This is a genomic window from Actinomycetota bacterium, from assembly GCA_014360645.1.
GTDB lineage: Bacteria > Actinomycetota > Geothermincolia > Geothermincolales > RBG-13-55-18 > Solincola_B.
Map to the genome: position 1 here is coordinate 57672 of JACIXD010000011.1, position 56722 is coordinate 114393.

Here is a 56722-nt window from a genome sequence, read left to right on the forward strand (position 1 = left end):
CCTGCGGGTGGTAAGCCTCTGCAGCCACATCCCCGGGAGCACCAGGGACCTCATCCATGGAGAGGGGCTGCCGTCCGCATACCTGATTATCTCATACGAGACCCCGGCCACCACCGGGATCAGGGCCATCCTCTCCAGCACCCGCAGCCACAGCGCCGGCCTCCCCAGGAAGGAATAGATGACCACCGTGAGCACCAGCACCAGCAGGACGAAGGCGGTCCCGCACCGCGCGTGGTCCGTGCCCTCCCTGAGCGCCCGCTCCGGCTCCAGGGGGTAGCCGTGTTCCCAGAGGTGGATGGACTGGTGCTCCGCGCCGTGGTACTGGAAGACACGCCGCATCTCCCCGGAGAGAGAGACCAGGGCGAGGTAAGCCACGAAGGCGGCCAAGCGCAGGCCTCCCTCGACGAGGTTCCACAGCCACACCGGGCTGTCTTTTCCCAGCAAAAGGGGGGCCAGCCAGGTGGGAAGGGCGATGAACAGTCCCACCATCAAGGCCAGGGCCAGGAAGAGGGCGAGGGACTGCTGGAACCAGCCCATCCCCCTGCCGTCGCCTTCCTCCTCCAGGGCGATGTCGGCCGAGAGGGACAGCGCTTTCCAGCCCAGCACCAGGCTCTCCCCCAACACGAAGAGGCCGCGCAGCAGAGGCCTGTCCCACGCCGGGTGGCGCACCAGGAAGGAGTTGAGCGGCTCGCATACCACGTGGATGTCCCCGTCCGGCTTGCGCACCGCCAGCGCCCAGTTGGCGCAGCCGCGCATCATCACGCCCTCGATGACCGCCTGCCCGCCCAGGCGGAAGTCCCGCCCCCGCCGCGGGCCGGCGTCGGTGCCCGGCACCCGCGCCGGGGAGGGCGAACAGGGTAGGGAGGTCGTGGAGATCCCGTAGAAGGCCATCATCCCGAAGTATCTATCGTGACCGGCGCGGCCGGCATCCCTCCACCTGCGTGTCCGTGATGACCGCGGCGGGAGGGGCCGGCGGGGCGTCGCCCGCGCACGCGCCCTCCCGTTCCCGGGTCGAGGTCCATCGTGCGCGGGGACCTTGCGGGGAGCATACCGCCGCCCCGTGAACGGGTCATGCGGAAACGTGCCCGGCTCGATCCTCCTGCCGGGCCCCTCGGACCGCGTGGTCGCCTAATCCTGCCCCTCCGTCTTGCGGACCTTCCGCTCCGACCTGGTCTTGCGCTGAGGCCTCGCCTTGCCGTAGCGGCGCTCGAAACGCTCCACGCGACCCCCGGTGTCCACCAGCTTCTGCTTCCCGGAGTAGAAGGGATGGCATTCCGAGCAGATCTCCACCCGCAATTCAGGCTTGGTGGAGCGCGTCTTGAAGGTGTTCCCGCAGGAACAGGTCACCGTAGCCTCCACGTAATCGGGATGTATTCCCTTTTTCATCCTTTCCCACCTCCGCTATCCTCCGCGCAACCCTGAAAGTATAGCAGCGCGAAAAGCGCCTGAACAGGGCGGCGCGCGGGTACCGGTGAAATCCTTGCGGTGAAGGAAGGGTTTCCCGCCCTTCCTCTTCGCCCCACCTCAGGAAATCGGTGACCTGGCGATCTCGCTCAGGAACTCGGCGTTGTTCCTGGTGTTGCGTATCTTGTCTATGAGCAGCTCGATGGCCGCGCTGGGGTCCAGGGCGTGCAGCACGCGGCGCAGCTTCCACACCACCTGCGCCTCCTCGGGAGCCATGATCAGCTCCTCCTTGCGCGTCCCCGACTTGTCGATCTCTATGGCCGGGAAGATGCGCTTGTCCGCCAGCTTGCGGTCCAGGTGCAGCTCCATGTTGCCGGTGCCCTTGAACTCCTCGAAGATGACCTCGTCCATGCGGGACCCCGTCTCCACCAGGGCAGTGGCGATGATGGTCAGGCTCCCACCGTCCTCGATGTTGCGCGCCGCTCCGAAGAAGCGCTTGGGCGGATAGAGGGCGGTGGAATCCACCCCTCCGGAGAGGATGCGCCCGCTGGTGGGGGTGGCGAGGTTGTAGGCTCGCGCCAGCCTGGTGATGCTGTCGAGGAGTATCACCACGTCGTGGTTGTGCTCCACCAGGCGCTTCGCCCTTTCCAGCACCAGCTCCGCCACCTGGATATGGTTGTCCGAAGGCTGGTCGAAGGTGGAGCTTATCACCTCGCCGTTCACGGAGCGCTCCATGTCCGTGACCTCCTCCGGGCGTTCGTCCACCAGCAGCACGATGAGCTTCACCTCGGGGTTGTTGAAGGTGATGCTGTTGGCGATCTGCTTGAGGATGGTGGTCTTTCCCGCCTTGGGAGGGGACACGATGAGCCCGCGCTGCCCCTTGCCGATGGGGGCGATGAGGTCGATGATGCGCGGCGCCGTCACCTCGTCGGGAGTCTCCAGACGCAGGCGCTCCAGGGGGAAGAGGGGCGTCAGCTGCTCGAACTGCCTACGCTCCCTGCACACCTCCGGGTTGTCGCCGTTGACCTTCTCGATGCGCAGCAGGGCGTTGTACTTCTCGCTGTCCTTGGGAGGGCGTACCTGCCCGGTGATCTCGTCGCCGCGCTTGAGGTGGAAGCGCCGGATCTGGGAGAGGGAGACGTAGATGTCCTCCTCGCTCGGCAGGTAGCCCCGCGTGCGCAGGAAGCCGTATCCCTCCGGGAGGATATCCAGGATCCCGGTGCGGATGAACAGGCCCTCGTCCTCCGCCTTACGGGCGAGGATGCTCTCGATGAGTTCCTGCTTGCGCATGCCGGTGATCCCGGTCAGCCCGATCTCGCGGGCGAGGCCCTGCAGGTCCACCAGGAGCATGGATTCCAGGTTCTCCCTTTCCAGTGTCTTCTCCACTCTGTCACCTCCTTCCCTGTTGTCCGCTTTCTGGTTGTCGGTGTTCTTAAAGGTTCTTGATCTTCTCATAATCCTCCAGGAATCTCTCGATCCCTATCTCGGTCAGGGGATGGTGGACCATCTTCACCATGACCTCGTAGGGGATGGTGGCGATGTGCGCGCCCGCCAGCGCCGCCTCCGTGACGTGCATGGGGTGGCGCAGGCTGGCGGCGATCACCTGGGTGGGTATGGAATAGGTGTCGAAGATGTCCACGATCTCCTCCACCACCTTCATCCCCCGGTTGCCGATATCGTCCATCCTGCCCACGAAGGGGCTGACGAAGGTGGCTCCCGCCGCCGCGGCCAGCAGGGCCTGGTTGGCAGAAAACACCAGGGTGACGTTGGTCTTGATCCCCTCCCGCGAGAGCGCGCTCACCGCCGCCAGGCCTTCGGGGGTCATGGGGATCTTGACGTTTATGTTATCGGCGATGGCGGCCAGCTCCCGCGCCTCGCGCAGCATGCCCTGGGTGTCCATGCTCACCGCCTCGGCGCTGACGGGTCCGGAGACGATGGCCGCGATCTCCTCCAGGCACTCCCGCATGCTCCGCCCTTCTTTGGAGACCAGAGAGGGATTGGTGGTGACGCCCGCCAGGATACCCCAGCCGTTGATCTCCCTGATATGCTCCACGTTGGCCGTGTCCAGGAAAAGCTTCATCTCCCTCCTCCGTGTCAAGCCGTCAGACCAGGTGCTCTACCTTCGCCGTCGCTATATCCTTCTTGGCCATCTCGTAAGCGGTATTGATCACGTAATCCACGACCTCCGAGACCGCGCTGTCCAGGTTCACGCTCTCCACCGCCTTTACCCCGTTCACCTTACCCAGGTGCACGATGTAGTCCTGGATCTTGCGGATATTCTCAAAATATTCCAGGTAGCGCTGGAAGGGACGCGTGCCCTGGGTCTCCACCTCGCGGATGAAGAAGTGGCTGCGGTGCATCCTCTCGTCGCTCACCGTGACCACCAGAGGGACGATGAAGGCGTCGGGAAACTGCTGCGGCGCTATGAAACCCGGCACGATGTGCGCCCCCTCGATGATGATGTGCGTCCCCTCCTTCAAGGCGCGGTTGATGATCGCCCTCACCCCCACCAGCACCGAGAGGCTCTGCTCCCGGAATCCCGCCACCACGGGGTCGATATGCGGCGGCAGGGGATGAATGAGCGCGGTGTCCGCATCGAAGGAGGAGGTATGGATGGTGGGCATGAGCTCGCGGGAGAAGAAGGCGCGCATGACCTCCCGAATGGCGTCGGTGGAGACGATGCGCACGATGCTGAGCCTGGTAGCGAGCATGGTCGCTATGGTGGATTTTCCCACGCCGGTGGAGCCGCCGATGAGGATTACCAGGGGCTTGTTCAGGCTGCTGAAGGAGATGTACCGCCAGTAGTTGACGGCGTAGTGCTCCCCCACGCGTTCGTTGAGGAAATTGTAGATGAGCTTGCGCAGCTCCTTGGCCTGGATCTCCAGCCTGCCTTCGCGGAAGAGATGCTCCTCTATGTCCGAGGCTACCGTGTAGGCCCTGCCCGGCGACAGGCCCGAGGCCATGATGGCGTTGGCCGTCAGCCCTTTCGAGAAGGGGACCCGATGGCGCTCCTCATCGAGGATGGTTATGCGGCCCTTTCTTTTCCTCTCTTCCTCTCGTTCCCGCGTCATGATCTGTCCACCGCTTTCGCCCACATGGCCTCGAAAAACCCCTCCAGGTCTCCATCCGGGCGGGCGGGAAACGGCACGTTATGGAAGAAGACCAGCTCCTTGCCGTAACGCCGCGCGTATTCCGCCACCACCTCCACCGCGGCCGCCTTGAGCTCGGTGAGCACCACCTCCGCCTCCCCGGCGCCCTCGAGGTCTCTCTCCAGGCGGTCCCGCCGGGAGAGGCTGAAACTGCTCCCCACCACCTCGCAGCCTTCCTGGTCCCGCAGGTGTTCCTCCAGCAGTCCCTCAGCCTCGTGGGGCGCGGTCGCAACCAGAAAGACCTTCCTGCCGCGGATGGGTTTCAAGGGATGAGGCCTGAAAATCGTGTTTAAGACAACGACATCGCCACTTATCCACTCTATCCTCTCGCGGAGTTCCTGGATTTTTCGGGAAGTCGCGAAAGGCTCTTCGGCCATTGTAATGATAACCCCGTCGGAAATCAAGAGCCGGTATGCACCCAGGTATCCCAGCGCCTCCTCCACATCCTGCGCGGCGCTGATGACCAACACCGTGGCGTGGGTATGCACCGGCGGGACGCTGGACCCGCTTCCCTCCACGATGACCACCTGCCCCGGCAGGCCGTCCGCCACCGCGGCCGCCTCCGAGACGTTGGTCACGAAGGGCTCTCCCGCCATGCCTCCCCCACAGCGCCGCGAGCCTACGGTGATCACCCCCGACACCAGCGCGTCCTCGTAGTGGTCGGAGGCGGCGTGCAGTCCCTTCCGCAGCTCCCCCCGGAGGTACTCCTCGTCCACCGCCCCCTGCTCCACCACGTAGGGACGGGGAGGCCCTCCCCTGCCCATGGCCACCACCACCGGTTCCCTCCCCGTGCGCGCCAGGTATCGCGCCATCTCCGCCGACACCGCCGTCTTCCCGCAGCGTTTTCCGGTGCCGATCACCGCGCAGGAAGGCCGGGCCAGGATGCGCTCGCGGCGCGGGGGCCTGAACTCGAAGTCCGCCCCCCGGTAGGCGGCGCCGTGGGCGAGCGCCGTGGCGGCCATGCGCATGCGCAGCGCCGGACCGATGACGGGGAGGTCGCTGAGGTCCAGGACGACGTCGGGAGAGAGCTCCTCGAGCGTTCTGCCAAATTCACCCAGAGGGTCCTCGGGCACCACCAGGGCGCATCCCTCCAGGGCCATCTCCGAGACCTCCCTCAGCTTCTCGGCGCCACCCAGGAAATAAAGGGCCAGGGGTTCCAGGCTCTCCCTCTCCGCCAATACGCGCACCGCGTCGCGCACGGTGTCGGGATGGTGCTCGCCGTCCACCAGGAACAAGGCACGTTTTCTCGCACTCCGTCCGATCTCCATCTCGCCTCCCGGCTTTCCATCCGCGCGCGGCGCGTGCGGCCGCCCCCGACCACGGAAGCATCGCGCGCCCTGTGATCCGCCTTTTGTTCGCGCCGCCGGCCGTATCCATCACCGGAGATGCGGCCCGCCCCTCGGGTAGGGATTGACGCCGCCCGCCGGAGACCCGCCTTTCCCTGGGGGCGGGCCCTATAGATCGGAGCCGATTATCTCCCGCACCACCCCGGAGAGCCCTTTCTGGGTGTCGTTCACTCCCACGCCGAACTGGGCGATCACGTCGCGCCCCCCGAAGGGGTACTTGCGGAAGATCTTCACCAGGTCTTCCCTTATCTCGATCACGTTGTAGCAGGGCTTGGTGTTCCCGCGCAGGCGCAGCGAGGAGATGGTGCCCGCGTTCACCACGTAGAGGTCCTCGAGCCTCCAGACGTAGGGCACGTGCTTGTGACCGGTGAGGACCAGGTCCACGCCGGCGTACACCAGCAGCTCCAGCACGTCGCCAGCGTCGAAGACGATGTTCCTCTCCCTTCCCGTCCCGGGCACCGGCAGGAGGTGGTGGTGGAGGGCGAAGACCTTGAAGCCGTCCACGGCCTGGAAATAATCGACGATCCTGGCGTATTTTTCTCTCCCGATCTGTCCCGAGTCCAGGTCCGGCTCGCTGGAATCCATCCCCATGACGTATACCCCGCACCATTCCAGGCTCTGGAACAGGGGGCCAAAGAGCTCCTGGAAGTGCAGGTAACCCACGTTGCGGGAATCGTGGTTGCCGGGGATGACCAGCACCCGCTCGCATTCCAGGCCGTCCAGGTAGGACTTGGCGGTGAGGTATTCCTGCCGGAACCCCTCGTTGGTCAGGTCTCCCGTCACCACCACTATGTCCGGCTGGAGCTCGTTGAGCTCTAGTATGCAGCGGTTCATGAGGTTGGCCACGAAATGGTAGGAACCGATGTGGAAATCGGAGACGTGTGCCAACACCACGGGCGACTTGGTGACGGGAAATATCCTCGCAGGCATCGCTATCTACACTCCGCTCGCATCCTCCCGGCGCCGCGCGTAGCGGGCTTCCGGGCGCGGGAAGGATCTCGTGATCCGCTCTCCGATCCTGATCCGTTCTATGATCTCAATATATCACACGGGGGCGGAGGCCCGTATCCCGCCCGCCTTCTCCAGGAACAGCTCCATTAATTTCCATCCCTCGTAACCGCTGTAGGTCCCCTGCGTCACCGCCCTCTCGCTGAAGGCCCGGCAGCGGTCCGGAGCCGCCGTGGAGCAGTAGATGGCGAAGGGGACGGGGTCCGGCACATGGGTCCTCACCTCCAGGGGGGTGGGATGGTCGGGCGCCAGCAGGAAGGCGAAGTCCTCCCCTGAGCGCACCGTCTCGTCGAGTAGCGGCCCCAGGATGAGCTCGTCTATGCGCTCGAGGGCGTTTACCTTTTCCTGCCAGTTGCCCTCGTGGCCCGCCTCATCCGGCGCCTCCACATGTATGTACACCAGATCCAAGCGCCGCAGGCACTCCTTGGCATATGCCGCCTTGGCGGAGTAATCGGTATCGTAGTATCCGGTGGCGCCGGGCACCTCCACCACCTCCAACCCCGCCAGCTTCCCCAGGCCTTTCAACAGGTCGACGGCGGTGATGATGGCCCCCCGCAGCCCGAACCTCCCGGTGAAGGAGGGGAGCTCCGGGGTGCGTCCCTGCCCCCAGGGCCAGATGAGGTTGGCGGGCGGGAGGCCATCGGCGACCCGGCGCCTGTTCACGGGGTGCTCTGAGAGCAGGCGCCGCGAGAGGCGCATGAGGCCGTTGAGGCGGGCTGCCCCCGGCCCCACGGGCAGGATATCCTCCGTCTCCCTCCCCACCACGTCGTGGGGCGGGAAACAGCGGTCTTCGAGATGCCTGAGGCCCTTGAGCACCAGCAGGTGGCGGTAACCGACGCCGGGGTGAAAGGAGGTGAACTCGTCGTCCAGACGATCGCGCAGGGCGAGGATGAGCTCTGCGGCCTCCCGGGTGGTGATATGGCCGGCGCTGTAGTCCACCAGCCTGCCTCCCTTCTCGGTGACCAGGTTGCAGCGGAAAGCCACCTGCTCGGGTCCCAGCTCGATCCCCATGCTGGCGGCTTCCAGGGGTCCCCGGCCGCTGTAGTAACGGCGCGGGTCATATCCCAGGAGGGAATAGTTGGCCACGTCGCTTCCCGCCGTCATGCCCTCGGGCACGGTGACCGCCGTGCCGCATATCCCCTCCCTGGCCAGGAAATCCATGTTGGGGGTGCGCGCCGCCTCCAGCGGGGTCATCCCCCCGTGTTCATCCCGCGGCCTGTCCGCCGCTCCGTCAGGCACCAGGACCACGTACTTCAATTCCGACGCCCCCTTTTCGCCATCCCCTTACAGCCCCAGTATCTCCAGTATCTCCTCTTTGCGCGGCGGAACCGCCCGCGGCTCCTGGACGCATTCCACCGCCAGCCCGGGGTCCTTGAGCCCGTGCCCGGTGAGCACGCACACCACCGTGGACCCCTGCGGGACCTCTCCCCGCGCGCACGCCTTGTAGAGCCCGGCCACCGCCGCCGCCGAGGCCGGCTCCACGAAGACCCCCTCGCGGTCCGCCAGCAGGCGGTAGGCATCCAGGATCTCCTCGTCGGAGACCATGTCGATGCGCCCTCCCGAATCCCGGGCCGCCGCCACCGCCTTCTCCCAGCTCGCCGGGTTGCCTATCCTGATCGCCGTGGCGATGGTGCTCGGTTCCTCCACCACCTCTCCCCGTACGATGGGAGCGGCGCCCTCCGCCTGCCACCCCATCATGCGCGGGAGGGCGGAGATGCGTCCCGCCTCGAGATAATCCCGGTACCCCTTCCAGTAGGCGGTGATGTTTCCCGCGTTGCCTACTGGTATAAAATGGTAATCGGGCGGGCGTCCCAGCGCGTCGCATATCTCGAAGGCCCCCGTCTTCTGCCCCTCGATACGGTGGGGGTTGAGGGAGTTCACCAGGACCACCGGGTATTCTTCGCTTATCTCCCGCACCAGCTTGAGGGCCTGGTCGAAGTTGCCCTCCACCGCGATCACCACCGCGCCGTGTATGAGGGCCTGGGCGAGCTTCCCCAGGGCGATGGCGCCCCCGGGGATGAGCACCGCGCATCCCAGCCCCGCGCGCGCGGCGTAGGCCGCCGCCGAGGCGCTGGTGTTCCCGGTGGAGGCGCAGATGACCGTCCTGGCCCCCTCCTCCAGGGCCTTGCTCACCGCCACGGTCATGCCGCGGTCCTTGAAGGAGCCCGTGGGGTTGAGGCCCTCGCACTTGAGGAACACCTCCAGCCCCAGCTGCCTGCTTATGTACCCCGCCTCCACCAGGGGGGTGTTGCCCTCGCGCAGGGTCACCACCGGCGTTCCCTCGGTCACCGGGAGGAATTCCCGGTAGGCGTCGATTATGCCTTTCCACTCGGAAGCCAAGTCTTTCCTCCTCCTCGCCGGCCGCGCCGCGTGCTCGCACGGCCCCCCGAACATCTGGCGGGTCGCGGGATGCCCGCGGGTCCGCCCGTACGTCGGGCCCACGCCCGGGCATCTAGCGGGCAGGCTCCGCCGCCCGCCATCCCGACGCGGGCCCTCAGCCCCCTTCGCCCTCCTCCGGCTCGCGGTCCTCCACCCGGATGACGCTGGCGATGCGGTTGACCGCCCTCAGCTCCTCCAGACCCTTCAGGGTGGCTCGGATGCTCCTCTCCTTCACCGCATGGGTCACGAGCACGATGCGCGCCTCCCTCCCCATGCCGTGCTGGATCACCGACTTTATGCTCACCCCGTTGTCGCCGAACACCCCCGCGATCCTCGCCAGCACGCCCGGCCGGTCAGGGGCGTCGAAGATCATGAAATAGCGGCAGACCACCTCGGCCATGTCCTTGAGGGGTTTGCGGTAGAAGCAGGTGCATCCCACCATGCGCCCCCCCGTGAGCATGTTGCGGGAGATGGTGATGATGTCTCCCACCACCGCGCTCGCCGCCGGCAGAGATCCCGCTCCCTTACCGTAGAACATCAGCTCGCCCGATGCGTTCCCGGACACGAAGATGGCGTTGTTCTCGTCCCTCACCGCCGCCAGGGGATGGTCTTTGGGGATCATGGTGGGATGGACGCGCACGCTGATGCCGTCGGGCTCGTCCTTGGCCACCGCCAGGAGCTTGATGACGTATCCCAGATCGCGCCCGAACCTCATGTCGTCGGGTGTGATGGCCGAGATGCCCTCGGTATAGACATCGCCGAGGGTCACGCGGGAGTTGAAGGCCATGGAGGCGAGTATGGCCAGTTTGGCCGCCGCGTCCCTGCCCTCCACGTCGGCGCTCGGGTCGGCCTCCGCGTATCCCCGTTCCTGGGCCTTGCGCAATGCCTCCGAGAAGGACAGCCCCTCCTCGCTCATGCGCGTGAGCACGTAGTTGGTGGTGCCGTTGACGATCCCCAGGATGCTGTCCACGTTGTTTCCCGCCAGGCTGTACTTGAGGGGCAGGAGGATGGGGATGGCCCCTCCCACGCTCGCCTCGTAGGCCACGTCCACCCCCGCCTCCTCGGCGGCGGAGAGGATCTCCTCCCCGTGCGTGCTCATGAGCTCCTTGTTGGCGGAGACCACGTGCTTGCCGCATGCGATGGCCTCCAGGATGAAGGTGCGCGCGGGCTCCACCCCTCCAATGACCTCCGCCACTATATCGACCTCGGGATCGCGTATGACCTCAAGGGCGTCCGTGGTCAACTCGCCCTCGGGGACCTCCACGTAACGGGGATCCGAGAGGTCCCTCACCGCCACGCGCTTCACCGCGATCTCGCAACCGGTACGCCGGGATATCACTTCCCCGTTTTCCATGAGGATACGGTAGACCCCTGAACCCACGGTGCCGCACCCGATCTGGCCAACCCTGATGATCTTCTTGCCGTTCTTCATCTCTTCCTCCGCCTCCGGGCGGCCCGCCTCGGCGCCGCCCGCTCCCCTTGAGAACGCGCCCCGGGGTGGATGCATAACCGATCCCCCTACGGCGCTCCCGCCGCGAAACCGGTCACGACTATTCTAACAGCAGGGAAATGACGTGTCCCGCTCTCCCTTGCCCAGATCGAAGATCTGGGAGATCATCTTTCTTTTTTTTCGGTTCTACTCCCAGAAGTGTGGGCAGCGATAAAGCAACGACATAAGCCCTTTACCCATAACAGCATCTAAAAGGGAGGTGTACGTTACGGGTTCATTTGTGGCCTGCCGGTTACCCGCATTTGTTGGAGATGAGCGTTATTTTCGAACCTGGCTGTGTTGTCAGGATGACAGGGTGGTCTCTCGATCTTTTTCTACCCGGAAAGCGTCGCCGAGACGATACGGCATCCGCGCCGAACACCCCTGCCGGCGTCATCGTCGCCCGCGGGCGGCCCGAGGCATGAACGCCCCTTTTTCCGGGGCCGACGCCGCACGTGCGCCGGCATCTTCTGTCTTGCGGCGCGAGGGACGGAGAGAAATGGACGAAGGAAAGTAGCGTGAGACGCCGCATGTGCGCCTGCGTCTTCTGTCTTGCGGCGTCCCGGTTATGCCAGCGATAAATGTCCCATGTCCGGGGCTGACCCCATACATGATATAATCGAGGGCGCCATGAAACTTAAGCATCCCGTGTTGCAGGTAGCCCTGGACTTCGTGGACCTCGAGCGCGCCCTCAAGGTGGCCGAGGAGGCTGTGGAGGGGGGCGCGGACTGGATCGAGGCCGGCACCCCGCTCATCAAGAGCGAGGGGCTGAACGCAGTGCGCGAGCTGCGCCGCCGCTTTCCCAACCGCGTGATCGTCGCGGACATGAAGACCATGGACGCGGGGAGAGCGGAGGTGGAGGCCGCGGCCAAGGCCGGGGCCAACATCATCGACGTCCTGGGAGCGGCCTCCGACGCCACGGTCAAGGAGTGCGTGGAGGCGGCCAACAATTACGGCGCCGAGATCATCGTGGACCTCATCGAGGTGGGCGACCCGGTGGAGAGGGCACGCGCCGCCGAGGCCTCCGGGGCCCATTACATCGCCGTACACACCGCCATAGATGTGCAGATGAGGGGCGGCGACCCCTTCGAGAGGCTCAAGGTGGTGGCGAACTCCGTGGGTATTCCCGTGGCCGTGGCCGGGGGGGTAAACTCGGAGACCGCGGCCACCGCGGTGCGTTGCGGCGCGGACATCGTCATCGTGGGCGGGGCCATCATCAAGAGCAAGGACGCCCGACGCGCCGCGGAGGAGATCAAGCAGGCCATGCTGAGCGGTGAGGCGGTGCGTACCGACCTCTACAAGCGCGTGGACCTGGCCAACGTGCGGGAGATCCTGCAGCGCGTCTCCACTCCCAACATCTCCGACGCCATGCACCGTTCCGGGGAACTGGAGGGCATCATGCCCATAAGCCCCGGTCTCAAGATGGTGGGGCCCGCCCTCACCGTACGTTCCTATCCCGGGGACTGGGCGAAGCCGGTGGAGGCCATAGACCTGGCGGAAGAGGGGGACGTCATCGTCATCGACGCCGGCGGCCTCGGCCCCGCCCTGTGGGGTGAACTGGCCACCCATAGCTGCCTGCAGAAAAAGGTTGCCGGGGTGGTCGTCGACGGCGCCATCCGGGATACGGTGGAGATCCGAGCCCTGGGGTTTCCGGCTTTCTCCCGCCTCATCACTCCCACCGCTGGCGAGCCCAAGGGTTTCGGGGAGATCAACGTGCCGGTGAAGGTGGGAGGAAGGCGTGTTTTCCCCGGCGACTGGTTAGTGGGAGACGACGACGGGGTCATCGTGATCCCTCGCGACAAGGTGGTGGAGATAACCAACCGCGCCATGGACGTGCTGGAGAAGGAGAACCGCCTCCGGGCGGAGATCGAGGCGGGGTCCACCCTCTCCCAGGTGGCCTACCTCGAGAAGTGGGAGAAGAAGTAGCTCACTCCCTGCGTCTTCTCCACTTGCTCAGCCACTGCCTCTTGGCCTGATCCGCATGCGAGACCTCGCCTTCCGCCTCCGGCGCTCTCTCGCCTTCCCCGTGCGGAGACGTCTCCCGCCCGCCTTTATCCTCCTGGGGCTCCTCCGCGGTGAGCATGGCGGCGCCCCGGTAATTGGGCACCTCCCAGACCAGGGCGGTGAAGGGGCTTTCCGCCCCCTTGCGCTCAGCGATGGCGGAGAGGAACAGCGCGGCCCTGTCGGGGTCGGCCGCGCGCCGCAGGATGAGGGTGATGTCCCGCTCTCCCATCACCGCCGCCGCCGAGGGGCCGCATAACACCACCATGTCACCGGGCTCGAGGGGCGCCTCCTGCACCTCGACCCGCTCGCCTCCCGGCGTGCCCAGCAGCGCCCCACCCGCCCCCGGAGCCAGAACCGCCCGTCCCTGCTCCGCGTGGAAGAGGAAGAGGGCTCCTCCGCCACTGCGGGCGGCATAGAGCCGGGAGGGGTCGGCTGCCACCAGCAGGAGATCGAGTCCCGCTCCCCCCGGTTCCCCCATGAGGTGGCGGTGGATATGGCGGCAGATGCTCTGGAGAACCAGGCGTTGATCCGAGACCCTGAGCTCCCCGCCCTTGAGGCGGAAGAAATCTGAAGCCAGGGAAAGGGCGTAGCTCCGCGCCTCCCTCCCGGCGTCGTCCCTCCCCTCGGAGCAGACCCCCGCCGCGAAGACCAGGGCCTCGGGCGGCTCTCCGGAGTCGATGTCCAGGAAGAAGAACGGCGCGCGGGGCGGGTCTCTATGCTCTCCGCTGTGCGCGACGCCAATGCTGGAAGCCCGATTCGCGATGGCAGCTCACCTCCATATGCCCCGTGTCACGCCTCCCCTCCCGGCGCGCGGCTCCCGAAGCGGGAGCCCGCGGCCTTCAGCCCATGACGCGCTCGCCGCGCACCAGGTCCTCGTAGCTCTCTCTCTCCCTCACCACCGCGTAGCGCTCGCCGTCCACCATCACCTCCGCGGCGCGCCGGCGCGAGTTGTAGTTGGAGGACATGGCGAAGGAGTAGGCGCCCGCGCTCATCACCGCCAGGAGCTCGCCCGGCTCGAGGGCGGGGACCTCCCTGTCTCGGGCCAGGAAATCCCCCGACTCGCAGACCGGCCCCACCACGTCCACCTTCTCCAGAGGCCGCTCGCGTTCCTCCACGGGCACTATCTCGTGAAAAGCGCCGTAGAGGCTGGGTCGGATGAGGTCGTTCATGGCCGCGTCGACCACCAGGAAGCGTTTTTCTCCCGTGCGCTTGCGGTAGAGGACCCGCGACAGCAGCACCCCGGCATTGCCCACGATCATGCGTCCGATCTCCATGATCACCGTGCATCCCGAGCGGCGCAGCACGGGCTCGAGGGCGAGGGCGTAGTCGCGCGGGTAGGGCACCTCCTCGCCGCGGTAGGGGATGCCGAACCCCCCGCCGATGTTTATGTACCGGATATCGAGGCCCGTTGACTGTAGGCGCTCCACCAGCTCTTCCACCCGCGTGAGGCTCTCCCTGAAGGGCTCTACCTGCGTGATCTGCGAGCCTATGTGCTGGTGCACGCCCACCACCTCCAGGTTGGCGAGGGACGCCGCCCTGCCGTAGGCCTCCACGGCATCCTCTATGCCGATGCCGAATTTGGCCTCCCTGAGCCCGGTGGCGATGTAGGGATGGGTCTCGGGATCCACGTCGGGGTTGACGCGCAGGGCCACCGAGGCCTTCCTGCCCAGTTCCCCCGCCACCCTGTTCAGGGCCTCCAGCTCCAGTTCCGATTCCACGTTGAACATCAGTATCCCGGAGCGCAGGGCGTACTCCATCTCCTCGCGCGTCTTGCCGATCCCCGCGTACACCACCCGTTCCGGCCTCATGCCCGCCTTGAGGGCGCGATAGAGCTCTCCTCCGGATACGATGTCCGCCCCCGCGCCTTCCTCCGCCAGGGTGGCCAGCACCGCCAGGTTGGAGTTGGCCTTCACGGAATAACAGATGAGGTGGGGAAGGGAGGAGAAGGCCTCGTCGAGGCGTCGGTAATGGTCCCTTAGGGTATTGCGGCTGTATACATACAACGGCGTGCCGACCTCCTCGGCGATGCGCCGCAGCGGCACCCCCTCGCAGTAGAGCTCCCCGTCCCTAAACCTGAAATCGTGCATTTCCTTCCCCCGAAGTGGGACCTCATTCCCCCACGAAGGTTATCACCAGGGAGCGCTCCCTGGGGACCTCGTCGAAATCTATGAACACCACCTGCTGCCAGGTGCCCAGCACGGGCACCCCCTCCTCGAAGGGCACGGTGAGGGAGGGCCCGAGCAGCCCCGCCCTCACGTGGGAATGGCCGTTGGAATCCACCCCCCTGCGGTTGTGATGGTAATCGCGGTCCGGGGGAGCGAGGAAATCGAACAGCTCCTGAAAATCCCGGCATACGCCGGGTTCATGTTCGAGGGTGGTGACCGCCCCCGTCGCTCCCGGCACGAAGATGTTCATGATGCCGCTGCGCAGACCGGTGGCGCGGAGCATCTTCCCGATCTCCTCCGTGATCTCGACGATATGAGCGTTGCCCTCCGTCTCGAACTCCAGCCTTCTGTGGACTACCGCCATGTTCCCTTCCTTTCCGCGTCCTCGCAGATACTATAGTAGCAGCAGCGGCGGCACCGCTCATATATCCATCTTACTCCAGCCCAGGCCCCATGCCCATGCCGTCGCCGCCGTGCCCCGCGCCCCGTCTCCGCGCCGGCTCTCGGGAGGGATGCCGCCCGTTGGCGCATGAGGGGCATCCGGCGCCCTTCGCATACCGGAGACGTCGCGGGCGGGGTCGCCCTTTTTCCGACTCGACCCGCCGCCGCGCGCCGTCATGTCCCCCGCTCCGGCCGTGAGCTATAATCTTGGCTGGAGGTCTGGGCGGTCTTCACGAGAGGTGATGGGTATGGAGCCTTTCAAGATATGCGAGGGTGTCTACCAGGTGGGGGGGCCGGAGCTCACCTCCCCCGATGACTGCTGCATCTATTTAGTGGACCTGGGATACCCCGTGCTCATCGACTCGGGGGCGGGCCGGTCCGTGCGCCGTTTGGCCGCCAACCTCGAGGCGCTGGGGTATGGCCCGGGAGACCTGAAACTGGTCGTCCTCACCCACTGCCATATCGACCACGTGGGGGGAGCCTCTTTTTTCTCCCAACGTCACGGCGTGCCCCTGGCCATCCACGAGCTGGACGCGCCGGCGGTGGAGGAGGGCGATGACCGCCGCACCGCCGCCAGTTGGTACGGGATCGACCTCGCGCCCCTCGCGGTGAAGCACAAGCTCTCGGGGGATGAAGGCGTCATCGCGGGAGGAGCCTCCGACCTGCGCTGGATCCACACCCCCGGACATACTCCGGGCTCCATCTCCCTCCTGGTGAACAACGGCCTCTACCGGGTGCTCTTCGGGCAGGACATCCACGGGCCCTTTTATGCTTCCTTCGGCTCCGACCTGGATGCCTGGGAGAGGTCCATGCGCAAGCTCCTGGCCCTGGAGGCGGACATCCTCTGCGAGGGACACTTCGGGATCTACCGCTCCGCCTCCGAGGTGCGTGACTATATCGAGGGGTATCTGCGCGATCACGGACGGCTCTGAGCGGCGGGAGCCGTGCCCCGGAGCCTTTCCCGCGCCCTCGAACATGTCCGCCTCCCTCTCGCCGCCTCGAGCCCAGGTCTGCATGGTCAGGCGGCAGAAAGAGACGTTTTGCGGATCATGCGGGTCCCGATACCCTACATGTTGGGGCTTGTGGCGGGAGGGACCATCCCTTAATATATCGAATAGATATATCGTAAAGATATATCGGATTGATATTTGTTTTCCGCCCCGCGCACGATTTTAGGGGCGGAAGAGGAGGTTGTAAAGTGCTGGAGCTGGCCATACTCGGAGCGCTGAAAGAAAAGCCCATGCACGGCTACGAGCTCAAGAAGAGGCTCTCCTATCTCCTCGGACACCTCTGGAAGATAAGCTACGGCTCGCTATACCCCGCCCTGAAGAGGCTGGAGGCCAAAAACGCGGTGGAGAAGGCGTACACGGTGAAGGAGAAGACCCGCAACCGCTACGTCTACCGCATCACGCCCGAGGGCGAGGAGACCTTCCAGAGGCTTCTCGTGGACACCCGCAAGAAGTCCGAGATAACCGACGGCGACAAGTTCAGCCTCCGCCTCGCCTTTTTCCAGTACATGGAACCCGAGCTGAGGCTGTGGCTGCTGGAGAGGCGGAGGAACTATCTGGAGGAGAGGCTGAAGGAGATGAGCGGCGCCGGCAAGGCGCGCGAGAGGGAGCCCGACAGCTACCGGCAGGGGCTTTACCGCCACCGCCAGGAGCAGCTGGAGAGCGATATCGTCTGGCTGGAGGAGCTCATCGCGCAGGAGAGGCTGCACATCCAGGAGATGAAGAAGGAGCGCGAGGCGACCCTGAAGGAAGAGAAGGGGGGTGGGAAGATCGTCATCGAGGAGGGCCCGCTGGAGAAAGCTACGCCTATACAGGCTTGATATTCACGACAGTACCGGCGATCACCGCTTTTGCGGGATGGATATAGGGGTTTTACGGGAGGTCCGCAGATGAAGAAGATACGGGTGGCCATAGTGGGCGTGGGCAACTGCGCCTCATCTCTGGTACAGGGTATCGAATATTACCGGGAGGCGCGGGAAGGCGACCTGATACCCGGCCTCATGCACGTCAAGGTGGGCGACTACCATATCCGCGACATCGAGGTGGTGTGCGGCTTCGACGTGGACGCGGACAAAGTCGGCAAGGATGTCTCAGAGGCCATCGTCAGCGGCAGGAACAACACCATAAAGATATGCGACGTGCCCCGTCTCGGCGCTCCCGTCTACCGGGGGCACACCCTGGACGGATTCGGCAGGTATTACCGCATGGTGGTGGAGGAGGATCCGAGCGAGCCGGTGAACGTGGCCGAGACTCTGGCCAGGCACGAAGTGGACGTGCTGGTGAACTACCTCCCGGTGGGAAGCGAGAAGGCCACCCACTTCTACGTGGAGGAAGCCCTCAAGGCGGGATGCGGGATCGTCAACTGCATCCCCGTATTCGTGGCCCGGGAGGAGATCTGGCAGGGCAAGTTCCGCAGGTACGGCCTGCCCATCGTGGGCGACGACATCAAGTCCCAGGTGGGGGCGACCATCGTGCACCGCGTGCTGGCGAAGCTCTTCAACGACCGCGGGGTCATCCTGGACCGCACCGCGCAGCTGAACATCGGCGGCAACATGGATTTCATGAACATGCTGGAGAGGGAGCGGCTGGAATCGAAGAAGATCTCCAAGACCGACGCCGTGGTCTCCCAGCTCAACCACAACATCGACAGGGAGAACGTGCATATCGGCCCCAGCGATTACGTGGCCTGGCTGGACGACCGCAAGTGGGCCTATATCCGCCTCGAGGGAAGGGAATTCGGGGACGTGCCCATGTCCCTCGAGTTCAAACTGGAGGTCTGGGACTCCCCCAACTCCGCCGGTATCGTCATCGACGCCATCCGTTGCTGCCGCCTGGCCATGGACCGCGGCATGAGCGGTGCCCTCATCGGCCCATCCGCCTACTTCATGAAATCCCCTCCCGTGCAGTACTCGGACGAGGAGGCGCGGCGCATGGTGGAGGACTTCATCGCCGGGAACCCCGCCGGGATGCTCACCACCGCGGATTTCGGGAACGGCAAGGATCTGGAGGTATCCGAGGAGCTTGCCCAGTCCCCTCCCGGCTCGCAGCGCGACTGACCGTCCGCGGCCGCGCCATCTCCGGGGGCTTGATTCGGGACGCGGTTGTGATATATTAATCTGCCGTACGGTATGCTTCGATCTGTTCAGGAGAACGGGAATTGCCGGAATCGACGCACATCCCCTCAGTGGTGAGCGAGCTGACGGAGATGCCCCTCACGGTCAAGTGCTACTCGGGCTTCAAGCTCAACGAGAGGCCCCTCAGCTTCTTCCTCCACGACCGTGAGTTCATGGTCATGGACATCGAGGGGAGCTGGTTCGAGGAGGAAGAGGCGGGCCGAGCGAGGTATGCCTGCTTCCGCGTAAGGGCCGACGACGGGGACCTCTACCTCCTCAGCTACGACGAGGGAGCCGATACCTGGTCGCTCCGTCGGGTCTGGAGGCTCGGCGCCGGGGTTTGAGGGTCTCAGTCCCTCAACCCGCGCCGGAGCGCGCGCGGATGAGGAAGGTGGCCATGGCCCTGGCCAGCATACGCCCCTCGCCATCGCTGACCGTGCACTCACCCACCGCCACCGACCTGCCCCGCTGGATGATCCTGCCCTCCGCCGCCAGTTCCCCGCCGCGCGAGGGGGCAAGATAGTTTATCTTCATCTCCACCGTGGCGATGTTTTCCCTGTCGTGGTCCACCAGGGTGGCCAGGGCGGCGGCGACGGCCGCGTCGGCGATGGAGGCGAACACCCCGCCGTGGACCACCCCGCCCGCGTTGAAGAACCTCTCGTCCACCCGCAGCGTGAACAGCGCCCTGCCCTCCTCCAACTCCCGCAGTTCCATGCCCAGAAGGCCGTAGAAGGTGCCGGGATCGGAGCGCGAGCGCCGGATCTCGCGGTACCTGGCTGCGATGTCCTCCATGATCAGGCCCCCTCAGGCGGGATGCTCCCTGAACCACTCCACCACCCTGCGCAGGCCCTCCTCCAGGGACACCCGCGGCTCCCAGCCCAGGATCTCGCGTGCCCTGTCGAGCCGCGGCCTGCGCCTCTGGGGGTCGTCCTCGGGGAGGGGATTGAAGGTGATCTCCGAGGAGGAGCCGGTGAGTCGTCTTACGCGTTCCGCCAACTCGAGGATGGTCATCTCTCTGTCGTTGCCCAGGTTGATCACCTCTCCCACCGCGGCGTCGGTGAAGAGGGCCCGGAGTATGCCCTCGACCAGGTCGTCAACATAGCAGAAGCTGCGCGTCTGGGTCCCGTCGCCGTACACGGTGAGGGGCTCTCCGGCCACCGCCTGGAGGATGAAGTTGGGGACCACCCTGCCGTCCTCCCGTCGCATGCGCGGCCCGAAGGTGTTGAAGATGCGGAGGATCACCGTCTCCAGGCCGTACAGCCTGCGGTAGGTGGCGGTGATGGCCTCGGCGAAGCGCTTGGACTCGTCGTAGCACGCGCGCGGTCCCACCGGGTTCACGTTGCCCAGGTATTCCTCGCCCTGCGGCGTCTCCAGGGGGTCTCCGTAGACCTCGGAGGTGGAGGCGAGGAGGAAGCGCGCGCCGTTCTTGCGCGCCAGCTCCAAGGCCTGATAGGTGCCGAGGGAGTTCACCAGCATGGTCTCCACCGAGAGGCGCCCGTAATCCACCGGGCTCGCCGGGCTGGCGAGGTGCGCCACGCGCTCAACGGCGAGGTTGATGGGGGAGGTGGCATCGGCGAGGATAAAGCGGAAACGCGGGTGTCCCTGCAGGGTTTCAAGGTTGCGCGGGTCACCCGTGCTCAGGTTGTCCAGGCACATCACCTCGTGCCCCTCATCCACCAGCCGCTCGCAGAGATGGGACCCTATGAAGCCCGCGCCTCCCGTCACCAGTATCCTCAAGACCCTTCGACCTCCTTCCCGCCTTCGCGTATGACCGGTTGAGAAAGCCGCGGCAGGAGCGCGGCACGGCCCGCAGGCGTACTCTCTCCTCTCCGTCTTTTCGTCTCCGAAGTCCCGCTCCTGAACCCCCGGACCGTGTCCCTCGGGTCACGGCCATGCCCCGGCAGGCGCATCCGCCTTACCCCGCATCCCCCACCGGCATCGTACGCCGGTCCGTGCGCCGGCATATTACCTGTTTCTTCCATAGCATCCATCTTTCTCGGGTTCCTTCAGGCCGAGAGGGGGGCGATGGTCCCCTTTTCCCGGCCTCCTCCACCCGCTTCTCCCAGGAGGATGCGCACTCCCCCCGCCGCCAGACGGGAGAAAAACGCGGGGTGGTCCAGCGCCTGCTCGGGGAAGAGCGTGCCCGCCCAGTCCGGGCCCGCGATCCACTCCTCGAGGGCGGCGGCCGCCATGGCGGCGGTGAGGCCGTAATAGTCCCCCGCCACCGCCAGCACCCTGGTCCGGGGCGCCCCCTCGGACATCCCCTCCGCCCTGGCGATAACCGCGGACAGGGGCCCGCCCCTGCGCCGCCCGGCGAGGGCCGAGGCCGCGTTGCGGAGGATCTCCCGCTTCAGCCACGCCTCTTCCGCTCCGTCGCACAGCCAGGCCAGGGCATGCATGAAGAGGTCCGTGCCCGCCTCTCCGAACCCGGCCCGGAAATCGACCTCCCTGACGCCGGGAAGGGCCGCGGGCAGCGAAAAGGGTTCGGGGTGCGCGAGGTGGGAGACCTGCCGCCATCCCAGGGGAGGAGGGAAATGCTCCGCCCTGGGCCATCCCCCGCAGCGCTCCCCGCTACCACGCCCCGCCCTCCACACAGGAGCCTTTCCCCCGCACGCGTGCAGGAGATGCGCCATGGTGGCGGCGCCGAGGTCGGGTGAGAGCAGCAGGCACCAGGCGATGGACACGGCACGGACCTCATCCATGAAGGCCGCCGCGCGGCATGCGAGCAGGTTCGATATCCCCGGCGTCAATCCCGCCCCGCACAGTATCCTCACGCCCTTCTTCCCGGCCTCCGGGCCGAGCCGCCGCAGCGCGAGCGTCGCCTCCGGCTCGTCGCACAGGGTGATATAGTCGCGCCCCGCCATGAGCGCGGTCCTGGCTATGCGCTCTTCGTGGAGATGGGAGGGGCCGGTACAGCCCATGACCACGTCTGCCTCGCGGACCCTCTCCATCAGGCAATCCTCGTCCCCTACATCCAGGAAGCGTGGGCTGGAGGGAGATCCGGAGAGGTCGGAGGCCACCCTGCAGAGCGCCTCCGCGTCCCGGTCCGCGAGATAGAGGCGCGACACTCCGCGCAGCCTCGCTACGCGCGCGGCGACCTCGCGCCCCGCCCTGCCCGCCGCCCCCAGGATGAGGACCTTCATCCCGTCCCCCGGAAAAGGTCCTCGGGTCCGGCGGGCCGCCAGGATAGACCGCGGGCGGGATCTCCCGCACGTGCGGCAGCCCCCACCTCCCTCATGGCCAGGTAGAAGGCCAGGAGAGCTAGGGCGGCTAGGGCGGCCGCCGCGGCCAGGCGCAATCGCGACAGAGACATGCCCCGATTATATATCACGCCTTATGCGTCCCGGGCGGGAGCGCGTCCGGTTTCCCTGCGGCGGCTCACCGCGAGAGCAGGTCTTCCTCGACCTCCAGGCCGAGCTGCTTCACCGCCAGGCTGAAGTCGTGGGGGCTGGTGGACGCCGATACCGCCACCTTGTACTCGACGAGCCCGTACCGGTAGAGGTCCACCAGCGACTGGTCGAAGGTCTGCATGCCGTAGAACTCACCCTCGGCGATGATCTCGCGCATCACCGTGGTGGGTTCCTCGTTGATGAGCGCCTCCGCCATGCGGCCCGTCATCACCAGCACCTCCACGGCCGGAACCCTTCCGCTGTGGTCCTTGAGGGGCAGGAGGCGCTGGGAGACGACCCCTCTGAGCACGCTGGCGAGGGTGAGCCTGATCTGCTTCTGCTGCTGGGGCGGGAAGAAGTCGATGATGCGGTTGACGGTCTCGGTGGTGTCGATGGTGTGGAAGGTGGAGAGCACCAGATGGCCGGTCATGGCCACGCTCATGGCCGCCGTCACCGTCTCCGGGTCCCTCATCTCCCCGATGAGGATGACGTCGGGGTCCTGGCGGGTGATGTACTTCAGGGCATCGGCGTAGCTCTCGGTATCGGTGCCGATCTCCCTTTGGTGGATGATGCTCTTCTTGTCCACGTGCAGGACCTCGATGGGGTCCTCGATGGTGATGATGTTCACCTGGTCGTTGGTGTTGATGTAATCGATTATCGCCGCCAAGGTGGTGGTCTTGCCCGCTCCCGCCGGTCCCGTGACCAGGATCAGGCCGCGCCGCTCCATGGCCAGGCGCCGCAGCACCGGCGGCAGGCCGAGCTCCTCGAAGGAGGGCACGGAGGTGGTGAGCACCCTGCGGATGGCGATGCCCACCGTTCCCCTCTGCTTGAAGATGTTGGCGCGGAACCTGCCCAGGCCGGCGATGCTGTAAGCGAAATCGACCTCGTTGCGCTCCGCGAACTTCTTGGCCTGCTTCTCGTTCATGAGGGCGTAGGCCGCCTCCACGGTGTCGGTGGGGGAAAGGCGCGGGAAGTCCGGTTTCACCAGGCGCCCGTCGATGCGGAAATACGGCGGCCCTCCGGCCTTGATGTGCAGGTCGGAAGCCTGCTTCTCGACCATGTATTGTAGAAGACTCTGGATGTCCATCCTTCCCCCTAACGCCGGGCCGTCAAGCGTCGTCCTTCAGGATAAATATAACACAGAGCGGGGAAGGGGATGCCTCCATCGCGCCTCTCCCCCGGGACCGGCGGCCGGGCGGTAAAGCGGTCGGGCCCGCCGCCCCTTCACAGCTTCCAGAAGGGGGAGAGCTCCCGGCGCGTGGCCTCTATGACCTCCATGCCCCTGGTGGAGGGCTCGGGAAGGGTCCTGCCCCCGAGGTCCTCCTCCACCCTGATATCCTCTCCCGCCATCACCGCTATGGTGTCGGCGATGGAGACCGCTATCCCGTCCAGGTTGTATCCCCCCTCCAGGGCCGCGAGCATCCTGCCCCCGCAGTGCCTCTCGGCCAGGTCCTTGAGGCGCCCGGTCATCTCGGCGTAGGAGCTGCCGCGCAGGAGCATGGAGCAAAGGAGGTCGCTGAAGTGCCCGTCATACCCGGCGGAGACGAGCACCAGCTCCGGCCGGAACTGCTCGGCGATAGGGAGTATCACCCGGTCGAAGGCCGCGAGATAGACCTCCTCCCCGCTGCGCGCCGGGAGGGGGAAATTGACGGTATATCCCTTGCCCTTGCCCGCCCCCGTCTCCCCCGACGAGCCGCTCCCAGGGTAATGGGGATACTGGTGCAGGGAGACATAGAGGACCTGGTCGTCCTGGTAGAAGATGTCCTGGATGCCGTTGCCGTGATGGGCGTCCCAGTCCAGGATGAACACGCGCGAGACGCCGAGCCTCTGCAGGGCGAACCTCGCCGCCACCGCGTTGTTGTTGAAGAGACAGAAGCCCATGGCGCGCCCCGCCGTGGCGTGGTGGCCGGGGGGGCGCACGAGGCAGAAGGCGTTGGCGATCTCCCCCGAGAAGATCCTCTCCAGGCCGTCCAGCAGGGCTCCGGCGGAGCGCAGCGCCGCCGCGTAGGAGCGCGGGCTCACGTGGGTATCCGCGTCCAGCCATCCACCTCCCGACTCCGCCGTCTTCCTCACCATCTCGATGTAGCCCACGGGATGGACGAGGTTTATCTCCTCCACCGTGGCGTCGCGGGGAGACAGCATGCGCACCCTGTCCGCGAGACCGCTCTCGCGCAGCATGTCCATGGCGGCCTCGAGGCGCTCCGCGCGCTCGGGATGGCCGAAGCCCGTGTCGTGCTCGAGGTAGATGGGATCGTAGAAGACGGCGGTGGAACCCATTGCTCAAACCCCCTGGAAAGATCCGCGCCGGACGGGCCTACGGCGCCATCCGCGAGGCGCCGCGCGCTTCCGGCAACAGCCTAGATTATCCGTACCGCGCCGCAGAAATCGCTGCGCCTGCCCAGGTCCGCTATGCGTACCACGTCCCCGGTACGGGGGGCGTGGATGTACTGGCCGTTCCCGATATACATGCCCACGTGCCCGTAGCCGTGGAAGAACACCAGGTCGCCGGGCTGGAGGTCGGAATAGGAGACCGGGACACCGCACCGCGCCTGCATATACGAGCTGTGGGGCAGGCTGATGCCCACTTGGGCGTAGCAGTACATCACCAGCCCGGAGCAGTCGAACACATCGGGACCCGATCCCGCGTACCGGTAGGGCTTTCCCAGCTGCTGGTAGGCTACCTGCACCACCCGCGGAGCATAGGGAGGAGGGGGCGGTGGAGGGGGGATGGGTCGGGAGACCGTCTGGCGGGGTGTGCTGACCGCGGCGCGGTTGGCCTCCTCCTGGGCGATGAGCCGGTTTACCTCCGCCTCCACCCCGGACATCAGCTCTCTCCTGCGCTGCAGCTCGGATTCGATCCTGCTCTTCTGCGCCTGCAGCTGCGCCACCGCCGCGTCCAGCTCCGCCCGCTGCGCCTCCAGCTCGGCGCGCGCCGCCTCCACCTGCCCGCGGGCGCTGAGCACGGAGGCGATGATCTCCACGTCCCCTCCGCCGATGCGCCGCGCGCGGTCGAGGTTGGTGTAGAGGTCGTCCATCGTCCTGCACTCGGTGATCACCTCGAGGATGTCGGCATTCCCCGATTTATAGATCTCGCGCATGCGCTGGCCGAGGATGTCCTTGCGGTTCTCGAGCTCGGCGGTGAGGGCGGCTATCTCCCTCTCCTTCTGGGCGATCCTTGCCTGCGTCTGCCCCACACGCAGGTTTGTGAGGTTATACTGCTCGGTGACCGACTCGAGCTGGGCATCGATGCTCTGCACCTCGTTCTTGATCCGCTCCAGCTCGCTCTTCTTGTCCTGTACCGGATCGGCGGTGGATGCCCCTCCGCCCACCGCCAGCAGCATCGCCGCCGCCAGCAGGAGGCTGAGCATTATCGCCGTCGCCTGCCTGCGCATCGCGCTCCTCCCGTTCTCTACCGCCCGCCGCGGAGCGGCGAGGGGCTTTTTCCTCCTCGCACGGGGATGCTCTCTCATCCCCTAAAGGATAATTCAGGGTAAATGATAGCATACCCTCCCTCACCGGCCCAAAAGGCACGGGCTCCCGGAGAGGCCGGAAGCGCGTATGACGCAGGCCGTACGGGCCGGTCAGGGCCCGAACGCATGCCTCCCGCGAGGCGGATGCCTCGAGCGGGCCGGCCTTGAGCGGTCCTTCCGCGAAGCCCGCAAAGCCCTCCCTTCGGGCGGCCGCGACGGGGGCTGAGACTGGGGCGCTCCATATGCGCCGGGGCCCGCCGCAGCGGGCCCCTTGACCGCCTTACGTCTCCAGGAAGACTCCCGTCAGCCCACGGTGGAGGCGACCTGTCCCATGGCGCCGGAGAGCCTGATCTCCTCCGCTTCCTCCTCGCTCTTTCCGAGCACTTCCCTCAACAGCCAGTCGTTGTGCTCGCCCAGGGCAGGCGCGTGGGGGTACGACTTGACCGGGTGGTTGCGGGTCTTGATGGGGATGGGATAGATCTTCAACTTCTCCATCTGACCCGTCTCGGGGCTCAGCTGCTCCAGCTCCACGATCATGCCCCGGGCCGCGGTATGGGGATGTGAGATGGCCTCGGAAACCTCCTTGGCGGGCGCCACCGGGGTGCCGTGGGACTGCAGGATCTCCACCACCTCATCGCGGGTGTGTTGCGTAGTCCACGACTCGATGATGCGCTTCAGCTCCTCGTGGTTTGCCAGGCGTGCCAGGGGATTGTTGAACCTCTCGTCCTCCGCCAGCTCCGGCCTTCCCATGGCCCTGCAGAGGGCCCCGAAGGTGCTCTCGTTGGCCGCGCAGATGACCACGTCCTTGTCCCTGGTGGCGAAGGAGTCGAAGGGCGCGAGGTGCGGATAGCGGTTGCCGGTGCGCACGGTGTCCTTGCCCAGGATGGAATATTCCAGGAACTTAGCCTCCAGGAAGGTGAGGAGGGTATCGTACATGGCCAGGTCTATGTACTCTCCCATGCCCGTCTTCTCCCTCGCGTACAGGGAGCCGAGGATGGCGATGGTGCCGGCCATGGCGGTGCCGATATCGCCCACCAGGACCCCAACCCGCGTGGGGTGCTCCTCGCCGGTGGTGGCCATGATCCCCGTCATGGCCTGGATGATGCCGTCGTAGGCGGGATAGTGGGCAAGCGGCCCCGTCTGCCCGTATCCCGACATCTCGCACATCACCAGGCGCGGGTTGATCTTCGAGAGCACGTCGTAGCCCACGCCCATCCTGTCCATGGTGCCCCCGGAGAAGTTGGAGACCAAGACGTCCGATACCGCGACCAGCTCCTTGAACAGCTCCAGGCCCCGCGGGTTCTTGAGGTCCATGGTCACGCTCTTCTTGCCGTGGTTCATCTGCACGAAGGTGCCGGAGATGCCCTTGAAATATGGCGGATAGAGCCGGGCCATATCTCCCAGACCGGGCCTTTCCAGGTGAATGACCTCCGCCCCCATCTCGCAAAGATAGAAGCCGCAGAAGGGACCGGCCACGGTGGTGGTGAAGTCGATCACTCTGATTCCGTCCAGCATTCCCTGCATCGATGGTACCTCCCGTGATCTCCCAACCCCTCCCGTGCCTATGATATTGTTTTCCGACTTTATGTCAATATTGATACGCCTTGGCCCGCAGCCATGGATGACCTAGGGCATATGTGTCTTGAGTAAAAGGTTTTCGGCACGGATAGCCGCTGCGGTATATCGACATCCCGTCAGGTCAAAGCATGGCGGGGCCTGCGGCAAGCCGCGACGGCCGGGACAGCGGCACGGGCTTTCCTCCGGAAAGGACGACCGGGGAACCCGCCTTTCCGTATCCGTCGGAGCACCGATGCCGTTCGGGTGCCGCCAGGCGGCGGAGTGGGACGGGGAAGGTAGGGGGCCGGGCTTCGGCTGCCTCACCGGGCGGTGAAGACCAGCGTGGCCTCGTTGCCCTCGCGGTTGAAGCGCAGCTCGTCGGCGTAATGGCGCACGATGAGCAGGCCGCGGCCGCGCTCCGAGAGCAGGTCTTCCTTCTCCGCCGCCGCCTGCAGTCGGCGCTGGAAGTCGAACCCCTCTCCCTCGTCGCGCACGCGGATGGTGGCGCGCCGCGGCTCCGCCTTCACGGTGATATAGACCTTCTTCGAGACATCGCAGCGGTTGCCATGCTCCATGGCGTTGTGCAGCAGCTCCTCCAGGCAGAGGCGGAGGGTGACGGGGTCCTTCAGGCCCTCGAATCCCTGCAGGGTCTCCAGGACGCTGTTGATCACGTAGCGTATCTGGCGCACGTCCGTGCTCACGGTCATGGTGAGGTCGTAGAGGTCCTCCAGCTCCATGACCATCACCGCGATGTCGTCGGGCTGGGAGGCGTCGCCGGTGAAGAGCATGATCTCGTCGGCCAAAGTATCCAGAAAGCCCTCTATGTCCTCGCCGGTGTGGGCCTCCACCAGCTCCACCAGGCGCTTCTTTCCCAGCACCTCGCCCCTGGAGTTGAGGGCCCCGGTGAGGCCGTCGGTGTAGAGGAGGACGCGGTCGCCCTTCTCCAGCTTCACCCTCTTCTCCTGGTACTCGCCGTCGGCCATGAGCCCCACGGGGAACCCCTCTCCCTCGAGGTACTCCATCCCCCTCCCCCCCGCTCGCAGGAGCAGGGGCGGCTCATGTCCGGCCCGGCAGTAGGTGAGGGTGCCGTCGGTGTTGTCGTAGAAGGCATAGAAGAGGGTGGCGAAACCGTACTGCGATTCGTTGAAGAAGCGGCGGAAGGCCGCGTTGGCCTCGTCGAGGATGGCGCGCGGCGAGGCCTGCCTGCGCCCGATCTCGTAGAGGGTGGTGGTGAGCACGGACATGATCAGGGCCGCGGGCATGCCCTTGTTGGCGACGTCCCCGATCATGAGCCCGAACTTCTGGGGGCAGAACTCCGTGCGCAGGTTCTGACACCGTTCCTGTACCTCGCTGGAGCAATAGAAACAGAACCGGGAATCGCGGTCCAGGGGGATGACGCTGTAGAAGTCGCCGCCCACGGCCGAGGCGGGCATGAGTCTGGATACCATGCGTACGGATGCGCAAGGGACGTGGGTGGAGAGGATGGAGCGCTGGATGCGGCTGGCCATGCGCAGCTCCCTGCCGATGCGTTCGTGGTCCCTGCGCAGCGCCTCGTAGAGGCGGGCGTTGTCGATGGCTACCGCCGCCATGTCCGCGAAGGAGGCGAGGTGCTCGAGGTCCCGGCGGTCGAAACGGCGTTGCCGTCCGGCGGTGGCCACGTTGAGCACGCCGATTATCCTTCCCTCCACCGTCAGAGGAACGGCGAGGGCGCTCTTGATGCTGGGGTCGGTGCCTCTGAACCGGCGGTCGGCGACCACGTCCTGCAGGACCAGAGGTTCTCCGTGTTCGGCGACCCATCCGGCTATGCCCTCCCCCACCCGCACCCTGAAGGAACGCGAGGAGTCCAGGCCCCGCGAGGCCCTCACCACCAGCTCCCCCTTTTCCTCGTCCACGAGCATGATGCTGCCGCGCTCGGCGCCCAGCAGCTCCATGGCCTGCTCCACCACGCGCTCCAGGCGGGTGGAGAGTTCCATGGAGGAGCTGATCAGCCTGCCGACGCGGTAAAACCCTCCGTCCGCATCCGGGAAAGCGATCCCGCCGCTCCCCTCCTTACCGGCGTTGTATTCCAACATCTGCCATATCACCTGAAGCTGCCCACGGCCTCCTCTTCGTTCTCGTACATCTCGATGATCTTGGTGAAGCGCACCACGTCCAGGAGCTCCCGGATGGGCTCCGCCGCCCTGAGTATCTTCAACGCCCCCTTGTTCTGGCTGCATCTCTTGTAGGCGTCGGCGATGATGCTCAGGCCGGCGGTGTTGATGTAGGAGAGCCCTTCGATGTCCAGGATGAGGTTGTAGCAGCCGTCCAGGAACACCTCCTCCAGTACCTCGCCGAACCGCTCCACCGTTTCGGAATCGATCACTCCCGAGACCCGCACCACCGCGATCTCTCCCAGATCGCCGGCCTTGGAAACCGCTATCTCCATAAGCACGCCTCCTCTCCGCTGCCTTACCGGGACGACAATGAAGATATCGGCATGTCACCCTTGCGGTTTGAATGGGGCCGCGACCCGCCCGGGCGGGGAAGGGCACCGGCCATCCCAACCCCGTCTCCCCGCCCCGCGAAAAAACCCCCTTCAACTATATATCGTGTTGATGTTAAAGAATTTTTACTATATATTGTACTAAACGGCGAGAGGAAGGTGAGATGAAACAGGGCTCCGTCCTTTATCCCTTTTCCGCCATCGTGGGGCAGGAGAAGATGAAACGCGCCCTGCTCATCAACGCCATAGAGCCCCGCGTCGGCGGCCTGCTGATAAAGGGGGAGCGGGGCACGGGCAAATCCACCGCCGCACGCGCCCTGGCGGAGCTCCTGCCCGATATCGAGGTGGTGGCCGACTGCCCCTTCTCCTGCGACCCCCACGACGAGGACGGGATGTGCTCGGAGTGTCAAGAGCGCTGGCGACGGGGCGAACCCCTGGCGGTGGCCACCCGGCCCACGCGCTTCGTCACCCTCCCCCTCAACGCCAGCGAGGACCGCGTGGTGGGCACCCTGGACCTGGAGCGCGCCGTGCGCGAAGGGGTGAAGGATTTCGAGCCCGGCGTGCTGGCGGATGCCAACCGCTCCATCCTCTACGTGGACGAGGTGAACCTCCTGGACGACCACATCGTGGACGTGCTGCTGGACGCCGCGGCCATGGGGGTGAACGTCGTGGAACGGGAAGGGGTGTCCTTCTCGCACCCCTCGCGATTCATCATCATCGGGACCATGAACCCCGAGGAAGGAGAACTGCGTCCGCAGCTCGAGGACCGTTTCGGGCTGTGCGTGGAGGTGAGCGGAGAGAGCGACCCGCGGGACCGCGTCGAGGTCATGCGGCGGCGGCGGCTCTTCCTGGAAGACCCCCGCCTCCTGCGCGCCGCCTTCCAGGCTGACCAGGAGGAGCTGCGCCGCCGCGTGGCCGGGGCCCGCGAGACCCTGCGCCACGTGGAGATGCCGGAGGAGATGATGGAGCTGGTGGCGCGCATAGCGGTGGAGATGGGGGTCTGCGGTCACCGCGCCGACATCGCCATATGCCAGGCGGCGAGGGCCCTGGCGGCCCTGGAGGGATGCGTGGAGGTGGGTTCCGGCCACGTACGGGAGGCCGCGGAGATGGCGCTGCTGCACCGCCTGAGGAAGACTCCTTTCGACGAGGCCATCAAGGACATGGAGCGCTTGGACCGCATCATCGCGCGCAAGGGCAGGCCCGCGGCCCTCTCCCTGCAGGACAACCTCCCCTCCCCGACGGCGCCGGAGATCCCAGAGGGCACGAGGGGCGGGGACGGGGAGTGCGCGCCCCCGTCCGCCGGCGCGGATAGGTGCGCGGAAGCCTCTGTCGCCGCGGTGGAGGTGCCCGCCCTGCAGGGGATATCGGCCCGGGCCGCGCGTCCCGCGACCGGAAAGCGCTCAAGCGCGGTCACCGACTCCGGCAACGGAAGGCGCATCGGACACCGCATGCCCCGAGCGGACGAGGACGGGAGCGCCTCCGGCCTGGCCCTGGACGCCACCCTGCGGGCCGCGGCGGGAAGGTCGGCGGCCAACGAGCAGCCCTTCGCCGTGCGCCGCGAGGACTTCCGCTATGCGGTGAGGAAGCGCAAGGTCGGCAACCTGGTGCTCTTCGTGGTGGACGCCAGCGCCAGCATGGGCTGCAACGAGCGCATCGAGGCCACCAAAGAGGCGGTGAGCCTGATGCTCACCGACGCCTACCGCAACCGGGATCGCGTGGGGCTCATCTCCTTCCGGGACCAGGGAGCGCAGCTCGTGCTCAGTCCCACCTCCAGCGTGCAGCTCGCCAACCTGCGGGTGAGGGAGCTCGCCACCGGCGGCGCGACCCCCCTCAACCACGGCCTGGCCATGGCGCTGCAGGTGGCCAAAAGGGAGTCGAGGCGCGAGCCGGACATCATGCCCCTGCTGGTGTTCATCACCGACGGCCAGGGCAACGTGGGATACCTATCCGACAACCCGGTCCGTGAGAGCCTCGAGCTCGCCGCGAGGATCCGCGAGGAGGGCTTTCCGTGCGTGGTGTTCGACACCTCCGTCCTGCCCTCCCAGTCGCGTGACGGCAGACCCTTGATGTCTCACGCCCGCCGCATCGCCGAGGCCATGGGGGCCGAATATCACCGCCTCGCACACCCCCAACCCCGGGAGATGGTGGACCGCCTGAAGAGATTCCTCTGAACCCGCGCCCGTGCCGCGCCGCGGAGATCCGGCGCTCCTTCTGCCCGGAACGCTGTTCGCGGTCGGTGGCGTCCGCGTGCCCGGCCTGCGTATCGCGGCGGCAACTCCTCTGTGCCGCGCCGCGGAGATCCGGCGCTCCTTCTGCCCGGAACGCTGTTCGCGGTCGGTGGCGTCCGCGTGCCCGGCCTGCGTATCGCGGCGGCAACTCCTCTTTATATCCGCGATTTCCTGCCGATAAAGATGGAGTGAGGACCTGAGGAAGAGCATGGGAGTCGAGAAAGGGCAGATGAGCGGATCCGGGGCGAGTCCGGGACGAAAGCCGTCGGGTTATCTCCTGCCCGCCTTGGTGGCCATCAACGCCATCCTGGCGGGTGGGCTGGTGGCGGTCTGCTCCACCGCTTCCCCTCCCCTGCGTTACATAGCCGCGGGCGTGCTCTGCGCCTGCATCGTAGCCCTGTCCTCCTACCTGAGTTACGAGTGGCACCATTACCGCGAGCAGAACAAGGGATATATAGACGAGATCACCGACCTCAACCTGCGCTTCGGAATCCTGGCGGACGCGGTGAGCGCGGTCAGCTCCACCCTTGACCTGGAGGAGCTGGTCGCCAACATCCTGGGGGTCATGCTCACCCTCACCGGCTCCTCCATCGGGGTGGTACTGGTCCCCGACGAGAGCGGCGCTTACCTGCAGGTGCTCTCCCACCGCGGCTTCCAGGAAAAAGCGGTACGCGGCCTCAAGATACCGGTAGGTAAGGGAGCGGTTGGCAAGGCCTTCCAGGACGGGCAGACGCTCGTCCGCAAGAACCTGCCCGAGGACCCCAGAGCTTCCGATACCTACCTGGACGGACGCAGCCCCAGGTCCCAGATGATCATGCCCCTCAAGGCCAAGGGCCAGACGGTGGGCATCGCGGTCACCGCCTCCTGCGAGGAGCACGACTACACCCCGGACGAGGTGTCGCTGCTCTCCAGCCTCTGTCACGAGCTGGCGGTGGCCATGATCAACGTCGACCTCTACCAGCAGAGCCAGAAGACGCTGCAGTGGCTGAATGACACCCAGGAGTACACGGAGCATTTCATCCAGGAGATGCTGGCGGCGGTGGTGGTTGTCAACGACGACGGGGACGTCATCTATTTCAACCGCGAGGCGGCCGGCCTCCTGGGCGTCGAGCCCAAGGAGGTCATCGGCGTGAATTACACCGACTTCTCCGAGGCGCGGGAGAAGTTCAAGCCCCTCTCCTTCCTGCAGCCCATACTCCGCCTCTGCCTGGAGGAAGACCGCGTCTTCCGCCGCCACGAGCTGGCGATAGAGGGGCCGGGGGAGAGGAGGATGACCATAAGCTTCAACGCCTTTCCCCTGCACCGCGCCAGGGGAGAGCGCATGGGTGCGGCGGTGGTCTTCATGGACATCTCCTCCCTCAAGGAGATGGAGGCGCGCCTGCGCCAGCAGGACCACCTCTCCATCCTGGGACAGATGGCGGCCAAGATCGCCCACGAGGTGAAGAACCCGCTTTTCGCCATCATCGGGCTGGCCGAGGAGCTGGAGGAGGAGGAAGAGGACCCGGGACGCAGGCAGCTCCTCGCCACCATCAAGCGCGAGGCCACCCTTAGCAACCAGTGGATCTCGGGCATGCTCACCTTCAGCAGGTCCCCCTTCCCGGTGACGGAGGAGGCGGCGGTTTCCCTGCAGGCGGCCCTTCCCGAGCTCCTGGACGATTTCGCCCGCTCCCACCAGGGCGGGAACGTAAAGATCGTGAGGGATCTCGGAGAGGACCTGCCCCCCGTGATGCTCAGCCGCGACAACATGCGGCACATCATCTTCAATCTCCTGGAGAACGCCGTGCACGCCATGCCATCCGGAGGCATGATCACCGTGAGGGCCCACGACACCGGGAACGGCTTCCTGGAGATGCGCGTGGAGGACACCGGCTCGGGCATCGGCCCCGAGGTGCTGCCCTCCATCTTCGAGCCTTTCTTCACCACCAAGGAAGGAGGCACGGGGCTGGGCCTCTCCATCGTGCAGAAGATCCTCCTGGACATGGGGGGCGACATAGAAGTACGCTCTCAAGAGGGCATCGGCACGACATTCATCCTCAAGCTGCCGACCAGAGGAGTAAGCCGTGAACAAGTCTCCTGAAGCCAAGCTGCTCATAGTCGACGACAACGAGGGAGTGCGTCACCTGGTGGCGCGCTGGCTGGAACGCGCCGGTTTCGAGGTGCGGGAGGCGGGAGACGGGGAGGAAGCGGTGGAGATGATACGCCGGGATACTCCCGACATCGTCCTGGCCGATATCCGCATGCCCAAGCTGGACGGTATCGAGCTGGCCCGCATCGTGAAGTCCGAACACCCCGGGGTGAAGATCATCCTCATGACCGCCTATTCCTCCCCTCAGACCATCGCCCAGGCACGGCGGGAGGGAGTGGACGATTACCTGGAGAAGCCTTTCACCAAGGACCAGGTGGAGAGGATAGCCAGGGAGGCCCTGGCGGCCAGCCGGGAGGGTTAGGCCGGCCCATCCATCCCGCTCGGGCGCCGGCGCTCAAAAGGGCAGGGAGATGCTCCTCCGGGACTCGAACACCGTGACCTCCCGGTATCCCGCCCTTTCCAGCAGGCTCAACGCCTGGTCGAAGCGGTATCCCACCTCGCGGGGATGGTGGGCGTCGGAGCCCAGGGTAACCCTGATCTCCCGCTCCCGGCATAGGCGAAGGAAACCCTCCCCGGGATAGATCTCGCCCACCGGTTTGCGCAGCCCCGCCGTGTTCACCTCCAGCGCCACCCCCGCCGCCGCCACGCGGTCCAGGCACATCTCGTAGAGCCGGGTCACGTCCTCCCGGGGACGGAATCCGAACTTCTTGATGAGGTCGGGATGGGCTAGGAGGTCGAAGAGCCCGCTCTCCGCGGCCTCGCCCAGGAGCTCGAAATAGCGCTCCCAGAGTGCGTAGAGGTCGCGCCCCTCGTACCCCGAGATGTTGCGGGGGTCGTCGAAGCACCAGCCGTCGATGAAGTGCACCGCTCCCATGACATAATCGAAGGGGTATGTGGAGAGGTACCTCCCGACGCGGTCTGCGGTCTCGGGAAGATAGTCCACCTCTATCCCCAGCCTCACCTCCAGCTCCGGGAAGGCTTCCCGCAGCGCGAGCACCTCCCCCACGTACCCCGGCAGCTCCTCCAGGCCCATGGTCAGGGTGGCGTCCCTGGCGAGCAGGAGGGGAAAGTGGTCGGAAAAGCCTATGCCCGCGAGGCCCATCTCCCGCGCCGCGCCGGCGTAGTCCTCCAGCCGGCCCTCGGCATGGCCGCACCGGCTGGTGTGCAGGTGGCAATCCATGAGTTTAATCATCTTCCCATGGAGGATAGCAAATAACGGCCGCCGGAAGTAAGATATAGGGGCTGTCATGTGCGATATGCTGCGCGATGCGGATACGGACATACTTGAGCGGCCGACCCGTTGTCGGTTATAAATTAGGTGCTCGAAGCGGACCACTATAAGAGGATTCCAGGAAAGGAGGAAGGGCGATGGGTAAGGAGCGAAAGCTGAAGAAGGCCCAGAAGGCGTTGGACAAGGCCGAGAAGAGCAAGGCCAAGCTGGAGAAGAAGCTGGGCAAGCTCGAGAAGGCGGGGGCAAAGGCCCAGAAAAAGGTGGAAAAGCTCGAGAAGAAACTGGAAAAGTAAGGCGTCCGCCAGGACGCGGACTCCCCCGGCTCCCCATGCGGGCACGCCGAAAAGCCCGCGGGGAACCGGGGGATGACCGGAACTCTTCATGTTCTCCGAGGCGGCATCCGTCCCGGAGCCGGACAGGTGCTGCTCATCAAGCCTGTTTGTATTCGCTCATCCCGGCCGCCGGAGCCACGGCGTAGCGGTGGCGGTTTCGCGTGAGCCTGGATCTACGGACCAAAACCATCGACCGCGCCGTCCCTGGTGGGGGGCACATCCCTCGTCTCCTTCCCCCATCCGCTGGATCTACGGACCTAAAACATCGACCGCGCCGCAGACCTCAACCCCGGCCCGCCCTTTAAGCCGCTCGCGACGCCGCGGCCCGGGACAGGCATGGCCCTTCATTCCCGGTCCTCGCGCATGCGCTCCAGCAGCTCGCGCTTGGCCTCCTGGAACTCCTCCTCCGTCAACGCGCCGCTCTGTCGCAGCTCGTCCAGCTTCTTCAGGCCGTCCACCACCTCGAGCTCATCAGCTCCGCCTCGGTGGCGAGCACCCGGCTCCGCCTCGGACGCCGGAGGCTGCGCGGCCTGCATCGCCCCGCTGATCTGCCTGGCCATCTCCTCGCCGTACCTGCGCTCCTGCCGCTCTTCGAAAAGGCGCCTCTGCTCGAAGATGAGCTTTTTCACCCCCACGGGATCCGAGATGTTGGTGAAGGGCTGTTGGCCGAATTCTCCCGCCGACTCGATGACCAGGTCGCCGTAGTTGAACATGCGCTCCCACGCGTTCTGGCTGCCGCTCACGTCGTTGAGCTGGTCCAGGGGGATGGCCTTGGTCTTCTTGGTGAGGATGCCGGTCACCAGGATGATGCGGCGGTCGGTGAGGATGAAGTGGGAGAAAAACCAGGAGAGGACGGGGTAGATCAGCCAGCCCACGATGACCACTGCGAAGGAGACCCATACCACAATGGACCAGATGTCGGCGAAGCCCTTGCTATTACGGAACCACATCAACGCTCCCCAGCCCGCCGCGGCAAGCACGGCGGCGCTCGCGGGTAGGAAATAGCTCCTTTCCGTCAGTTTGCGCTGCTTGAAGGCCGGCCAGGCGCCGTAGAACAGCGCGACTGCGAGGGCGAACGCGCTCACCAACACGATGTAGCCCCAGTTGGTGGAGGGAGACGAGGGATCGGAGGGCCCGGGGCTGAACTTGGTGAGCAGGAGCACCAAGGCCGCCACCGCCCCTATGCCGATGAGGAAGTTCCTCCATATCTCCCAGAGGGAATGTCTCTTGTCGAAGATGACCGTCTCGTCTTGCTCGATGACCTTGTGGTGATATTGCGCCGCCATGATCCCCTCCTCCCCGTAGACCCGTCCGCTCCCCCCCAGACCCGCTCTCGCCCATCAGAAACAGGTGATGGCGGAGAAAGCCCGGTACCTCTCCTCTATCTCCTCCATACTCAAGGCGCCGAGGCGCCAGCAGGAGAAATCCTCCACCGCGAAGGACGCCACCACGCTGCCGTACACCACCGCCCGGCGTATCTCCTCCTCCCCGGGCGAGGCGAAACGCGAAAGCGAGCCGAGGAAGCCGCCCCCGAAGGAATCCCCCGCCCCCGTGGGGTCGAAGACCGTCTCCAGGGGATAGGCCGGCAGCGAGAAGAAGGTGTCCCCGGTGAGCATGATCACCCCGTGCTCCCCCTTCTTGATGATCACCCTCTCAGGACCCATGGCGAGGAGTCTCTTCCCCGCCGCGATGAGGTTGGGGTCCTGCGCCAACTGCCTCGCCTCGGCGTCGTTAAGCAGGAGGCAGTCCACGCGGGAGACCGTCTCCAGCAGGGACTCCCGCCTGTTCTCGATCCAGAAGTTCATGGTGTCGCAGACCACCAGGCGGGGCGAACGTACCTGTTCCAGCACCTTGAGCTGCAGGGCGGGGTCGATATTGGCGAGGAACACGTACTCGGAGTCCCGGTATTCCTCGGGTATCTCGGGGTCGAAATCCTCGAACACGTTGAGCTGGGTATCCAGGGTATGGGCCTCGTTGAGGTCGTAGGTATAATATCCGCTCCATCGAAAGGTCCTGCCGGGCACGGTGCGCAAACCCCGCGTGTCCACGCCGCGCGAGCGGAGGAAATCGACGTGCTCGGAGGGGAAATCCTCTCCCACCACCGCGACAAGGCGCACCGGGCTGAAAAAGGAGGCCGCCACGCTGAAGTAGGTGGCCGATCCACCCAGGATCTCCTCCACCTCCCCGAATGGGGTGCGTATGGAATCGAGCGCCACAGACCCTACCACGAGTATACTCATCTGTCACCTCCGTTTCGCCGCTATTCTAACACGGCTTCCCGCCGCTCGGCGCCGCCCTTGCCGACCTGGTTGTATGCAAGCTCCCTACGCGCCGGCCTCCCTCCTCTCCGGGTCGGATCTCTCCTCCCGGCGCCTGTGCAGCCGCAACACCGGGTAACATATGCCCCCCGCCAGGGTACACAACCAGAAGCTGAAGAAGCGGAAGCCGAGCACCGCCGTGGCCAGCACCTCCTTGGGGTAGCCGAAGGCGTAGAGGGTCGCCCCCAGGCTGACCTCGAAGACCCCCAGTCCTGCCGGGGTGAGGGGGAGGCTGCCCATGATGTCCGCGATGGTGTAGCAGATCAGAAGAATACCGGGGTTTATGGGATGCCCGATGGCCACGAACACCGTATACAGGCAGGCCATGTCGAAGAGCCAGAACCCCAGCCCCAGGGCTCCGGTGCGCAGGGCGTTGCGGCGGTGGGCGAAGATCTCCGTGAGGTAGGCGACGGTCTCGTCCACCTTTCTCTCCAGCCCGCTCACCTCCACCCCGCGCAGAAGCCGCAGGCGCTGCGCGGCGCGGAGAAGGATGCCCGCGAGTCGCTTGAGTGTCCGCGGGTTGCGCACCAGAAAGACGCAGGCGGCCATGAAGATGAGGGCGCCGCCGGCGATGGAGAGCGCGCTCACGTCATAGGCGAAGGGCAGCCGGCCGGTTAGCAGGGAGAGCAGGAGTCCCGCGGCCAGGAGCACTATGAGGGCGGCGGAGTAGATGATGTAGGCGGCCCCAAGGGCCTTTACCGTGAGCGCCCTCCCCACCCCTTCCCTCCTCAGTTCCCGGTAGTTCAGGTAAACGGTGCCGGCGTTGCCCCCCGGCACCACGTGTCCGAAGGCGTAGGCGCTCATGTAGATGAGGGAGACGCGCGGAAAGGAGAGCGTGCCGCCCCCTATACTGAGCACCTCGTGGTAAAGGCGGCACACGGAGAGCATGGAGAGGGTCTCCAGGGCTAGGGCCACCGGCACGAGGAGAAAATTGGCGTCCCGCACCACCGCCAGCATCTCCCGGTCGCCGATGAACTTCGGCACCAGGTAGTAGAGGCCCACTCCCAGCCAGAGCACCACGAGGACGTTCCCCGCCAGGCGCCATCCGCCCCGCGGGACATACGCCTCCCGCGACTCCGGGACCGCGTCGTCGCTCTCCGCGGCAAAAGCTCCGGAAACGTGGTCCGCACCCTCCCTCATCCTCAATCCTCCGGACAGTTCTCCCCATCAGCGGCCTTGCCCCGCCCCCGTGAAACGGCCTCGTCGGAGAGCTGGGGAACATCCATGGCTCGTCCTTCGCCGCCGTCTTCCCTCACCGGCCTTCCCCGCGCAGGGATCAACGGTGCCGATCCCCCTGCTGATCCTGTGCCCATCCCGCCTTTCCCGCCTGCGGGGAACGATCGTATCCCTCACGCACGTGAGGTCGAACCCCGGGACGGCCATACCCGCGCGGGGAAAGCCGGCATCCGACATTGCAGACCCAACACGCGGCGTCCTGCCTTCACGGCTCGCGGGGACAGCCGGTTCCGCGACGGCAGGAGTATCTGCCCGCTGGCGCATCCGGACGCCGGAAACACCAACTATCATAGCATCACCGGTGGCGAGGAATCCTTAAAGGGAGCTGTCCCGAAGCCATTCCGAGCGCCTCTGGAAGCCTGCTCCCGCCGGGCGACCCTCCGGGTGAGAGGGCCACAGGACATGGCCCCCGGCCTCGTGCCGGGCATGAGCGCCGTCAGGGCCGGCCTTTCTGCCCTGCATTATTATTGAAAAGGACTTGTCTAACATGTATATTTTGTAATGCCGAGAACAACGCTGTGAGAGGTGATGAAGATGCCCACATACGACTACAAGTGCGCCGAGTGCAGCGATGTCTTCGAGGTCGTCCACGCGGTGGACGATGAAGTGGAGAGCTGCCCCAAGTGCGGGGGCAGGGTACGCCGGGTGTTCCACCCCGTGGGGATAATCTTCAAGGGATCGGGCTTCTACAAGACGGACTCGCGCAAGGCCTCGGACAACGGGGGGGACAAGGCGGGTGAGGGGAGCGCCGCCAAAGAGCCGGAGAAATCCGCCGCCGGGGTTTCCGAGGACTGATCCCCAGGCCGCGGCGTCCGGTTCCCTGCGGACTTCGAATACCGTGATCCGATCGGAGGAGGACTTATGCAGCTTCCACGGGTGAGCATCGGCATCTTCGGGGGCTCCGGTTTCTATTCGCTCCTGAAGAAGGCCAACAGTTACGCCGTGCATACTCCCTACGGTTCGCCCAGCGACCGCTTCGTGGTGGGAGAGCTCAACGGCGTGCTGGTGGTCTTCCTCCCCCGTCACGGACGTCACCACCAGTTTCCTCCCCACCGCATAAATTACCGGGCCAACCTCTGGGGCATGAAGGAGTTCGGGGTGGAACGCATCATCTCCCCCGGCGCCTGCGGCTCCCTGCAGCGCGAGATCCCGCCGGGTACCTTCGTCCTCTGCGACCAGTTCGTGGACCGCTCGGGCCGCCAGGACTGCACCTTCTACGACGGGCCGGCCGCGGTGCACATAAGCTGCTCCGAGCCCTACTGCCCGGCGATGCGCGCGGCGTGCGCAGAGACGGCGGCGCGACTCGGCATCCCGTGCCGCAACGGTGGCACGGCGGTGATCATCAACGGCCCGCGTTTCAGCACCCGCGCGGAGAGCAAATGGTACCATTCCCAGGGTTGGGACGTCATCAACATGACCCAGTACCCCGAGGTAGTGCTGGCACGGGAGCTGGGCATGTGCTACCTCAACATATCCCTGGTCACCGACTGGGACGTGTGGATAGCCGACGAGGAAGGGGTGAAAACGGTGACCGCCGAGGAGGTGGGCCGCGTGTTCAAGCAGAACAACGAGCAGCTGCTCGTGCTCCTGGAGGAACTGCTGCCGGCCATCTCCGGGGATCTGTCCTGCGACTGCCCCGCCATGCTCGAGGAGGCCACCATCAGCCCCATCGAGATCGTGGAGCACTTCTGACCAGAGCAGCGCGCGGTGATCCCCCGTAAAGGTTTCCGCATCGCGAGGTTCCGGGGGGTCGACGTATATCTCCACTGGAGCTGGTTCATCGTCTTCGCCCTCCTCCTCTGGGTGGTCATCCAGTTCTTCCAGCTCAACAGGGACTCCTCGCCCGCCGCCTACCTGCCCATTTCCTTCGCCACCACCATCCTCTTTTTCGCCTCCGTCCTCTTGCACGAGCTGTCCCATTCCATGGTGGCCCTGCGCAACGACATCCCCATCCTCCGCATCACCCTCTTCGTCTTCGGGGGCGTGGCCCAGATGGGAGGAGACGTGACCTCTCCGGGGGTGGAGTTCAAGATGGCGGTGGCGGGGCCGCTGTGCTCCTACCTCCTCTGCCTCCTCTTCGGGGGCGCCTCCTATCTGTCCGGCCTGGCGGGAGCGGGCACCGTATCCTACGGCTTCATGCTGCTCTCGGCGGTCAATTTCGGCCTGGGCACCTTCAACCTCGTGCCGGGCTTTCCCCTCGACGGGGGCAGGATACTGCGCTCCCTGCTCTGGCATCACTGGGGCGACCTGGAGAGGAGCACCCGCGCCGCCAGCCGTCTCGGGGAGGGAGTAGGGGCCGTCCTGGCGACTTGTGGGGTGTCGCTATTCGTGGCGGACATCATCCGGGGGGGAAACGAGTACCTCTTCGCAAGCGTATGGTTCACCCTCATCGGACTCTTCCTCATCCAGGCGGCGGCGAGCAGCTACCGACAGGTGAGGATGCGCGTTTCCCTCGCCGGACTGCGTGCCGGCGACCTGCTGCGCCCGGGGGTGCCGGCCGTCGATGCCTCCTCCACCCTGGAGGAGGTCTTCCGGGTCCACCTCCAGCGGGCCCCGTCGAGCGTGGTGCCCGTACTGCGGCAGGGCAGGCTCGCGGGAAGCGTGGGGATGCCGCAGATACGCCCCGTGAGACCGGAGCTCTGGAGCGAGACCCCCGTCGCCTCCGTGGCCAGACCGCTCCGGGAAGGGGAGACGACCGCCGCGGATGCGCCCCTCTTCGAGGCCTTTCTCCTCATGGAGCGGGCGGGGAAAGACTTCCTCTGGGTGACGGACGAAGGTCGCCTTGCGGGCATCCTGCTCAAGGAGGACGTGCGCAGGGTGGCCGACCGTGAATGAGGCTGAGGGTCCATTCTGCATCCTTCCACCCCCGTCTCACGCCATCCGTAGCTCCTCATCCGCACCCACCGCGTATGCCCTGGTCACCGTTCCCGGCACGGGCTCGGTCATCTCCGGGCGGCAGAGGGGAACCTGCGCATATGTTCCTATCTTTTCCAGATAACGGCGCGGCGGCCATCACGTGCCCCTTCTCATGTCACGGCATAGACCATTGCCGGGCGGCAGCGAGGTCCCAGCGCGGCCTCCGCCTGCTTTCCAGGCAAAGACGCGGCGGCCATCCCGCGCTCCGCCCCGGGGCGGGCTCCCCCTCCCAAGTGCGCAGGGGCCGGCGGCCCGACCCGTGGGCTTTCCCGCGTCCCGACGCGGTAGTCATGCCGCGCGGCGTTCCCCGCTCGAGCCTTTTCCTTTCCTACCGTCGGAAAATGATTTGCCGATGGGGTTGGGATATAATTAGGCGTGGCCGCGACGCCCCGTGCAGCGACCAAAGCCGTCCGGGTCGGGACGTCGGCATCCTGAAGGCGAGGATGTCTTCTTTCCTCCGTCCTTTCAGGGAGGGACAGTCAAACCGCATCAGTCGAGAGGAAGGAGCATCGCGATGAAGACGAAGATCACCGAGATCCTGGGGATAGAGCACCCCATCCTGCTCTCCGGCATGAGCTGGATAAGCGTCCCCAAGATGGTGGCGGCGGTCTCGGAAGCAGGAGGCCTCGGGCTCCTCGCCACCGGGGTCCTAGACGCGGACGAGACCCGCGCCGCGGTGAGGGAGGTCCGCAGCCTGACCGACAAGCCCTTCGGCGCCAACGTCTCCCTGCTCTTTCCCGGCGCCGCCCAGAACGCCGCGGTGCTCCTGGAGGAAAAGGTGCCGGTGATCAACTTCTCCCTGGGCAAGGGAGACTGGATCGTGCAGGCCGCCCACGAATACGGGGGCAAGGTGCTGGCCACGGTGACCAACCTGCGCCACGCCAGGCGCGCCCAGGATTACGGCTGTGACGGGGTCATAGCCACCGGCAACGAGGCGGCCGCCCACGGCGAGCAGGTGACCACCTTCTGCCTCGTGCCCAGCCTGGCCTCCGGCCTCGACATACCGGTCATCGCCGCCGGCGGGGTGGGCGACGGCAGGGGGCTCGCCGCCGCCCTGGCCCTGGGGGCGGAGGGTGTGGCCATGGGCACGCGCCTCATGACCACGGTGGAGAGCCCCCTGCACCAGAACTTCAAGCAGCTCTCTCTGGAGAAGGACGTCTATGACACCCTCTACTCCAAGAACTTCGACGGCCTGTGGTGCCGGGTCCTCGACACCCCCGCGGCGCGCAAGGCCATCAAGCACGGGCTGACCCCCCTCGACCTGCTGAGGGCCATCCCCAACTCGCGCGCCATCGCCAAGATGCTGAAACTCCCCTATTACAAGCTCTTCATCGGGGTGCTGGCGTCGGGGTGGGAGAACGCCCGGCAACTGGCTTTCATGGCCAACGCCTTCAAGCAGATCCGTGTGGCCACCGAGAACGGGGACGTGGAGAACGGCGTCCTGCCCGTGGGCCAGGTCACCGGCCTGCTGCACGACATCCCCACCGTCAAGGAGGTCATCGAGAGGACGGTCAGGGAGGCGGAGGAGGTCATCAAGAGCCTAGGGGAGAAGGCCGCGGGCTAGAACGAGCCTCCCCTTTCCGCCGTCCGCGCACGACATCCGGCGCCCGCATCTGCGGGCGCTTTTTTTATCGTGGCTGGCGAGGCGGCAGGTGAAGGGCTCAACATCACTTTTCTCCACTGTGCACGCTCAACCCGGACCCCGCTACGGTCCTCCATCGGGGTCGCCTCCGGGAGCAAAAGGAGATGGCTATGGTCTTGCATGCGGGGCGGTTCATGCGTCGGAAGCCGTACGCTCACCGCCGGAGGCGGCAAAGAGGGCCTTTTCCGCCCGAAGTCTTGTATATAAGTTAAGTATGTTATATAATCTTTTACATGGACGGCGGACTGCATGAGATGCTCGCGGCAAAAGCTCGCAAGGGCGAGGGCATGGCCTATCCCCTCATCGACCTGCAGCAGGTGAGGGAGATAGCGGACATCACCGGCATGAGCCCGCGAGAAGTGGAGGAAGCAGCCCTCGCGGCGAGGATCGTCCCCCTCCGCTACCAGCGCAACATCGGCACCATCGGCCTGGAAGGGCAGTTGAGACTGCTCCGCTCGCGTGTGGGGATCTGCGGCATGGGAGGACTGGGCGGCTACGTGGCGGAGGAGCTGGCGCGCTTCGGCGTGGGCGGCCTTGTGCTGGTGGACGGCGATGTCTTCGAGGAGAGCAACCTCAACCGCCAGCTCATGTGCACGGAGGGGAACCTGGGCAGGCCGAAGGCGGAGGCGGCGGCAGAACGCGTGAGGGCGATCAACCGCGCCACCGATGTCTCCGTGGGCGGGAGGCTGACGACGCTGGAGGACGCGCTGGCACTCTTCGCCAAAACCGACGTGGTGGTGGACGCTCTGGACAACGTGACCGCGCGCCGCCTGCTGGAGGAGGCCTGCGGAAAGCTGGGCATCCCCTTTGTCCACGGGGCCATAGCGGGAAACACCGGCCAGGTGATGACCGTCTTTCCGGGAGACCCCGGGCTGAAGGCCCTCTATACCCCGGGCGGGGACCGGGGCGTGGAGGTGATCGAGGGCAATCCCCCCACCACCCCCGCGCTGGTGGCCTCCCTGCAGGCGCAGGAGGTGGTGAAGGTCCTCTGCGGAGGGGAGACCATCCGCCACGGTTTACTGCTGGTGGACACCGCCGCGAACGTTTTCCAGTTCATTCCCCTGCGGTGACTCGCAGCTCTCCCCGGATATGGCACCTTAAGGCCGTGCATACGCCGGGGCTTGAAGCGCGCGGGCAGCACAATCGAGCGCAATCACAGGGGGCGGTATCCCCTCGGCCGTACCCCCCGCCGGAGGATGGCGGCAGAGCCGGCACGGGAGCGCAAGGCGCCGTCGCAAACACCGTGACCTTGCCCCTTCGGGCCTCAGGGGGCAGGGGATTCGCCAGGGGGATACCGCCGTCGAGGTCGGCGTGAGGCAGCCTCCTGCCCTCCTCCGCCATCCCGGTGGGCGGGATGGTAAACAGCAGCGGCGGCCGGCGCTGAGCCGGCCGGACGAGAAAGGCGACCGCGGATGAAAAGATATCTCCTCCATTCTTCGCGCTTCTACCTCGCCCTGTCCGTGACCGCCGCCACCCTGGCCGCTCTCGCCCTTTTCCTGTTCCTGCGCGGCGTGCAGGCGCGCATGGCCAGGAGCGGGAGGCTGGTGCCGCTGGTGGTGGCGGCCAGGGAGCTGGCTCCGGGCGAGGTGATCGGCCCCGCCTCGCTGCGCGTGGTGGACTTCCCCGAAGGATACCTGCTTCCCGGCACCTTCACCGACCCCACAGAGGTGACGGGTTGCCTGGTGCGCGCGCCGCTGGGAGAAGGAGAGCCGCTGCTCGCGAGCGTCCTGCTCCCTCCCGGAGAGAGCGGTCTGGCGCATGCGGGTCTTGAAAGGGACTTCCGCGCCTTCCCCTTGCCCGCCGCCGCGGTGTCCTTCCCCGTCGGCGAGCTGCGAGAGGGCAGCCGCGTGGACGTCCTCGCCGTGCACGCGGACTCGGTGGAGCTCCTGCTGGAGAACGTGGAGGTGATCTGCGTGCACGGGGATGGACTCGGCCTCACCGAAGGCAACGGCCCGGTCGCGGCCGAATCCTCCGCCTGCATCCTCCTGAAGTTGACTCCGGAGGAGGCCTGCCGCCTGGCGGCCGCGCGCAAGGGCGGAGAGGTGGAGTTGCTGCTGCGCCCCGGCTGATCCGTCTTGTTCCGCTCCATGCCCGCCTCATTCAACTCCTCGCCGCACCGGGCCGATAAATGAAACGCGAAAAAAGCAGGCGGGGCCGCGCGGCCCGGGGAGTGGATGACATGGCCGAGAAGGGGCACGTGCTCCTGGCAGACGACAACAAGCTCGTGGTCAAGGTGACCGGGTCCATCCTGGAGGAGGCGGGGTATAGGGTGGATGTGGCATGGGACGGCCTGGAGGCCGCCATCAAGGCCTTTTCCCTCATGCCCGACCTCCTCATCCTGGACGTGGAGATGCCCAAGATAAAGGGCTACCAGGTATGCCGGCTCCTCAAGGAGGACCCCCTCACCTCCTGGCTGCCCATCATCATGCTCACGGGACGCGAACACCAGAGCGACATGTTCTGGGGGATCAAGGCGGGCGCCGACGCCTATATCACCAAGGGGTTCAAGCCCGAACACCTCCTGGAGAAGATGGATGAGCTCTTCTCGAGAGCGGACGAATACCGGGAGCAGAAGGAGCTCTCACGCAAGCGCCGCAGGAAGGACATCAGCGAGGGGTACGTGATCGACAAGATAACCGACCTCCTGGACCGCAAGCTCTTCGAGACCACCATCCTCAACGACATCGCCTCCCTGTCCGGGTCCCTCCAGGACTTCACGGAGACCCTGGTCTCGGTGTTCGAGAACCTCGACCGGATCTTCGCCTACTTCGCCGGCGGGCTCTTCCTGGTCGAGGAGAACGAGCTCTACCTCTATGCAAACAAGCCCGTATCACGCGGGGTCCTGGAGGAGACGGGAGAGGAGACGCTGCGCGTGGCGACGGGATATGCCTGGAGCGGGGAGAACGCACCCCTGGTGGAGCGCATCTTCATCAACGAGGAGATGCTCTCCGAGCCGCCCCCCGACAAGCAGCCCGAGCTCGCCTACGTGCACCTCCCCCTCACCTCGCACAACAAGGTGATGGGGGTTTTCCTGGTGGCTGGGCCTTCCACCCCCGCCTTCCGCCGCGACGCCCCCTCCATCCTCAACCTGGTCCGGAACGAGCTCACCATGATCGTTGACAACGCCCGCCTCTACGAGGAGGCCAAGCGCATGGCCATCACCGACGGACTGACGAGGATATATAACCACCGCTTCTTCCAGGAGCTCTTCGAAAAGGAGTACAAGCGCGCCGTGCGCTACAACACCACCTTTTCCCTCATCATGATGGACATAGACTTCTTCAAACGCATCAACGACACCCACGGCCACCTCTACGGCGACGAGATCCTGCGCGAGATGGCCGGCCTGGTGAAGGGCTGCCTGCGGACCATGGACATCCTGGCGCGCTACGGAGGCGAGGAGTTCGCCATCCTCCTGCCGGAGACCGACCTCGAGGACGCGGCGCTCACCGCGGAGCGCATCCGCATGGCGGTGGAGAACCACGACTTCCCCCTCTCCCGGGGCAAGAGGGTGACGGTGACCGTGAGCCAGGGCGTGACCTCGTTCCCCGCCCCCGACGTCAGGCAGCGCTCCGACATCGTGGCCAAGGCGGATGCCGCCCTCTACGAGGCCAAGGAGGCCGGCCGCAACTGCGTGCGCTGCCGCGCCTGATCACGGAAGGAGCGGAGCCGGATCCGCGTCGCCTCAAGGGACCGCGTGCAGTCCGGACTTGTGGGGAAACCGGGCAACGGCAACCCCTTAAGCCGGCCGACCCGGGCCGTTCCGGGACATCGCGCTCGCGCGACGGATGCCCTTCTCCCGCGCATTCATGGGGTGACGTAAGGGCGGGGGCCGGCGGTATGCCGCACCTTTTCTCCCGTGCATGCAAGGGGGCGACGATGTCCGCCCCTCAAGCTCCCACAGGTATTCCTTTCTCCCGTGCATGCCTGGAGGTGACGGGCGGGCTTCACGCCCGTGCGGCGCCTCGAGCCTTTCTCCCGTGCATGCATGCGTGCAGCCGCCCGAACCCGAATACCTTCTGCCGGTTCCCGTGCGGCCCCTCCGGGGCGCGATATCCGCCGCGTGTGGTCGGGCGACGAACCGTACCCCCGTTCTGTCACCGGCCCTTCTTATAATCGGGCCGTGAGGTGATGGAGATGGATTATCAGGCAACGTGGAAGCAGCTCGAGGAGGCCTACATACGGTGCGCGGACGCGGAGGAGTTCCTCCTCGAGATAATGCGCATATGGGCCGCGCACGGCCTCCTGGAGGGAGAGTGGTCGTGCTCGCTGCGCGAGGCGGTCTGAGCCCGCACCGCCTTCCCGGGACCCCGCGAGATCCAGGGTCCCGCCTTGCCCCGCGGCCATCCCCTGAGGGACTCCAGGCTCCCGGCTTCCCTGCATGCTGGCGGGCGCCGCAAGCCAGCCCCGCCCTGAATCACATCCCTAGTTGCGCAGCTGCCTCCAGAGGTTGAGGGCGCTCTCCGCCGCCATCTCGGTGCCCACGCCTCGGGCTCCCGCGTCCGCTCCCACCAGGTAAAGGCCCTCGACAGGGGTGGCGTTTCCCGGCCGTCTCTTTCCCACTTGGTGGCGGTTCTGCGCGATCCCTATCACCTCTCCCGTCCACCTCCCGGAGATCTCGGCGATGTAGCGGGTGTCGGTGCGTATCTTCCACACCACGTGCTCGTCTATTCCCGGGAAGAGGTCGCGCATGGTGTTCTCGATGCGGTCCAGCATCTCCTCGCAGATCGCCTTGACCTGCTCCCGGTCCTCCAGGTTCGGCGGCGCCAGCGAACCTGCCAGCACGATCTGGCAGCCGGGCGGCGCCAGGGAGGGGTCCGCCGCGGAGGGGACGGGAACGAAGATGGCCGCCTGGCGCTCCACCAGCTCGGGCCGGCGGAAATCCGGGAAGTAGCAGAAAAGATGGGGCTTGACCACCTCGGCGTCCAAGGCGTACTTCACGCTCACGGCCCCGAATGACAGGCGCAGCGAATCGACCATGGCCAGGTACTGATCGGGGAAGTTGTGCCTCCCCGCCATGGCCACCGTCTCCTTGACGCCGTTGTTGCTGATCACCAGGTCCGCGGGGATGAAGCCGCCCGCCTCGACCCCTCTGACCCTGCCTCCCTCGACCACGATGCGCTCCACGGGGGTGGAGTAGCGCACCTCGCCTCCCAGCGACTCCAGGGCTTTGAGATAGGCCATGGGCACCGCCCGCATCCCTCCCACAGGGTAGCAGAGGTTCTTCTCTTTTGTCTGGCCCGAGAAGCAGACTATGAACTCGCCCGCCGAGGCGGCCCTGCGGGAGATACACATGTACATGCCCGTGAAGCCGTCTAGGACCCGGTTGAGCTGCTCGTCATCGACGAAGCGGGCTACGTAGTCGGAGAAGGACACCTCGTCCAGTTCCTCCAGCTCCTGCGGGGAGCGTTCCCTGGCCATGTCCTTGAAGAGAGCGTGGGCGCCCTCGCGGTTCTCCGGGAGCACCCCTATCTGTTCGAAGAGACTCTCCAGGGCCTCCTCCTCGTCCATGTCCTGGGATAATATGGCAGTCCTCCCCCCGGTGGTGAACTGCATCGCCGGCTCCAGCTTGCGAAACCGGACATCCGCGCCGACGATGTTCGCTATCTCCCCCATGGGACCCCTGTCTCCACGCGCCAGCCAGTGCACCCCCGTGTCGTAGATGAAGCCCTCGCGCTCGAAGCTGGCCGCCTTGCCCCCGGGATAGGAGTTGCGCTCGAGGACGGTAACCTCCGCGCCCTCCTTTGCCAGCAGCGCGGACACCGCGGAGCCGCCAATCCCCGTCCCTACGACCACTACCTTCTTCCCCTTCAGGCCGACCGCCATATCGCACCTCCTCTCCCGCCGGGCAAGCCAGCCCGGCACCCCTCGTTCCACCTGCTCCGCGATACCCCTGCTCCCGAGTCCCCGCAGGGCCCGGAACCCCCTCGCCCCACCCGGGACCTGCACAGAAAAGTAGAAACCCAAGATACCTTTGGGACCGTCAAGCGCGGGGCTCGACGTTTTCTACTCGGCATCCTGGGTTCCTACCTACGTTCCGGACGCGCAAGCCTGAAAAGCGCTTCCCTTCAGGTTTTCCCCCGAGTCCAGCCGGAACGGTTTAAATAATATCATCGTGCGCGGAGGTGTCAATAGGGTGGGGGGTAAAATCTTCGCGGGTTTCGTTAACTTTCCATATAATACCATAACAGCACCCGCACGGGCGCCGGCTCGGGTACTCCTCTACCACGCCGCGATCTCTGCTATTATGTATTAACCGTAGGAGCGCGAGCGAGGAGGTAAGTATGGGAGGCTGGAACGTCAAGGGATGCCTCGTCCCCCTGGTCACCCCCTTCGACGCCGAGGGCAGGGTGGACGAGCAGGCCCTTCGCAACCTGGTCAACTACCTCATCGAGGAACAGGCGGCCGACGCGCTCATCCCCTGCGGGACCACGGGGGAGTCGCCCACCCTCAGCCACGAGGAGCACGTTAAGGTCATCGAGGTGGTCCAGGAGGAGACCGCGGGCAGGGTGCCCGTCATCGCCGGCACGGGGAGCAACAGCACCGCGGAGGCCATCGCCATGACCGCGGCGGCGGAGAAGCTGGGCGTGGACGGCAGCCTGCAGGTCAGCCCCTATTACAACCGCCCCAGCCAGCAGGGGATATACGAGCATTTCAAGGCGGTCGCGGAAAGCACCTCCCTGCCCATCATCCTCTACAACATTCCCTTTCGCACCGGGAGGAACATCGAGGTGGACACCATGCTCCGCCTCTCCGAGATCGACAATATCGTGGGCGTAAAGGAGGCCTCCGGGGACATCCTGCAGGTGAGCAGGATCATCGAGGCCACGCGCGAGGCGGGGCGCGAGTTCCACGTCTATTCCGGAGAGGACCCGGTCACCTTCCTGGTGCTCTGCCTGGGGGGGCAGGGATGCATCGCCGCGGTGGGACATGTTCTCGGCAAGGAGTTCGGGCGCATGTGCAGGCTGGTCTGGGAGGGAAGGCTCGAGGAGGCACGGGAGATACATTTCGAGGTGCTCCCTCTGGTGCGCGCCCTTTTCTGCGAGCCCAACCCCACCGCCATCAAGCAGGCGCTTAACTGGATGGGAGTCCCGGTGGGAGGGGTGCGACTGCCCCTGGTGGGCATGACCGAGAAAGGCAGGGAGACCCTGAGGGATGCCATGGTCCGGCTCGGCAAGGCATCTCCCGGGGACTGCATCTGAACCCCGTGCCGCGAAGAGGAGGTGGTGAAAGTGTGCCGCGAAGGCATTGACATGGTGACCCTGAAGGTCGCCCTCAGGCACAGCGCCGACCGACTCGAGCAAGAGATGGACCATCTGAGGCAGTGGTCCTATCTCGCCTCCAACGTGGGCCTGGACGAGATATCCTCCATGCTCGGGGAGGCCCTGGAGAAGGTATCGGCGGGCAGCGAGCTCCTGGGTGGTAGCGTGCGGGCCCTGGCCGAGCTGCAGGTGAGAAGGCCGGAGACCGGGGGGCCGGGCGTAACCGTCACCCCCGTGTGAGAGAGCGGGAGGACGGAGGCTTCAACCCCCCGCCACGGGGGGGAAGAGCGACACCTCGTCTCCGTCCTTGAGTCTGGTGCGCTTTCCCTTCAGTTGAGCGATGTTCTTCCCGTTGACGAGCACGATGCAGTTATCGAGGTACCTCTTCACCCCGTCACCGTGCTTCCTCTCCACCTCTTTCAGCAACTCCGCCACCGTCCGCGCCGAACTCTCGTAACCCTGCTCGCCGGTGGCCTTGCGCAACATGGTGAAGAACTTGACCGTCACCACTTCCGCCACCCGTTTCCTTTCCTCCTGCCGGATCATCGCCTGCCGTGAGCGTAAGGAGCCGCCGGGAAACATGCATGTCCGTCCGCGCTCCGGCAGCGCCGTGCGTCCGGTCGTTCGCCATGCAAACACCGGCATCCCGTGAGCGCAACTCTTCCCGGGCGTCTCGCGGCATTCCCCGCCGAGAAACCCTGACGCCTCACACGGCAGAACAGCTCAGGCCCATCCCCCCAGGCCCTGCATCCCGAGCTCACGGGAGCGGGCTTTAAGTCCGGGCCGAGCCCGAACGGAACCTTTATACAGACATCGCTATCCGTGCAGCGCGTCCGCCACCTGCTTCAGCCCCAGCTCCTCGAGGCGCCGGCGGCTGGGACGCCCCTGCTCGTCGATGTCCCTCAGACGGTAGTATTCGCCTATCATCTCGTCGAAGGCCACCGTCTTTTTCTGTTTTTCCTCGAGGTCGCCCTGCTCCAGTTTCTTGCGCTTCCCGGAGAAACCGGGGAGCTTGTTCAGGGATGTCAACATCTTGTCCATGTTGGGGTAGAGGTACTTGGAGAGGATGCCCGCGGTGAAGTTCCGGAACCCCTCGACCTTGAGCTTCTGCATAGGAACCAGGGACATGAACTGGGGATAGACCGCGGTATGCAGGCTGGAGGTCGTTCCCTCCAGGTGGGGTTCGAGGATGCGCGAGGGCAGCCTGTCGTCCTCGCGCGTGACCCCCATGAGGTTGCCCAGGGCTCGCTTGAGGTACCAGATGCGGTCCCCCACCTTCGCTAGCTCGTCAACGCTGTATCCGAAGCCGGTGAGGGAGTTGAGCATCATGGCCATGTCGGAGATGCTCCCGCCCGCCGCGTTCCACGCGTACTCGCAGATCACCGCGGAGTTGGCGATGACCCCCTTCTTCTGGGCCGCCACCGTCTGGGCCGCCTTCCCCCTGACGCTGTAGGGCCAGGTCCGCTTGGCGCCCAGCTCCTTCACGTCCAGGATGCCCAGCTCGATGTAGAGGTTGGCGTCGGCGCAGTGGCAGGCGCCGCGGATGGAGGTGGCATAGGTGAGGGCCATGGCCCAGAGGGCGCGGGGGTCATGCATGGGGCACTCCAAGCCCTTGACGTGGATGGCGAACTCCTTGCCGCCGTACTTCTCGGACATGGCGCGCACGCCCTCGGCGAGGTCGTTTCCGAACCCCTCGCGGCGGGCGGTCTTCTCTACGAGGTCGATGAGCACCCGGGGCTGGTTCCACCCCAGTTTTGTCCCGCCCGTCTGCTCCTCGCCGATGAGGCCCGCCTCGAAGGCCTCCGTGGCGTAGGCCAGGGTGGAGCCGCAGGAGATGACGTCCATGCCGTAGCGGTTGCACAGCTCGTTAAGCTTGTGGTTTGCCTCGCGGTCGTCTAAGAGCTGCAGGGTCCCCAGGGCCGCCGCCGCCTCGTATTCCGACCCCGGCCCCTCCTCCAGAGCGAAGGGCCCCTCCTTTACCTCCACGATCCTCTTGCAGGAGATGGGACAGGCGAAACAGGAGTGGGTCTTCACCAGGATGCTCTCCGCCACCGCGGTGCCTCCCAGCTTCTCCGGGCCGGGCGCCCAGTAGGCCAGGCGCCAGTTCTTGGTGGGAACGTCGCCAATGGCCATACCGTACTCCATGTGTACGTTGGAGCCGAAGTTGCGTAGGCCGTCGGCCACCAGGCTGAACTTGAGCAGCTCGTTCATCTTCTCGCGCGCCTGCTTGAAGGCGGCCTCGTCGGCCACCGGGAACTTCTTGTTGCCGCGCGCCACCACCGCCTTGAGCTTCTTGGAGCCCATCACCGCGCCCATACCGCAGCGCCCCGCGGTGGAGCCGCGGTCGTTCATCACGCAGGCGAACTTCACCAGGTTCTCTCCCGCGGGACCGATGGAGATGACCTGGGCTCGCTTGTCACCCACCTCTTGCTTCAGGAGCTCCTCGGTCTCGTAGGTGTCCTTGCCCCAGAGGTGGGAGGCATCTCTTATCTCCGCTCCGTCGTCGGTCACGTAGAGATACACCGGCTTGTCGCTGGCTCCGGTGACGATGATGCCGTCATAGCCGGTGCGCTTGAGCTGGGGCGAGAAGTGGCCGCCCATGGAGGCCTCACCCCAGATGCCGGTGAGGGGGGAGCGGGCACAGATCTCCAGGCGTGACACACCCGGAAGCGTGGTCCCGGACAGGGGCCCGTTCATGATCATCAGCGGGTTCTCCGGCGACAGCGGCTCCGCCTTCCATCCCTGGTGGTCGAAGAACCATTTCGCTGCCAGACCGCTGCCTCCCAGGAAATCGCGGTAGTCCTGCTCGGGGATCTCCACGTCCTCCATCTCGCCGGTGGTGAGGTCGACCTTCAGTACCTTGCCCCAGTTCCCTCCCGTCATAGCTATCAGCCTCCTTTACTCTGCGGGGGCGGGCGGCGGGTGGAAATCCCGCGCCCGGACCGGAAACCGCTTGATGCCCTGCAGGGCCTCCCGGGGACTGCGAGCTCTTCCCGGAGACCCCCGTATCCGATTCAGCCCTGTCTTGCTGCCACCGCCATTATATAACAGCACGACGGAAGAAACGAAAACGCCCTGACCGGCCTCGCGACCCGCAAAACAGGCATGGTTCGGCAGGCGTCTTGCGGGTTGAAGCGGTTTGAGGGGCCCGAAATACCGGCGGGATGGGGAGGATATGGCGCAGAGCTCTTTAGTAAGACGATCGAAGCGGCTCGAGTGGCCCGATCATCCCCACAGGCGGGGAGGACGTTGCGTGCAATAAAAACACGAGAAGGATTATTACCGATCATCCCCACAGGCAGGTCGAAAACCTGACGCCCCCCGGACCCATCTTTCCCCTGGGCGGCACTTCATGTAGGCGGCGAATCAGCCGCTGCTGCCTTGACACCAACGCCACGGATAACCAAACTTTTCCAATATAAGCAGCACAAAGGCGTGCACTTCGTGACGACGTCGTCATGTGGGGGCGTCGTCTTTCATTTTGCAGAGAGCGAAGGGAGTGGTAAGAGTGGGTGTTGATTTCAACCCGACACAGTCGGCGATCAGGAGACACGGCATGGGCAGGAGCAACCTCATCCCCGTCCTGCACGAGATCCAGAAGAAGTACCGCTACCTGCTGGAGGACGCTCTCCGCAGCGTGGCCGAGATCATGGACATCCCCCTCGTGGACGTTTACGGCGTAGCGACTTATTACACCTCTTTCTCACTCGAGCCCAAGGGCAAGCATCTGGTCACCATGTGCATGGGGACCGCGTGCCACGTGAGAAGGTCCGGCAGCGTATTGGAGGAGGCCAAACGTTTCCTGGGCATAGAGCCGGGGGAGACCACCGAGGACATGCTCTTCACCCTGGAGACGGTGAACTGCCTCGGGGCTTGCGCCCTGGGACCCGTCGTGGTCGTCGACGGCAAGTATCACGGCCAGGTCACGCCGGCCAGAGTCAAGGAGCTCCTGCAGAAGGTGGCCGACGCGGAAAGGGTCCCCGAGTATGCCGAAGATAGAGCCGCCGCGATCCCTTGAGCGCTACCGCAAGGCCATAGAATCGGAGAGAAAGAGATACGCCGCCACCGTTTCCGTGTGCGGCGGTACCGGATGCCACGCGCATGAATGCGCGGCGGTCTACGACGCCTTCGAGCGCGAGATAGCCGCCAGGGGGCTGGCCGAGAGCATCGAGCTCAAGAAGACCGGGCGTCACGGATTCTGCGAGATGGGCCCCTTGGTGGTCGTCTGGCCCCAGGACATCTTCTACCGACAGGTGAAGCCGGAGGACGTCCCGGCGATCATGGAGAAGAGCGTCCTGGGCGCGGAATTGGTCGAGGACCTCCTCTACCACCTTCCCGGAAACGGTCGGCATGAGCCCTTGGAGGATATTCGGGGGTGAGCCTGCGGGAAAAGTACGGACGCGAGTTCGAGCGGCTGCACCCCGGGGCGATAGGCGTTTACAGCTATTTCCAGAGACTGGCGCAGGGCCCGTCGCAGCTGATGTGCGGCGCCAGGAAGTTCGCCCTCGAGTACATCGACCGCGGCGACCTCGCCTCGTTCACCGCCTGCGTCGCCTTGGTCCCCAGCATCCCCGTCGCCTCGTTCAACAGCATGATGGAGACGATGTTCGAGTTCAAGACCTCCGCGGCGACCATGACCATGAGCTTGAGGATGTCCTCGAGGTAGAGGTCGGACACGATGGCCCGGCTCACCTCGGCGAGCGCCTCCATCCTTCTCCTGTATTCGTTGTCCCTGAGCAATCGACCCTCCCGATCACGGGGTGCAGCAGGATAAGCGCGCTCCCCTCGCCCCTTCCTATTCCAGGAAGCAAACCGCCTTCTGCGTCCTTGGATCCGCCACTATCTGCGCGTGCATGCCATCCGTGGCCTGGGGCACGTCTATGAGGTGGACGATGTCCCTGAAACGCTCCGCCCCCGGCAGGATATCCGTCAGGGCGTTCGGCGCCTCGTCGAAGAAGGATTGGTTGAACTCCGCTTCCGGGCTGTCCGGGTATACGGGCAGATAGATGGTCTGGTCCTCCACCAGAGCACCCTGGCCTCAGACTTGATCTCCGGCACGAACACCGGCCCCGCCGAACCGGGCAGGAAGAGGGGCCGGCACTGCAGCAGGTTGACCTTCACGCTCTCGTCCTGCCTGATGGCCGCGGTGAACTCTATGTCCACGGGATGGCCGTAGGCCGCCTCCAACCGCGAGAGCATGGTTCCCATGATGCGGCAGAACTCCGTCCGCCTGATCAGGTTATTGAAGGTCAACAGGAAATCACGCGGCGAACCGTCCACCATGCCGCCCACGGGGTCAACGGGATAGCCGTCGGAAAGCACCGAGACCAGCAGGTAGAGGCCAGGGTAATCCCTCGCCGAGAGCAGCTCCGGTAGGGGGATGCTCGTGAACTCGTTGGCCTCCAGGTCGAGCAGGTCCACCTGGCGCTGGGAATAGCGGGCGACCTCCGACGCGGACTCTGGCCTCAACTCGGGGTTGCTCACCGGGATCATGCGCGGGTAATCCTTGCCCACCCGCTCTACCGCGCGGGTCCCCAGGCCGAAGACCAGCCTGATGATCCCCTGCTCGGGATCGATGCGGCCGCTCCAGGCATAGAGGTTTCTGGAGAACGCCACCCCCGCAAGGCAGGGGAAGAAGAACCTCTTGTAGGGCATGCCCGAGACGCGCTGCACCAGGATGGCCATCTGCTCGTCGCTCTCTCCCAGGCCGCGCTTGCGGCGGTAGGAAAGGGCATCGGGGTTGATGGCGCTGGCGTAGACCAGCTTCACCGCGCGCAGAAAGGACTCCATGCGCTCCTCGGGGCTTCCCTGGTTGGCGCAGAACTCGCTGCGGTACTTGCCGGCGAAGGCGTTGCCGAAGCTGTCCTCCAGCAGGCTGCTCGAGCGCACGATGATCGGTGCCTGCCCGAAGTAGTCGAGCATGTTGCGGAACTGCTCCATGATGGCCGGCGGGAACCTGCCGGAGAGGAAACGCTGTTCCACCTCCGCGAACTCATCGTAGCTCAAATGGGAATTGCTGGTAAGCTTCAAGCGCAGGCGGAAGAGGTCGTTGTCCACCAGGAAGGTG

The 56722-nt window shown here is 65.6% G+C and carries 51 protein-coding genes and 1 pseudogene (2 of these 52 only partly in view); 21 read left to right on the forward strand and 31 right to left on the reverse strand.

What is annotated here, in order from left to right; all coding sequences use genetic code 11:
• The 10 genes from H5T74_10610 to H5T74_10655 all read right to left on the reverse strand — a co-directional run.
• Nucleotides 1–891, reverse strand: the 5' portion of a protein-coding gene (locus tag H5T74_10610; GenBank protein MBC7230825.1) for a DUF1385 domain-containing protein. It extends 132 nt beyond the left edge of the window; only the first 891 of its 1023 coding nucleotides appear in the window; it begins with the start codon at nt 889–891; its stop codon lies beyond the left edge, outside the window.
• A gap of 237 nt (nt 892–1128) precedes the next feature.
• Nucleotides 1129–1386, reverse strand: coding sequence for a 50S ribosomal protein L31 (rpmE, locus tag H5T74_10615; protein MBC7230826.1), 258 nt, complete (start codon nt 1384–1386; stop codon nt 1129–1131).
• Nucleotides 1387–1524: 138 nt separating this feature from the next.
• A complete protein-coding gene (rho, locus tag H5T74_10620) occupies nt 1525–2859 on the reverse strand; it encodes a transcription termination factor Rho (protein MBC7230827.1) in 1335 nt (444 codons plus the stop codon).
• A complete protein-coding gene (fsa, locus tag H5T74_10625) occupies nt 2837–3484 on the reverse strand; it encodes a fructose-6-phosphate aldolase (protein ID MBC7230828.1) in 648 nt (215 codons plus the stop codon). Before fsa ends, rho begins: the two co-directional genes overlap by 23 nt.
• 22 nt (nt 3485–3506) lie before the next feature.
• A complete protein-coding gene (locus tag H5T74_10630; GenBank protein ID MBC7230829.1) occupies nt 3507–4475 on the reverse strand; it encodes a zeta toxin family protein in 969 nt (322 codons plus the stop codon).
• The gene (locus H5T74_10635) at nt 4472–5821 is read right to left on the reverse strand and encodes a 2,3-diphosphoglycerate synthetase (protein MBC7230830.1); all 1350 of its coding nucleotides are present in this window, start codon (nt 5819–5821) and stop codon (nt 4472–4474) included. Before H5T74_10635 ends, H5T74_10630 begins: the two co-directional genes overlap by 4 nt.
• A 186-nt stretch (nt 5822–6007) precedes the next feature.
• Nucleotides 6008–6829 carry a metallophosphoesterase gene (locus H5T74_10640; GenBank protein ID MBC7230831.1) on the reverse strand — a complete coding sequence of 274 codons (822 nt, stop codon included), beginning with the start codon at nt 6827–6829 and terminating at the stop codon, nt 6008–6010.
• Between the two features lie 114 nt (nt 6830–6943).
• The gene (locus H5T74_10645) at nt 6944–8164 is read right to left on the reverse strand and encodes a cofactor-independent phosphoglycerate mutase (protein MBC7230832.1); all 1221 of its coding nucleotides are present in this window, start codon (nt 8162–8164) and stop codon (nt 6944–6946) included.
• A gap of 27 nt (nt 8165–8191) precedes the next feature.
• Nucleotides 8192–9301, reverse strand: a complete 1110-nt coding sequence (locus H5T74_10650; GenBank protein ID MBC7230833.1) for a threonine synthase — start codon at nt 9299–9301, stop codon at nt 8192–8194.
• A 100-nt stretch (nt 9302–9401) separates the two neighbouring features.
• The gene (locus H5T74_10655; protein MBC7230834.1) at nt 9402–10718 is read right to left on the reverse strand and encodes a homoserine dehydrogenase; all 1317 of its coding nucleotides are present in this window, start codon (nt 10716–10718) and stop codon (nt 9402–9404) included.
• 687 nt (nt 10719–11405) lie between these two features.
• Between H5T74_10655 and H5T74_10660 the strand changes: the two genes are divergently transcribed.
• Nucleotides 11406–12701 carry an orotidine 5'-phosphate decarboxylase gene (locus tag H5T74_10660; protein MBC7230835.1) on the forward strand — a complete coding sequence of 432 codons (1296 nt, stop codon included), beginning with the start codon at nt 11406–11408 and terminating at the stop codon, nt 12699–12701.
• Nucleotide 12702: 1 nt separating this feature from the next.
• Here the strand turns inward: H5T74_10660 and H5T74_10665 are convergent, their stop codons facing one another.
• The 3 genes from H5T74_10665 to H5T74_10675 all read right to left on the reverse strand — a co-directional run bounded on the left by H5T74_10665 (nt 12703) and on the right by H5T74_10675 (nt 15308).
• On the reverse strand, nt 12703–13257 hold the full coding sequence (locus H5T74_10665) for a hypothetical protein (GenBank protein ID MBC7230836.1): 555 nt from the start codon (nt 13255–13257) through the stop codon (nt 12703–12705).
• A gap of 361 nt (nt 13258–13618) precedes the next feature.
• Entirely contained in the window at nt 13619–14866 is a 1248-nt protein-coding gene (lysA, locus tag H5T74_10670; protein ID MBC7230837.1) for a diaminopimelate decarboxylase, read from the reverse strand.
• A 22-nt stretch (nt 14867–14888) separates the two neighbouring features.
• Nucleotides 14889–15308 (reverse strand): YjbQ family protein, encoded by a 420-nt coding sequence (locus H5T74_10675; protein MBC7230838.1) that lies wholly within the window; start codon nt 15306–15308, stop codon nt 14889–14891.
• A gap of 319 nt (nt 15309–15627) precedes the next feature.
• On the opposite strand from H5T74_10675, the gene H5T74_10680 reads away from it, so the two are divergent.
• The 4 genes from H5T74_10680 to H5T74_10695 all read left to right on the forward strand — a co-directional run bounded on the left by H5T74_10680 (nt 15628) and on the right by H5T74_10695 (nt 18850).
• Nucleotides 15628–16317, forward strand: a complete 690-nt coding sequence (locus tag H5T74_10680; GenBank protein ID MBC7230839.1) for an MBL fold metallo-hydrolase — start codon at nt 15628–15630, stop codon at nt 16315–16317.
• Between the two features lie 266 nt (nt 16318–16583).
• Entirely contained in the window at nt 16584–17213 is a 630-nt protein-coding gene (locus H5T74_10685) for a PadR family transcriptional regulator (GenBank protein ID MBC7230840.1), read from the forward strand.
• 69 nt (nt 17214–17282) lie between these two features.
• A complete protein-coding gene (locus H5T74_10690; protein ID MBC7230841.1) occupies nt 17283–18449 on the forward strand; it encodes an inositol-3-phosphate synthase in 1167 nt (388 codons plus the stop codon).
• 101 nt (nt 18450–18550) lie between these two features.
• Nucleotides 18551–18850: a hypothetical protein gene (locus H5T74_10695; GenBank protein ID MBC7230842.1), complete on the forward strand. Its 300-nt coding sequence runs from the start codon at nt 18551–18553 to the stop codon at nt 18848–18850.
• A gap of 13 nt (nt 18851–18863) precedes the next feature.
• Here H5T74_10695 and H5T74_10700 read toward each other — a convergent pair whose 3' ends face one another.
• The 9 genes from H5T74_10700 to H5T74_10740 form a co-directional block, all read right to left on the reverse strand.
• Nucleotides 18864–19298, reverse strand: coding sequence for a PaaI family thioesterase (locus tag H5T74_10700; GenBank protein ID MBC7230843.1), 435 nt, complete (start codon nt 19296–19298; stop codon nt 18864–18866).
• Nucleotides 19299–19310: 12 nt separating this feature from the next.
• Nucleotides 19311–20243 carry an SDR family oxidoreductase gene (locus H5T74_10705; protein ID MBC7230844.1) on the reverse strand — a complete coding sequence of 311 codons (933 nt, stop codon included), beginning with the start codon at nt 20241–20243 and terminating at the stop codon, nt 19311–19313.
• 269 nt (nt 20244–20512) lie between these two features.
• Nucleotides 20513–21649 carry a saccharopine dehydrogenase NADP-binding domain-containing protein gene (locus tag H5T74_10710; GenBank protein ID MBC7230845.1) on the reverse strand — a complete coding sequence of 379 codons (1137 nt, stop codon included), beginning with the start codon at nt 21647–21649 and terminating at the stop codon, nt 20513–20515.
• 235 nt (nt 21650–21884) lie between these two features.
• Nucleotides 21885–22982, reverse strand: coding sequence for a type IV pilus twitching motility protein PilT (locus H5T74_10715; GenBank protein ID MBC7230846.1), 1098 nt, complete (start codon nt 22980–22982; stop codon nt 21885–21887).
• Nucleotides 22983–23119: 137 nt separating this feature from the next.
• Complete coding sequence (locus H5T74_10720) at nt 23120–24172, reverse strand: histone deacetylase (GenBank protein ID MBC7230847.1); 1053 nt, start codon at nt 24170–24172, stop codon at nt 23120–23122.
• Between the two features lie 80 nt (nt 24173–24252).
• Entirely contained in the window at nt 24253–25287 is a 1035-nt protein-coding gene (locus H5T74_10725; protein ID MBC7230848.1) for a C40 family peptidase, read from the reverse strand.
• Between the two features lie 381 nt (nt 25288–25668).
• A complete protein-coding gene (locus tag H5T74_10730; protein MBC7230849.1) occupies nt 25669–26889 on the reverse strand; it encodes a CoA transferase in 1221 nt (406 codons plus the stop codon).
• 353 nt (nt 26890–27242) lie between these two features.
• Complete coding sequence (locus tag H5T74_10735; protein MBC7230850.1) at nt 27243–28994, reverse strand: SpoIIE family protein phosphatase; 1752 nt, start codon at nt 28992–28994, stop codon at nt 27243–27245.
• Between the two features lie 8 nt (nt 28995–29002).
• Complete coding sequence (locus tag H5T74_10740; protein MBC7230851.1) at nt 29003–29347, reverse strand: STAS domain-containing protein; 345 nt, start codon at nt 29345–29347, stop codon at nt 29003–29005.
• Between the two features lie 221 nt (nt 29348–29568).
• Between H5T74_10740 and H5T74_10745 the strand changes: the two genes are divergently transcribed.
• From H5T74_10745 to H5T74_10755, 3 genes are all read left to right on the forward strand, one after another.
• Nucleotides 29569–31575 (forward strand): magnesium chelatase subunit D family protein, encoded by a 2007-nt coding sequence (locus H5T74_10745; protein ID MBC7230852.1) that lies wholly within the window; start codon nt 29569–29571, stop codon nt 31573–31575.
• 265 nt (nt 31576–31840) lie between these two features.
• A complete protein-coding gene (locus H5T74_10750) occupies nt 31841–33709 on the forward strand; it encodes a GAF domain-containing protein (protein MBC7230853.1) in 1869 nt (622 codons plus the stop codon).
• Nucleotides 33693–34079: a response regulator gene (locus tag H5T74_10755; protein MBC7230854.1), complete on the forward strand. Its 387-nt coding sequence runs from the start codon at nt 33693–33695 to the stop codon at nt 34077–34079. The genes H5T74_10750 and H5T74_10755 overlap by 17 nt, the downstream gene beginning before the upstream one ends.
• 33 nt (nt 34080–34112) lie before the next feature.
• On the opposite strand, the gene H5T74_10760 is transcribed toward H5T74_10755, so the two are convergent.
• Nucleotides 34113–34910: a histidinol-phosphatase HisJ family protein gene (locus tag H5T74_10760; GenBank protein MBC7230855.1), complete on the reverse strand. Its 798-nt coding sequence runs from the start codon at nt 34908–34910 to the stop codon at nt 34113–34115.
• A 176-nt stretch (nt 34911–35086) separates the two neighbouring features.
• On the opposite strand from H5T74_10760, the gene H5T74_10765 reads away from it, so the two are divergent.
• Entirely contained in the window at nt 35087–35242 is a 156-nt protein-coding gene (locus H5T74_10765) for a hypothetical protein (GenBank protein MBC7230856.1), read from the forward strand.
• 383 nt (nt 35243–35625) lie between these two features.
• Here H5T74_10765 and H5T74_10770 read toward each other — a convergent pair whose 3' ends face one another.
• From H5T74_10770 to H5T74_10780, 3 genes are all read right to left on the reverse strand, one after another.
• On the reverse strand, nt 35626–36567 hold the full coding sequence (locus tag H5T74_10770; protein ID MBC7230857.1) for a PH domain-containing protein: 942 nt from the start codon (nt 36565–36567) through the stop codon (nt 35626–35628).
• A 54-nt stretch (nt 36568–36621) separates the two neighbouring features.
• Nucleotides 36622–37521 carry a sugar kinase gene (locus tag H5T74_10775; GenBank protein ID MBC7230858.1) on the reverse strand — a complete coding sequence of 300 codons (900 nt, stop codon included), beginning with the start codon at nt 37519–37521 and terminating at the stop codon, nt 36622–36624.
• A gap of 84 nt (nt 37522–37605) precedes the next feature.
• A complete protein-coding gene (locus H5T74_10780; GenBank protein ID MBC7230859.1) occupies nt 37606–38739 on the reverse strand; it encodes a flippase-like domain-containing protein in 1134 nt (377 codons plus the stop codon).
• Between the two features lie 630 nt (nt 38740–39369).
• On the opposite strand from H5T74_10780, the gene H5T74_10785 reads away from it, so the two are divergent.
• The 8 genes from H5T74_10785 (at nt 39370) to H5T74_10820 (ending at nt 47680) form a co-directional block, all read left to right on the forward strand.
• Nucleotides 39370–39630, forward strand: coding sequence for an FmdB family transcriptional regulator (locus H5T74_10785; protein MBC7230860.1), 261 nt, complete (start codon nt 39370–39372; stop codon nt 39628–39630).
• A 66-nt stretch (nt 39631–39696) separates the two neighbouring features.
• The gene (locus tag H5T74_10790) at nt 39697–40527 is read left to right on the forward strand and encodes an S-methyl-5'-thioadenosine phosphorylase (protein MBC7230861.1); all 831 of its coding nucleotides are present in this window, start codon (nt 39697–39699) and stop codon (nt 40525–40527) included.
• A 15-nt stretch (nt 40528–40542) separates the two neighbouring features.
• Complete coding sequence (locus H5T74_10795; protein ID MBC7230862.1) at nt 40543–41670, forward strand: site-2 protease family protein; 1128 nt, start codon at nt 40543–40545, stop codon at nt 41668–41670.
• Between the two features lie 595 nt (nt 41671–42265).
• Entirely contained in the window at nt 42266–43315 is a 1050-nt protein-coding gene (locus tag H5T74_10800; GenBank protein MBC7230863.1) for a nitronate monooxygenase, read from the forward strand.
• Between the two features lie 365 nt (nt 43316–43680).
• Nucleotides 43681–44463: a HesA/MoeB/ThiF family protein gene (locus H5T74_10805; protein ID MBC7230864.1), complete on the forward strand. Its 783-nt coding sequence runs from the start codon at nt 43681–43683 to the stop codon at nt 44461–44463.
• Between the two features lie 342 nt (nt 44464–44805).
• Complete coding sequence (gene cpaB, locus H5T74_10810) at nt 44806–45462, forward strand: Flp pilus assembly protein CpaB (GenBank protein ID MBC7230865.1); 657 nt, start codon at nt 44806–44808, stop codon at nt 45460–45462.
• Nucleotides 45463–45572: 110 nt separating this feature from the next.
• Nucleotides 45573–47045, forward strand: a complete 1473-nt coding sequence (locus H5T74_10815) for a diguanylate cyclase (protein MBC7230866.1) — start codon at nt 45573–45575, stop codon at nt 47043–47045.
• Between the two features lie 479 nt (nt 47046–47524).
• Nucleotides 47525–47680, forward strand: a complete 156-nt coding sequence (locus H5T74_10820; GenBank protein ID MBC7230867.1) for a hypothetical protein — start codon at nt 47525–47527, stop codon at nt 47678–47680.
• Between the two features lie 138 nt (nt 47681–47818).
• Here H5T74_10820 and H5T74_10825 read toward each other — a convergent pair whose 3' ends face one another.
• Nucleotides 47819–49219, reverse strand: a complete 1401-nt coding sequence (locus H5T74_10825; GenBank protein ID MBC7230868.1) for an NAD(P)/FAD-dependent oxidoreductase — start codon at nt 49217–49219, stop codon at nt 47819–47821.
• A 458-nt stretch (nt 49220–49677) separates the two neighbouring features.
• Between H5T74_10825 and H5T74_10830 the strand changes: the two genes are divergently transcribed.
• Nucleotides 49678–50595: a 4-hydroxy-tetrahydrodipicolinate synthase gene (locus tag H5T74_10830; protein MBC7230869.1), complete on the forward strand. Its 918-nt coding sequence runs from the start codon at nt 49678–49680 to the stop codon at nt 50593–50595.
• Nucleotides 50596–50616: 21 nt separating this feature from the next.
• Nucleotides 50617–50895 carry a hypothetical protein gene (locus tag H5T74_10835; protein MBC7230870.1) on the forward strand — a complete coding sequence of 93 codons (279 nt, stop codon included), beginning with the start codon at nt 50617–50619 and terminating at the stop codon, nt 50893–50895.
• Nucleotides 50896–50916: 21 nt separating this feature from the next.
• Here H5T74_10835 and H5T74_10840 read toward each other — a convergent pair whose 3' ends face one another.
• Nucleotides 50917–51174, reverse strand: a complete 258-nt coding sequence (locus H5T74_10840) for a MoaD/ThiS family protein (GenBank protein MBC7230871.1) — start codon at nt 51172–51174, stop codon at nt 50917–50919.
• A 297-nt stretch (nt 51175–51471) separates the two neighbouring features.
• Nucleotides 51472–53538: an aldehyde ferredoxin oxidoreductase family protein gene (locus tag H5T74_10845; GenBank protein ID MBC7230872.1), complete on the reverse strand. Its 2067-nt coding sequence runs from the start codon at nt 53536–53538 to the stop codon at nt 51472–51474.
• Nucleotides 53539–54211: 673 nt separating this feature from the next.
• Here H5T74_10845 and H5T74_10850 point away from each other — a divergent pair.
• Nucleotides 54212–54673, forward strand: coding sequence for an NAD(P)H-dependent oxidoreductase subunit E (locus tag H5T74_10850; protein ID MBC7230873.1), 462 nt, complete (start codon nt 54212–54214; stop codon nt 54671–54673).
• Complete coding sequence (locus H5T74_10855) at nt 54642–55034, forward strand: (2Fe-2S) ferredoxin domain-containing protein (protein MBC7230874.1); 393 nt, start codon at nt 54642–54644, stop codon at nt 55032–55034. Before H5T74_10850 ends, H5T74_10855 begins: the two co-directional genes overlap by 32 nt.
• A 64-nt stretch (nt 55035–55098) precedes the next feature.
• On the opposite strand, the gene H5T74_10860 is transcribed toward H5T74_10855, so the two are convergent.
• Nucleotides 55099–55395: a hypothetical protein gene (locus H5T74_10860; protein ID MBC7230875.1), complete on the reverse strand. Its 297-nt coding sequence runs from the start codon at nt 55393–55395 to the stop codon at nt 55099–55101.
• Nucleotides 55396–55450: 55 nt separating this feature from the next.
• Nucleotides 55451–56722, reverse strand: a pseudogene (locus tag H5T74_10865) (hypothetical protein); it runs 506 nt beyond the window's last position.

What these genes read in the sequence shown, in the direction of transcription:
- rpmE (MBC7230826.1), bottom strand. Translation starts at nt 1,386, where the DNA reads ATGAAAAAGGGAATACATCCCGATTACGTGGAGGCTACGGTGACCTGT.
- rho (MBC7230827.1), bottom strand. Translation starts at nt 2,859, where the DNA reads ATGAGAAGATCAAGAACCTTTAAGAACACCGACAACCAGAAAGCGGAC.
- fsa (MBC7230828.1), bottom strand. Translation starts at nt 3,484, where the DNA reads ATGAAGCTTTTCCTGGACACGGCCAACGTGGAGCATATCAGGGAGATC.
- H5T74_10630 (MBC7230829.1), bottom strand. Translation starts at nt 4,475, where the DNA reads ATGACGCGGGAACGAGAGGAAGAGAGGAAAAGAAAGGGCCGCATAACC.
- H5T74_10635 (MBC7230830.1), bottom strand. Translation starts at nt 5,821, where the DNA reads ATGGAGATCGGACGGAGTGCGAGAAAACGTGCCTTGTTCCTGGTGGAC.
- H5T74_10640 (MBC7230831.1), bottom strand. Translation starts at nt 6,829, where the DNA reads ATGCCTGCGAGGATATTTCCCGTCACCAAGTCGCCCGTGGTGTTGGCA.
- H5T74_10650 (MBC7230833.1), bottom strand. Translation starts at nt 9,301, where the DNA reads ATGTTCGGGGGGCCGTGCGAGCACGCGGCGCGGCCGGCGAGGAGGAGG.
- H5T74_10655 (MBC7230834.1), bottom strand. Translation starts at nt 10,718, where the DNA reads ATGAAGAACGGCAAGAAGATCATCAGGGTTGGCCAGATCGGGTGCGGC.
- H5T74_10660 (MBC7230835.1), top strand. Translation starts at nt 11,406, where the DNA reads ATGAAACTTAAGCATCCCGTGTTGCAGGTAGCCCTGGACTTCGTGGAC.
- H5T74_10665 (MBC7230836.1), bottom strand. Translation starts at nt 13,257, where the DNA reads ATGGGGGAACCGGGGGGAGCGGGACTCGATCTCCTGCTGGTGGCAGCC.
- lysA (MBC7230837.1), bottom strand. Translation starts at nt 14,866, where the DNA reads ATGCACGATTTCAGGTTTAGGGACGGGGAGCTCTACTGCGAGGGGGTG.
- H5T74_10675 (MBC7230838.1), bottom strand. Translation starts at nt 15,308, where the DNA reads ATGGCGGTAGTCCACAGAAGGCTGGAGTTCGAGACGGAGGGCAACGCT.
- H5T74_10680 (MBC7230839.1), top strand. Translation starts at nt 15,628, where the DNA reads ATGGGTATGGAGCCTTTCAAGATATGCGAGGGTGTCTACCAGGTGGGG.
- H5T74_10690 (MBC7230841.1), top strand. Translation starts at nt 17,283, where the DNA reads ATGAAGAAGATACGGGTGGCCATAGTGGGCGTGGGCAACTGCGCCTCA.
- H5T74_10700 (MBC7230843.1), bottom strand. Translation starts at nt 19,298, where the DNA reads ATGGAGGACATCGCAGCCAGGTACCGCGAGATCCGGCGCTCGCGCTCC.
- H5T74_10710 (MBC7230845.1), bottom strand. Translation starts at nt 21,649, where the DNA reads ATGAAGGTCCTCATCCTGGGGGCGGCGGGCAGGGCGGGGCGCGAGGTC.
- H5T74_10715 (MBC7230846.1), bottom strand. Translation starts at nt 22,982, where the DNA reads ATGGACATCCAGAGTCTTCTACAATACATGGTCGAGAAGCAGGCTTCC.
- H5T74_10720 (MBC7230847.1), bottom strand. Translation starts at nt 24,172, where the DNA reads ATGGGTTCCACCGCCGTCTTCTACGATCCCATCTACCTCGAGCACGAC.
- H5T74_10725 (MBC7230848.1), bottom strand. Translation starts at nt 25,287, where the DNA reads ATGCGCAGGCAGGCGACGGCGATAATGCTCAGCCTCCTGCTGGCGGCG.
- H5T74_10730 (MBC7230849.1), bottom strand. Translation starts at nt 26,889, where the DNA reads ATGCAGGGAATGCTGGACGGAATCAGAGTGATCGACTTCACCACCACC.
- H5T74_10735 (MBC7230850.1), bottom strand. Translation starts at nt 28,994, where the DNA reads ATGTTGGAATACAACGCCGGTAAGGAGGGGAGCGGCGGGATCGCTTTC.
- H5T74_10740 (MBC7230851.1), bottom strand. Translation starts at nt 29,347, where the DNA reads ATGGAGATAGCGGTTTCCAAGGCCGGCGATCTGGGAGAGATCGCGGTG.
- H5T74_10745 (MBC7230852.1), top strand. Translation starts at nt 29,569, where the DNA reads ATGAAACAGGGCTCCGTCCTTTATCCCTTTTCCGCCATCGTGGGGCAG.
- H5T74_10750 (MBC7230853.1), top strand. Translation starts at nt 31,841, where the DNA reads ATGGGAGTCGAGAAAGGGCAGATGAGCGGATCCGGGGCGAGTCCGGGA.
- H5T74_10760 (MBC7230855.1), bottom strand. Translation starts at nt 34,910, where the DNA reads ATGATTAAACTCATGGATTGCCACCTGCACACCAGCCGGTGCGGCCAT.
- H5T74_10765 (MBC7230856.1), top strand. Translation starts at nt 35,087, where the DNA reads ATGGGTAAGGAGCGAAAGCTGAAGAAGGCCCAGAAGGCGTTGGACAAG.
- H5T74_10770 (MBC7230857.1), bottom strand. Translation starts at nt 36,567, where the DNA reads ATGGCGGCGCAATATCACCACAAGGTCATCGAGCAAGACGAGACGGTC.
- H5T74_10775 (MBC7230858.1), bottom strand. Translation starts at nt 37,521, where the DNA reads ATGAGTATACTCGTGGTAGGGTCTGTGGCGCTCGATTCCATACGCACC.
- H5T74_10780 (MBC7230859.1), bottom strand. Translation starts at nt 38,739, where the DNA reads ATGAGGGAGGGTGCGGACCACGTTTCCGGAGCTTTTGCCGCGGAGAGC.
- H5T74_10785 (MBC7230860.1), top strand. Translation starts at nt 39,370, where the DNA reads ATGCCCACATACGACTACAAGTGCGCCGAGTGCAGCGATGTCTTCGAG.
- H5T74_10790 (MBC7230861.1), top strand. Translation starts at nt 39,697, where the DNA reads ATGCAGCTTCCACGGGTGAGCATCGGCATCTTCGGGGGCTCCGGTTTC.
- H5T74_10800 (MBC7230863.1), top strand. Translation starts at nt 42,266, where the DNA reads ATGAAGACGAAGATCACCGAGATCCTGGGGATAGAGCACCCCATCCTG.
- H5T74_10805 (MBC7230864.1), top strand. Translation starts at nt 43,681, where the DNA reads ATGGCCTATCCCCTCATCGACCTGCAGCAGGTGAGGGAGATAGCGGAC.
- cpaB (MBC7230865.1), top strand. Translation starts at nt 44,806, where the DNA reads ATGAAAAGATATCTCCTCCATTCTTCGCGCTTCTACCTCGCCCTGTCC.
- H5T74_10815 (MBC7230866.1), top strand. Translation starts at nt 45,573, where the DNA reads ATGGCCGAGAAGGGGCACGTGCTCCTGGCAGACGACAACAAGCTCGTG.
- H5T74_10820 (MBC7230867.1), top strand. Translation starts at nt 47,525, where the DNA reads ATGGAGATGGATTATCAGGCAACGTGGAAGCAGCTCGAGGAGGCCTAC.
- H5T74_10825 (MBC7230868.1), bottom strand. Translation starts at nt 49,219, where the DNA reads ATGGCGGTCGGCCTGAAGGGGAAGAAGGTAGTGGTCGTAGGGACGGGG.
- H5T74_10830 (MBC7230869.1), top strand. Translation starts at nt 49,678, where the DNA reads ATGGGAGGCTGGAACGTCAAGGGATGCCTCGTCCCCCTGGTCACCCCC.
- H5T74_10845 (MBC7230872.1), bottom strand. Translation starts at nt 53,538, where the DNA reads ATGACGGGAGGGAACTGGGGCAAGGTACTGAAGGTCGACCTCACCACC.
- H5T74_10850 (MBC7230873.1), top strand. Translation starts at nt 54,212, where the DNA reads ATGGGCAGGAGCAACCTCATCCCCGTCCTGCACGAGATCCAGAAGAAG.
- H5T74_10855 (MBC7230874.1), top strand. Translation starts at nt 54,642, where the DNA reads ATGCCGAAGATAGAGCCGCCGCGATCCCTTGAGCGCTACCGCAAGGCC.